The organism is Actinomadura sp. SCN-SB (assembly GCF_043906805.1).
In the GTDB taxonomy this organism is placed as follows: Bacteria; Actinomycetota; Actinomycetes; order Streptosporangiales; family Streptosporangiaceae; genus Spirillospora.
On the sequence record NZ_JBIMPP010000060.1, the window covers coordinates 1 to 48980 of the forward strand.

88 protein-coding genes (1 of these 88 running past the window's edge) are annotated in these 48980 nt (G+C 71.6%); 11 read left to right on the plus strand and 77 right to left on the minus strand.

The genetic code is table 11. From position 1 onward, the window contains the following. Positions 1–44: 44 nt before the first annotated feature. Both ACGWYJ_RS29815 and ACGWYJ_RS29820 read left to right on the plus strand, forming a co-directional pair. Complete coding sequence (locus tag ACGWYJ_RS29815; protein ID WP_395109759.1) at positions 45–908, plus strand: hypothetical protein; 864 nt, start codon at positions 45–47, stop codon at positions 906–908. Positions 909–957: 49 nt separating this feature from the next. After that, positions 958–1437 carry a DUF4352 domain-containing protein gene (locus ACGWYJ_RS29820; protein ID WP_395109760.1) on the plus strand — a complete coding sequence of 160 codons (480 nt, stop codon included), beginning with the start codon at positions 958–960 and terminating at the stop codon, positions 1435–1437. Here ACGWYJ_RS29820 and ACGWYJ_RS29825 read toward each other — a convergent pair. After that, complete coding sequence (locus ACGWYJ_RS29825; protein WP_395109761.1) at positions 1434–1745, minus strand: GntR family transcriptional regulator; 312 nt, start codon at positions 1743–1745, stop codon at positions 1434–1436. The two genes, ACGWYJ_RS29820 and ACGWYJ_RS29825, sit on opposite strands and share 4 nt — an antisense overlap. Positions 1746–1839: 94 nt before the next feature. Between ACGWYJ_RS29825 and ACGWYJ_RS29830 the strand changes: the two genes are divergently transcribed. After that, a complete protein-coding gene (locus ACGWYJ_RS29830) occupies positions 1840–2079 on the plus strand; it encodes a hypothetical protein (RefSeq protein ID WP_395109762.1) in 240 nt (79 codons plus the stop codon). Then, complete coding sequence (locus ACGWYJ_RS29835; RefSeq protein WP_395109763.1) at positions 2076–2414, plus strand: hypothetical protein; 339 nt, start codon at positions 2076–2078, stop codon at positions 2412–2414. The genes ACGWYJ_RS29830 and ACGWYJ_RS29835 overlap by 4 nt, the downstream gene beginning before the upstream one ends. 298 nt (positions 2415–2712) lie before the next feature. Here ACGWYJ_RS29835 and ACGWYJ_RS29840 read toward each other — a convergent pair whose 3' ends face one another. After that, on the minus strand, positions 2713–3693 hold the full coding sequence (locus ACGWYJ_RS29840) for a multiprotein-bridging factor 1 family protein (RefSeq protein WP_395109764.1): 981 nt from the start codon (positions 3691–3693) through the stop codon (positions 2713–2715). Between the two features lie 200 nt (positions 3694–3893). Between ACGWYJ_RS29840 and ACGWYJ_RS29845 the strand changes: the two genes are divergently transcribed. The 3 genes from ACGWYJ_RS29845 (at position 3894) to ACGWYJ_RS29855 (ending at position 5215) form a co-directional block, all read left to right on the plus strand. Beyond that, on the plus strand, positions 3894–4139 hold the full coding sequence (locus ACGWYJ_RS29845) for a hypothetical protein (RefSeq protein WP_395109765.1): 246 nt from the start codon (positions 3894–3896) through the stop codon (positions 4137–4139). 510 nt (positions 4140–4649) lie between these two features. Continuing rightward, a complete protein-coding gene (locus ACGWYJ_RS29850) occupies positions 4650–4871 on the plus strand; it encodes a hypothetical protein (RefSeq protein WP_395109766.1) in 222 nt (73 codons plus the stop codon). After that, the gene (locus ACGWYJ_RS29855) at positions 4868–5215 is read left to right on the plus strand and encodes a hypothetical protein (RefSeq protein ID WP_395109767.1); all 348 of its coding nucleotides are present in this window, start codon (positions 4868–4870) and stop codon (positions 5213–5215) included. The genes ACGWYJ_RS29850 and ACGWYJ_RS29855 overlap by 4 nt, the downstream gene beginning before the upstream one ends. A gap of 215 nt (positions 5216–5430) precedes the next feature. On the opposite strand, the gene ACGWYJ_RS29860 is transcribed toward ACGWYJ_RS29855, so the two are convergent. The 5 genes from ACGWYJ_RS29860 to ACGWYJ_RS29880 all read right to left on the minus strand — a co-directional run bounded on the left by ACGWYJ_RS29860 (position 5431) and on the right by ACGWYJ_RS29880 (position 8183). After that, complete coding sequence (locus tag ACGWYJ_RS29860) at positions 5431–5700, minus strand: hypothetical protein (RefSeq protein ID WP_395109768.1); 270 nt, start codon at positions 5698–5700, stop codon at positions 5431–5433. Positions 5701–5804: 104 nt separating this feature from the next. Next, on the minus strand, positions 5805–6584 hold the full coding sequence (locus tag ACGWYJ_RS29865; RefSeq protein ID WP_395109769.1) for a CHAP domain-containing protein: 780 nt from the start codon (positions 6582–6584) through the stop codon (positions 5805–5807). Positions 6585–6678: 94 nt separating this feature from the next. Continuing rightward, entirely contained in the window at positions 6679–6825 is a 147-nt protein-coding gene (locus ACGWYJ_RS29870) for a hypothetical protein (protein WP_395109770.1), read from the minus strand. A gap of 508 nt (positions 6826–7333) precedes the next feature. Then, positions 7334–7654: a hypothetical protein gene (locus ACGWYJ_RS29875; protein ID WP_395109771.1), complete on the minus strand. Its 321-nt coding sequence runs from the start codon at positions 7652–7654 to the stop codon at positions 7334–7336. Then, positions 7644–8183: a hypothetical protein gene (locus tag ACGWYJ_RS29880; protein ID WP_395109772.1), complete on the minus strand. Its 540-nt coding sequence runs from the start codon at positions 8181–8183 to the stop codon at positions 7644–7646. The genes ACGWYJ_RS29875 and ACGWYJ_RS29880 overlap by 11 nt, the downstream gene beginning before the upstream one ends. A 32-nt stretch (positions 8184–8215) precedes the next feature. Here ACGWYJ_RS29880 and ACGWYJ_RS29885 point away from each other — a divergent pair, with 32 nt between their 5' ends. Next, complete coding sequence (locus ACGWYJ_RS29885; protein WP_395109773.1) at positions 8216–8533, plus strand: DUF6221 family protein; 318 nt, start codon at positions 8216–8218, stop codon at positions 8531–8533. A gap of 108 nt (positions 8534–8641) precedes the next feature. Here ACGWYJ_RS29885 and ACGWYJ_RS29890 read toward each other — a convergent pair whose 3' ends face one another. From ACGWYJ_RS29890 to ACGWYJ_RS29990, 21 genes are all read right to left on the minus strand, one after another. Continuing rightward, positions 8642–10630: a hypothetical protein gene (locus ACGWYJ_RS29890; protein ID WP_395109774.1), complete on the minus strand. Its 1989-nt coding sequence runs from the start codon at positions 10628–10630 to the stop codon at positions 8642–8644. Between the two features lie 8 nt (positions 10631–10638). Then, positions 10639–11004, minus strand: coding sequence for a hypothetical protein (locus ACGWYJ_RS29895; protein WP_395109775.1), 366 nt, complete (start codon positions 11002–11004; stop codon positions 10639–10641). A gap of 10 nt (positions 11005–11014) precedes the next feature. Beyond that, positions 11015–12094, minus strand: coding sequence for a hypothetical protein (locus tag ACGWYJ_RS29900; RefSeq protein ID WP_395109776.1), 1080 nt, complete (start codon positions 12092–12094; stop codon positions 11015–11017). Between the two features lie 10 nt (positions 12095–12104). Then, complete coding sequence (locus ACGWYJ_RS29905) at positions 12105–12962, minus strand: phage distal tail protein (RefSeq protein WP_395109777.1); 858 nt, start codon at positions 12960–12962, stop codon at positions 12105–12107. A gap of 11 nt (positions 12963–12973) precedes the next feature. Beyond that, a complete protein-coding gene (locus ACGWYJ_RS29910; RefSeq protein ID WP_395109778.1) occupies positions 12974–16300 on the minus strand; it encodes a hypothetical protein in 3327 nt (1108 codons plus the stop codon). A gap of 14 nt (positions 16301–16314) precedes the next feature. Beyond that, a complete protein-coding gene (locus ACGWYJ_RS29915; protein WP_395109779.1) occupies positions 16315–16551 on the minus strand; it encodes a hypothetical protein in 237 nt (78 codons plus the stop codon). Positions 16552–16640: 89 nt separating this feature from the next. After that, positions 16641–16997, minus strand: coding sequence for a hypothetical protein (locus ACGWYJ_RS29920; RefSeq protein ID WP_395109780.1), 357 nt, complete (start codon positions 16995–16997; stop codon positions 16641–16643). Next, positions 16994–17506 carry a hypothetical protein gene (locus tag ACGWYJ_RS29925; RefSeq protein ID WP_395109781.1) on the minus strand — a complete coding sequence of 171 codons (513 nt, stop codon included), beginning with the start codon at positions 17504–17506 and terminating at the stop codon, positions 16994–16996. The genes ACGWYJ_RS29920 and ACGWYJ_RS29925 overlap by 4 nt, the downstream gene beginning before the upstream one ends. Beyond that, complete coding sequence (locus tag ACGWYJ_RS29930; RefSeq protein ID WP_395109782.1) at positions 17506–17991, minus strand: hypothetical protein; 486 nt, start codon at positions 17989–17991, stop codon at positions 17506–17508. The genes ACGWYJ_RS29925 and ACGWYJ_RS29930 overlap by 1 nt, the downstream gene beginning before the upstream one ends. Beyond that, positions 17991–18386: a hypothetical protein gene (locus ACGWYJ_RS29935; protein ID WP_395109783.1), complete on the minus strand. Its 396-nt coding sequence runs from the start codon at positions 18384–18386 to the stop codon at positions 17991–17993. The genes ACGWYJ_RS29930 and ACGWYJ_RS29935 overlap by 1 nt, the downstream gene beginning before the upstream one ends. Beyond that, entirely contained in the window at positions 18386–18895 is a 510-nt protein-coding gene (locus tag ACGWYJ_RS29940) for a hypothetical protein (RefSeq protein WP_395109784.1), read from the minus strand. The genes ACGWYJ_RS29935 and ACGWYJ_RS29940 overlap by 1 nt, the downstream gene beginning before the upstream one ends. A gap of 25 nt (positions 18896–18920) precedes the next feature. After that, entirely contained in the window at positions 18921–19367 is a 447-nt protein-coding gene (locus tag ACGWYJ_RS29945; protein ID WP_395109785.1) for a hypothetical protein, read from the minus strand. After that, complete coding sequence (locus ACGWYJ_RS29950) at positions 19364–19552, minus strand: hypothetical protein (protein ID WP_395109786.1); 189 nt, start codon at positions 19550–19552, stop codon at positions 19364–19366. The genes ACGWYJ_RS29945 and ACGWYJ_RS29950 overlap by 4 nt, the downstream gene beginning before the upstream one ends. Further along, a complete protein-coding gene (locus ACGWYJ_RS29955) occupies positions 19552–20376 on the minus strand; it encodes a hypothetical protein (RefSeq protein ID WP_395109787.1) in 825 nt (274 codons plus the stop codon). Before ACGWYJ_RS29955 ends, ACGWYJ_RS29950 begins: the two co-directional genes overlap by 1 nt. A 3-nt stretch (positions 20377–20379) precedes the next feature. After that, the gene (locus tag ACGWYJ_RS29960) at positions 20380–20649 is read right to left on the minus strand and encodes a hypothetical protein (protein WP_395109788.1); all 270 of its coding nucleotides are present in this window, start codon (positions 20647–20649) and stop codon (positions 20380–20382) included. Between the two features lie 11 nt (positions 20650–20660). Continuing rightward, the gene (locus ACGWYJ_RS29965; protein WP_395109789.1) at positions 20661–21065 is read right to left on the minus strand and encodes a hypothetical protein; all 405 of its coding nucleotides are present in this window, start codon (positions 21063–21065) and stop codon (positions 20661–20663) included. Positions 21066–21152: 87 nt separating this feature from the next. Next, positions 21153–22382: a phage major capsid protein gene (locus tag ACGWYJ_RS29970; RefSeq protein ID WP_395109790.1), complete on the minus strand. Its 1230-nt coding sequence runs from the start codon at positions 22380–22382 to the stop codon at positions 21153–21155. Between the two features lie 180 nt (positions 22383–22562). Continuing rightward, entirely contained in the window at positions 22563–23240 is a 678-nt protein-coding gene (locus ACGWYJ_RS29975; RefSeq protein WP_395109791.1) for an HK97 family phage prohead protease, read from the minus strand. Then, positions 23237–24457 (minus strand): phage portal protein, encoded by a 1221-nt coding sequence (locus ACGWYJ_RS29980; RefSeq protein WP_395109792.1) that lies wholly within the window; start codon positions 24455–24457, stop codon positions 23237–23239. The genes ACGWYJ_RS29975 and ACGWYJ_RS29980 overlap by 4 nt, the downstream gene beginning before the upstream one ends. Continuing rightward, positions 24454–25923: a hypothetical protein gene (locus ACGWYJ_RS29985; RefSeq protein ID WP_395109793.1), complete on the minus strand. Its 1470-nt coding sequence runs from the start codon at positions 25921–25923 to the stop codon at positions 24454–24456. Before ACGWYJ_RS29985 ends, ACGWYJ_RS29980 begins: the two co-directional genes overlap by 4 nt. After that, positions 25916–26332, minus strand: a complete 417-nt coding sequence (locus ACGWYJ_RS29990; protein WP_395109794.1) for a hypothetical protein — start codon at positions 26330–26332, stop codon at positions 25916–25918. The genes ACGWYJ_RS29985 and ACGWYJ_RS29990 overlap by 8 nt, the downstream gene beginning before the upstream one ends. A gap of 446 nt (positions 26333–26778) precedes the next feature. Between ACGWYJ_RS29990 and ACGWYJ_RS29995 the strand changes: the two genes are divergently transcribed. Next, the gene (locus ACGWYJ_RS29995) at positions 26779–26982 is read left to right on the plus strand and encodes a hypothetical protein (RefSeq protein ID WP_395109795.1); all 204 of its coding nucleotides are present in this window, start codon (positions 26779–26781) and stop codon (positions 26980–26982) included. 204 nt (positions 26983–27186) lie between these two features. Here ACGWYJ_RS29995 and ACGWYJ_RS30000 read toward each other — a convergent pair whose 3' ends face one another. From ACGWYJ_RS30000 to ACGWYJ_RS30235, 48 genes are all read right to left on the minus strand, one after another. Further along, positions 27187–27411, minus strand: coding sequence for a hypothetical protein (locus ACGWYJ_RS30000; RefSeq protein WP_395109796.1), 225 nt, complete (start codon positions 27409–27411; stop codon positions 27187–27189). Then, positions 27411–27542 (minus strand): hypothetical protein, encoded by a 132-nt coding sequence (locus ACGWYJ_RS30005; protein ID WP_395109797.1) that lies wholly within the window; start codon positions 27540–27542, stop codon positions 27411–27413. The genes ACGWYJ_RS30000 and ACGWYJ_RS30005 overlap by 1 nt, the downstream gene beginning before the upstream one ends. Next, a complete protein-coding gene (locus tag ACGWYJ_RS30010) occupies positions 27539–27895 on the minus strand; it encodes a hypothetical protein (RefSeq protein WP_395109798.1) in 357 nt (118 codons plus the stop codon). Before ACGWYJ_RS30010 ends, ACGWYJ_RS30005 begins: the two co-directional genes overlap by 4 nt. Then, a complete protein-coding gene (locus tag ACGWYJ_RS30015) occupies positions 27892–28122 on the minus strand; it encodes a hypothetical protein (protein WP_395109799.1) in 231 nt (76 codons plus the stop codon). Before ACGWYJ_RS30015 ends, ACGWYJ_RS30010 begins: the two co-directional genes overlap by 4 nt. A gap of 17 nt (positions 28123–28139) precedes the next feature. Continuing rightward, positions 28140–28784 (minus strand): hypothetical protein, encoded by a 645-nt coding sequence (locus ACGWYJ_RS30020; protein WP_395109800.1) that lies wholly within the window; start codon positions 28782–28784, stop codon positions 28140–28142. Continuing rightward, on the minus strand, positions 28781–29005 hold the full coding sequence (locus ACGWYJ_RS30025) for a hypothetical protein (RefSeq protein WP_395109801.1): 225 nt from the start codon (positions 29003–29005) through the stop codon (positions 28781–28783). The genes ACGWYJ_RS30020 and ACGWYJ_RS30025 overlap by 4 nt, the downstream gene beginning before the upstream one ends. Continuing rightward, a complete protein-coding gene (locus ACGWYJ_RS30030; RefSeq protein WP_395109802.1) occupies positions 29002–29166 on the minus strand; it encodes a hypothetical protein in 165 nt (54 codons plus the stop codon). Before ACGWYJ_RS30030 ends, ACGWYJ_RS30025 begins: the two co-directional genes overlap by 4 nt. Further along, on the minus strand, positions 29163–29591 hold the full coding sequence (locus tag ACGWYJ_RS30035) for a hypothetical protein (RefSeq protein WP_395109803.1): 429 nt from the start codon (positions 29589–29591) through the stop codon (positions 29163–29165). The genes ACGWYJ_RS30030 and ACGWYJ_RS30035 overlap by 4 nt, the downstream gene beginning before the upstream one ends. Then, positions 29588–29782, minus strand: a complete 195-nt coding sequence (locus ACGWYJ_RS30040; protein WP_395109804.1) for a hypothetical protein — start codon at positions 29780–29782, stop codon at positions 29588–29590. Before ACGWYJ_RS30040 ends, ACGWYJ_RS30035 begins: the two co-directional genes overlap by 4 nt. Then, positions 29779–30045, minus strand: a complete 267-nt coding sequence (locus tag ACGWYJ_RS30045) for a hypothetical protein (protein WP_395109805.1) — start codon at positions 30043–30045, stop codon at positions 29779–29781. The genes ACGWYJ_RS30040 and ACGWYJ_RS30045 overlap by 4 nt, the downstream gene beginning before the upstream one ends. Further along, positions 30042–30377, minus strand: a complete 336-nt coding sequence (locus ACGWYJ_RS30050) for a hypothetical protein (RefSeq protein ID WP_395109806.1) — start codon at positions 30375–30377, stop codon at positions 30042–30044. Before ACGWYJ_RS30050 ends, ACGWYJ_RS30045 begins: the two co-directional genes overlap by 4 nt. After that, a complete protein-coding gene (locus ACGWYJ_RS30055; protein ID WP_395109807.1) occupies positions 30370–30654 on the minus strand; it encodes a hypothetical protein in 285 nt (94 codons plus the stop codon). Before ACGWYJ_RS30055 ends, ACGWYJ_RS30050 begins: the two co-directional genes overlap by 8 nt. Beyond that, the gene (locus tag ACGWYJ_RS30060; RefSeq protein WP_395109808.1) at positions 30651–31460 is read right to left on the minus strand and encodes a DNA-methyltransferase; all 810 of its coding nucleotides are present in this window, start codon (positions 31458–31460) and stop codon (positions 30651–30653) included. The genes ACGWYJ_RS30055 and ACGWYJ_RS30060 overlap by 4 nt, the downstream gene beginning before the upstream one ends. Further along, the gene (locus tag ACGWYJ_RS30065; protein WP_395109809.1) at positions 31457–31873 is read right to left on the minus strand and encodes a hypothetical protein; all 417 of its coding nucleotides are present in this window, start codon (positions 31871–31873) and stop codon (positions 31457–31459) included. The genes ACGWYJ_RS30060 and ACGWYJ_RS30065 overlap by 4 nt, the downstream gene beginning before the upstream one ends. Continuing rightward, positions 31870–32652 (minus strand): helix-turn-helix domain-containing protein, encoded by a 783-nt coding sequence (locus ACGWYJ_RS30070; protein WP_395109810.1) that lies wholly within the window; start codon positions 32650–32652, stop codon positions 31870–31872. The genes ACGWYJ_RS30065 and ACGWYJ_RS30070 overlap by 4 nt, the downstream gene beginning before the upstream one ends. After that, complete coding sequence (locus ACGWYJ_RS30075) at positions 32642–32767, minus strand: hypothetical protein (RefSeq protein WP_395109811.1); 126 nt, start codon at positions 32765–32767, stop codon at positions 32642–32644. Before ACGWYJ_RS30075 ends, ACGWYJ_RS30070 begins: the two co-directional genes overlap by 11 nt. A 16-nt stretch (positions 32768–32783) precedes the next feature. Continuing rightward, a complete protein-coding gene (locus ACGWYJ_RS30080) occupies positions 32784–32921 on the minus strand; it encodes a hypothetical protein (protein ID WP_395109812.1) in 138 nt (45 codons plus the stop codon). Continuing rightward, entirely contained in the window at positions 32918–33262 is a 345-nt protein-coding gene (locus ACGWYJ_RS30085; protein ID WP_395109813.1) for a hypothetical protein, read from the minus strand. Before ACGWYJ_RS30085 ends, ACGWYJ_RS30080 begins: the two co-directional genes overlap by 4 nt. A 5-nt stretch (positions 33263–33267) precedes the next feature. Next, a complete protein-coding gene (locus tag ACGWYJ_RS30090; RefSeq protein WP_395109814.1) occupies positions 33268–33654 on the minus strand; it encodes a hypothetical protein in 387 nt (128 codons plus the stop codon). After that, on the minus strand, positions 33641–34171 hold the full coding sequence (locus ACGWYJ_RS30095) for a hypothetical protein (protein ID WP_395109815.1): 531 nt from the start codon (positions 34169–34171) through the stop codon (positions 33641–33643). Before ACGWYJ_RS30095 ends, ACGWYJ_RS30090 begins: the two co-directional genes overlap by 14 nt. Next, positions 34156–34410: a hypothetical protein gene (locus tag ACGWYJ_RS30100; protein ID WP_395109816.1), complete on the minus strand. Its 255-nt coding sequence runs from the start codon at positions 34408–34410 to the stop codon at positions 34156–34158. Before ACGWYJ_RS30100 ends, ACGWYJ_RS30095 begins: the two co-directional genes overlap by 16 nt. Then, positions 34407–34583: a hypothetical protein gene (locus tag ACGWYJ_RS30105; protein ID WP_395109817.1), complete on the minus strand. Its 177-nt coding sequence runs from the start codon at positions 34581–34583 to the stop codon at positions 34407–34409. The genes ACGWYJ_RS30100 and ACGWYJ_RS30105 overlap by 4 nt, the downstream gene beginning before the upstream one ends. After that, positions 34580–35698: a DNA-methyltransferase gene (locus ACGWYJ_RS30110; protein WP_395109818.1), complete on the minus strand. Its 1119-nt coding sequence runs from the start codon at positions 35696–35698 to the stop codon at positions 34580–34582. The genes ACGWYJ_RS30105 and ACGWYJ_RS30110 overlap by 4 nt, the downstream gene beginning before the upstream one ends. Positions 35699–35804: 106 nt before the next feature. Continuing rightward, complete coding sequence (locus tag ACGWYJ_RS30115; RefSeq protein WP_395109819.1) at positions 35805–36104, minus strand: hypothetical protein; 300 nt, start codon at positions 36102–36104, stop codon at positions 35805–35807. Then, positions 36101–36793 (minus strand): hypothetical protein, encoded by a 693-nt coding sequence (locus ACGWYJ_RS30120; RefSeq protein ID WP_395109820.1) that lies wholly within the window; start codon positions 36791–36793, stop codon positions 36101–36103. The genes ACGWYJ_RS30115 and ACGWYJ_RS30120 overlap by 4 nt, the downstream gene beginning before the upstream one ends. Continuing rightward, positions 36790–37116, minus strand: a complete 327-nt coding sequence (locus tag ACGWYJ_RS30125) for a hypothetical protein (RefSeq protein ID WP_395109821.1) — start codon at positions 37114–37116, stop codon at positions 36790–36792. Before ACGWYJ_RS30125 ends, ACGWYJ_RS30120 begins: the two co-directional genes overlap by 4 nt. After that, entirely contained in the window at positions 37113–37706 is a 594-nt protein-coding gene (locus ACGWYJ_RS30130; RefSeq protein WP_395109822.1) for a hypothetical protein, read from the minus strand. Before ACGWYJ_RS30130 ends, ACGWYJ_RS30125 begins: the two co-directional genes overlap by 4 nt. Next, on the minus strand, positions 37703–38248 hold the full coding sequence (locus tag ACGWYJ_RS30135; RefSeq protein ID WP_395109823.1) for a hypothetical protein: 546 nt from the start codon (positions 38246–38248) through the stop codon (positions 37703–37705). The genes ACGWYJ_RS30130 and ACGWYJ_RS30135 overlap by 4 nt, the downstream gene beginning before the upstream one ends. Next, positions 38241–38513 (minus strand): hypothetical protein, encoded by a 273-nt coding sequence (locus ACGWYJ_RS30140; RefSeq protein WP_395109824.1) that lies wholly within the window; start codon positions 38511–38513, stop codon positions 38241–38243. The genes ACGWYJ_RS30135 and ACGWYJ_RS30140 overlap by 8 nt, the downstream gene beginning before the upstream one ends. Continuing rightward, a complete protein-coding gene (locus ACGWYJ_RS30145; protein WP_395109825.1) occupies positions 38510–39079 on the minus strand; it encodes a hypothetical protein in 570 nt (189 codons plus the stop codon). Before ACGWYJ_RS30145 ends, ACGWYJ_RS30140 begins: the two co-directional genes overlap by 4 nt. Beyond that, positions 39076–40095, minus strand: coding sequence for a DNA-methyltransferase (locus ACGWYJ_RS30150; protein WP_395109826.1), 1020 nt, complete (start codon positions 40093–40095; stop codon positions 39076–39078). The genes ACGWYJ_RS30145 and ACGWYJ_RS30150 overlap by 4 nt, the downstream gene beginning before the upstream one ends. Then, positions 40092–40232 carry a hypothetical protein gene (locus tag ACGWYJ_RS30155; RefSeq protein WP_395109827.1) on the minus strand — a complete coding sequence of 47 codons (141 nt, stop codon included), beginning with the start codon at positions 40230–40232 and terminating at the stop codon, positions 40092–40094. Before ACGWYJ_RS30155 ends, ACGWYJ_RS30150 begins: the two co-directional genes overlap by 4 nt. Then, the gene (locus tag ACGWYJ_RS30160; protein WP_395109828.1) at positions 40229–40840 is read right to left on the minus strand and encodes a hypothetical protein; all 612 of its coding nucleotides are present in this window, start codon (positions 40838–40840) and stop codon (positions 40229–40231) included. The genes ACGWYJ_RS30155 and ACGWYJ_RS30160 overlap by 4 nt, the downstream gene beginning before the upstream one ends. Further along, positions 40837–41070: a hypothetical protein gene (locus ACGWYJ_RS30165; RefSeq protein WP_395109829.1), complete on the minus strand. Its 234-nt coding sequence runs from the start codon at positions 41068–41070 to the stop codon at positions 40837–40839. The genes ACGWYJ_RS30160 and ACGWYJ_RS30165 overlap by 4 nt, the downstream gene beginning before the upstream one ends. After that, complete coding sequence (locus tag ACGWYJ_RS30170) at positions 41060–41242, minus strand: hypothetical protein (RefSeq protein WP_395109830.1); 183 nt, start codon at positions 41240–41242, stop codon at positions 41060–41062. The genes ACGWYJ_RS30165 and ACGWYJ_RS30170 overlap by 11 nt, the downstream gene beginning before the upstream one ends. Further along, the gene (locus ACGWYJ_RS30175; RefSeq protein ID WP_395109831.1) at positions 41239–41649 is read right to left on the minus strand and encodes a hypothetical protein; all 411 of its coding nucleotides are present in this window, start codon (positions 41647–41649) and stop codon (positions 41239–41241) included. The genes ACGWYJ_RS30170 and ACGWYJ_RS30175 overlap by 4 nt, the downstream gene beginning before the upstream one ends. Beyond that, on the minus strand, positions 41646–41984 hold the full coding sequence (locus ACGWYJ_RS30180) for a hypothetical protein (RefSeq protein ID WP_395109832.1): 339 nt from the start codon (positions 41982–41984) through the stop codon (positions 41646–41648). The genes ACGWYJ_RS30175 and ACGWYJ_RS30180 overlap by 4 nt, the downstream gene beginning before the upstream one ends. Next, the gene (locus ACGWYJ_RS30185; protein WP_395109833.1) at positions 41981–42373 is read right to left on the minus strand and encodes a hypothetical protein; all 393 of its coding nucleotides are present in this window, start codon (positions 42371–42373) and stop codon (positions 41981–41983) included. The genes ACGWYJ_RS30180 and ACGWYJ_RS30185 overlap by 4 nt, the downstream gene beginning before the upstream one ends. Positions 42374–42686: 313 nt before the next feature. Further along, a complete protein-coding gene (locus tag ACGWYJ_RS30190; RefSeq protein WP_395109834.1) occupies positions 42687–43163 on the minus strand; it encodes a hypothetical protein in 477 nt (158 codons plus the stop codon). Continuing rightward, entirely contained in the window at positions 43160–44089 is a 930-nt protein-coding gene (locus ACGWYJ_RS30195; RefSeq protein ID WP_395109835.1) for an ATP-binding protein, read from the minus strand. The genes ACGWYJ_RS30190 and ACGWYJ_RS30195 overlap by 4 nt, the downstream gene beginning before the upstream one ends. Then, positions 44059–44298: a hypothetical protein gene (locus tag ACGWYJ_RS30200; protein ID WP_395109836.1), complete on the minus strand. Its 240-nt coding sequence runs from the start codon at positions 44296–44298 to the stop codon at positions 44059–44061. Before ACGWYJ_RS30200 ends, ACGWYJ_RS30195 begins: the two co-directional genes overlap by 31 nt. Continuing rightward, positions 44295–44696 carry a hypothetical protein gene (locus tag ACGWYJ_RS30205; protein ID WP_395109837.1) on the minus strand — a complete coding sequence of 134 codons (402 nt, stop codon included), beginning with the start codon at positions 44694–44696 and terminating at the stop codon, positions 44295–44297. Before ACGWYJ_RS30205 ends, ACGWYJ_RS30200 begins: the two co-directional genes overlap by 4 nt. Continuing rightward, positions 44693–44833 (minus strand): hypothetical protein, encoded by a 141-nt coding sequence (locus tag ACGWYJ_RS30210; protein WP_395109838.1) that lies wholly within the window; start codon positions 44831–44833, stop codon positions 44693–44695. Before ACGWYJ_RS30210 ends, ACGWYJ_RS30205 begins: the two co-directional genes overlap by 4 nt. Beyond that, positions 44830–45057, minus strand: coding sequence for a BldC family transcriptional regulator (locus ACGWYJ_RS30215; RefSeq protein ID WP_395109839.1), 228 nt, complete (start codon positions 45055–45057; stop codon positions 44830–44832). The genes ACGWYJ_RS30210 and ACGWYJ_RS30215 overlap by 4 nt, the downstream gene beginning before the upstream one ends. Before the next feature lie 85 nt (positions 45058–45142). After that, positions 45143–45325 (minus strand): hypothetical protein, encoded by a 183-nt coding sequence (locus ACGWYJ_RS30220; protein WP_395109840.1) that lies wholly within the window; start codon positions 45323–45325, stop codon positions 45143–45145. Continuing rightward, the gene (locus ACGWYJ_RS30225) at positions 45325–46128 is read right to left on the minus strand and encodes a phage antirepressor (RefSeq protein ID WP_395109841.1); all 804 of its coding nucleotides are present in this window, start codon (positions 46126–46128) and stop codon (positions 45325–45327) included. Before ACGWYJ_RS30225 ends, ACGWYJ_RS30220 begins: the two co-directional genes overlap by 1 nt. Beyond that, positions 46125–46268: a hypothetical protein gene (locus ACGWYJ_RS30230; protein ID WP_395109842.1), complete on the minus strand. Its 144-nt coding sequence runs from the start codon at positions 46266–46268 to the stop codon at positions 46125–46127. Before ACGWYJ_RS30230 ends, ACGWYJ_RS30225 begins: the two co-directional genes overlap by 4 nt. Next, positions 46268–46510, minus strand: a complete 243-nt coding sequence (locus tag ACGWYJ_RS30235; protein ID WP_395109843.1) for a helix-turn-helix domain-containing protein — start codon at positions 46508–46510, stop codon at positions 46268–46270. Before ACGWYJ_RS30235 ends, ACGWYJ_RS30230 begins: the two co-directional genes overlap by 1 nt. A gap of 148 nt (positions 46511–46658) precedes the next feature. Here ACGWYJ_RS30235 and ACGWYJ_RS30240 point away from each other — a divergent pair, with 148 nt between their 5' ends. Both ACGWYJ_RS30240 and ACGWYJ_RS30245 read left to right on the plus strand, forming a co-directional pair. Beyond that, on the plus strand, positions 46659–47120 hold the full coding sequence (locus ACGWYJ_RS30240; protein WP_395109844.1) for a helix-turn-helix domain-containing protein: 462 nt from the start codon (positions 46659–46661) through the stop codon (positions 47118–47120). A gap of 186 nt (positions 47121–47306) precedes the next feature. Then, positions 47307–48134, plus strand: coding sequence for a hypothetical protein (locus tag ACGWYJ_RS30245; protein ID WP_395109845.1), 828 nt, complete (start codon positions 47307–47309; stop codon positions 48132–48134). Here ACGWYJ_RS30245 and ACGWYJ_RS30250 read toward each other — a convergent pair. Beyond that, positions 48049–48980, minus strand: the 3' portion of a protein-coding gene (locus ACGWYJ_RS30250) for a recombinase family protein (RefSeq protein WP_395109846.1). The gene runs 517 nt beyond the window's last position; the window shows 932 of its 1449 coding nt (coding positions 518–1449); the start codon falls outside the window, past its right edge — the gene reads right to left on this strand; it ends in the stop codon at positions 48049–48051. The genes ACGWYJ_RS30245 and ACGWYJ_RS30250 overlap by 86 nt on opposite strands.

The window sequence follows — 48980 nt, forward strand, 5'->3', positions numbered from 1 at the left end:
GGGATTCATATCCACGGAGGGACGGATATGGAGGGATCCCACAAATGGCCGCCACGTTGACCGCCGCCGCCGCAGGCGCCGAGCTGGCCGGCGACCTGCGCGCCCTCCTGGACCGCCGCGAGCCCGCCACCCTGGAGGAGCTGCGCGGCCTGGCCGACGAGCTGACCACGCTGCTGCGCCGCACCCGCGGCCGCATCACCCGCCTGGCCAAGGCCACCGCGCCGAAGGCCGAGCCCGAGGTCAAGCCTGCGGTCAAGCCTGACGCCAAGCCCGCCGAGCCCGCGTCGCCGCGTCCGCATGCGGCCACCGCCGAACGAGAGAACGGGAGCACCGATGGACGACGCCTACGAGGAGTACGGCTGTCCGGACTGCATGTGCTGCATGAACTGCGTCGACGACCCCGACTGCCCGACCGACAGGCTGGGCGACTCGGCATGCCCGTGCACCTGCTACTAGACCGCCCCACCGTCAAGCCTGAGCCCACACCAGCGCCGCGACAAGCCCGAGGAGACCGCCATGGAGATCACAGTTACCCGGTGCGTCCGGATGGCTCACCGCAACCGCAGTGCCGCCCGCCCGGTCGGCTACCTGTACGAGTGCACGGGGCCGGACGGCCGGGAGTTCAGCAACCCGAGCCTCGCGACATTGCGGGACGTGCTCCGGCGCCGGTACGGGAAGATCGCGCTCGTGAAGGGCTGGAGCGCCCCATCCGCCGACCGACCCGCCGGGTCTCCACCGTCCGCTACGTCCTGACCGCGCTCGCCGTGGTGTGCTCCACCCTGTACGGCCGGACGGCCCGCACCGCGCGCCGCGCCGTGACCGCCACCGGACGCCGCGTGTCCGCACTCGGCCGCCGCGTCCACCGTCGACTCTCCGGCCGCGTCCCATCATCACGCGCGCCGGAGTAGCCCCCCGCCGTCCACCACCCATCCACAACCCGAAACGGGGGGAACCCCCATGCGTACCATCATCGTCGCCCTGCTCGCCGCCGTGGCGCTCGCCGTGGCCGGCTGCGCCGTCCCGGAGGAGCCGACGGCCGTGCAGCCCGCCGAGGCCGAGGACGCCAAGGGCGCGTCCGGCAGCTCGAAGCCGGCCAAGAAGGTCACCGTCAAGCTCGTCGCCGAGCACGCCAAGGCCAAGCGGTCGATCCTGTCGGCCGGGCAGCCGCTGTCGTGCGTGCACGTCACCGTCACCAACCGGCGCAAGAACAGCAATCTGGCGGTCAACCCGCTGTACTTCAGCCTGGTCGACAGCACCGGCGAGAAGCACGAGACGTCCGACGCGCTGGGCGAGTACGAGGGGCAGATCGACACGACCACGCTGGCGCCGGGCGAGAAGGCCAAGGGGCTGGTGTGCGCTCGCGGGCGGTTCACGCCGAAGGTCGTGGCGATGACGAACGAGGTGCTGTCGGAGCAGGCCCGCGCCGAGGTGGCCTAGCCGTCCCCGTCCTGGCCGCCCGTCTCCCCTGCCCGGGAGGCGGGCGGTGCGCTGTCCGGCCGCCGAGACACGTAGGTGCCCCTGCCGACCACGGTCACGATCAGGCCGCGCTCGCGCAGCTCCTGCATGGCGCGCCGCACGGTGAGGTAGGCGACGCCGTACTCCTCGGCCTGGTCCCGCTCTGAGGGCAGCTTGGCCCCGGGGCGCAGGTGCCCGGACGTGATGAGGGCGGCGATGTGGTCGGCGAGCTGGACGTAGACGTATTCGGGTCCCTCGTCGACGGGCTCAAACGGCGGTGGCTCGGCCATACACCGGACCGTACGGCCATGCCGACCTGCGTAAACTGATGGAAAGCCATGGATCGCTATACATGGCTATGCATGCTGTCCTACGATGCCGCGCATGACCCCCCATCAGGTGCAGGCGGCCCCGCTGATCCCCGGCTACATCACCAACTACGACCGGCACGACTCCACCTTCCGGGCCGTGCGGGTCGAGGGACTGTCCGACTACCAGCGGATCTACGGGTGCCGGGACGAGGTGACCGCCTCCACGCCCCGCGAGCTCGAATGGCTGTGCCTGGCCGAGACGGTCAAGGCGGAGATGGTCGCCCGCGCCGAGCGGGCGGTCGATGGGGCGTGAGCGCGGACGCGGCGGCACGGCCCTACCCGAGCGGTGCGATCCGCGCAGAGCTGGAGGGGTGCGCGGGACGGCACCCCGCGCCGCCCCTGGACGGCGCCTGGGGTATCGAGTGGCTGCCCGTGGCGGGCAGGCCGGACGCGGCGCGGGTGCAGGGCCACACGTGCGAGCGGTGCCGGGACCTGTCCTATGAGCTGCTGATGGTGGGCGGCGCTTTCGTGGTGCGGCGCACCCGGTGGCGTGGTGTGCGGCGCGCGGAGGTGCACGAGACGGCGCGGGTGCGCAGAGCGCTCGCGGTGGAGTGGTGGCGGGCGCTGCTGACCGGCGCCGCCCAGTAGACCCCGCGGCCGGCCGGGGGGACGGCCGCGGCGGGGGGCGGGCCCCTTCTTCTAGCCCGTGAGGGGCCCGCCCATCGGATCGCCCGCGGGGGCCGGGGCTGATGGCGTGCGCCCGCCCCCGCGGGACCAGGCGGGCCGTGGCTCCGGCCTTGCCGTCCCCCGGCCCGGGGCCACGGCCCCACGAGGAGGTGTGATGAGCGACCGGTATCCGCCGTCCACGGCGCATGAGGAGCTGGACGGCGAGGAGGACGCCCTGGACCGGCTGGACGAGGACGACGACTCCGGCGAGGATGCGGGCTCAGCCTGACGCGGCGCGGTCGCGTTCGAGGATCTCGTCGAACTCGGCCACCCACTCCGCCGACCGCTGCTCGGTGGGCAGGGCCGCCTTCCCCTCCGCCACGAGCGCCGCCGCCGACTCGTGGTCGCCCACGGACGACAGCGCGATCCCGGTGACCAGCCGGAAGAACGGCGGGCTGTACCAGTAGATCGGCGGCGGCGGGTCGGCGACCTCGTCCGCCCGGTCGGCGGCCTCGTGCAGGATCCGCCGCGCCAGCTCCACATCACCCAGGGCCGCGTGCGCGCGGGCGGACTGGAGCCGGTCGAACACGCGCTGCGCCGGGTGCGCGCCCGGCGTGGCCAGCGCCGCCGCCGACGCCCGCAGCACCGCCCGGTAACGGCCCTGCTTGCGCGCCACGTACCCGGCGAAGCTAACGGCGAGCGCGGCGACGGTGCCGTGATCGAACTCATCCGCCAGGGCCTCGCCGCGGCGGAACAGCGCCAGGGCCTGCTCGTCGCGGCGCAGCGCGGCGTTCAGCCATCCGGTGAACACCGTCCACTCGGCAGTGGTCCGGCCGAGCCGTTCCCGCAAGGGGCCGCGTGCCTCCTTCGCCAGGGCCGTGACGGCGTCCAGCTGCCCTGACACGGGGCCGAGAAGCGCGGCGGGTCCCAGTGCGTCCTCCAGGCGGCGCTGACCCGCCAGGACGGCGTCGAGCGCGTCAAGCGTGGCCTCGTCGAGGCGGGCGGGCCGTGCCAGGGCGGCGGCGATGCGTTCGCGGTCGTCCAGGCTCACCGCCCCGCCCAGGCCCACCCGCAGGCCCGCCAGGTGCCCGCCGGCGTCCAGCAGCTCGTCAAGGCGCCGGGCCATGTCGGGGGAAGGGACTTGCAGGTCACGGGCCAGCTTGGACAGGTACCCGTCGTTGCAGGGGACGAGGCGCGCCAAGCGCCGTTGGCTGATTCCCCGCTCGGCCATGAGCTGGCGGAGTCGCTCGCCGAACGTCATTCGCATCGCCCCGTTTCGCCCCGGTGCGTCCGCTGCCTGGGTGCTGCCTGACCCGGCAGGCAGCAGGCAGCACCTCCCCACGGTAGCCCTCACGGGTGTCTGGTAGAGGGGTCAACGTGCCGCACGGCACACATAGGACGGCCCCGGACGGTGGGCGAACACCGCTCCCCGGGGCCTCGGCCGGAAGCGAGGTCCGACCTATGGCAGATCCTACGGCGCCCGGCGCTGCCCCCGGCGCCACGATCGTGGACCCCGACCCGATCGTCGAGGCGAGCCGCGGCCCGATCGTCCGGATGCTCCGGCAGCAGTACAACGTCATGGCCTGGTACGGGCCGTTCACCGGCCACTGGTGGGCGATCGTCGGCCCGGTCGATCGGCTGGTCGAGGCGGAGGCGCCCGCCCAGCTGGAGCGCGCGATCCGCCGCGCGTGGGGGTGGGAGGCGTGATCGGCGCCGACGCGCGAGGAGGTTGGTGATGGCCGGTCCGTGTCCGTTCGATCCGCCGTGCGGCCCCGACTGCCCGCATGGGCGCCGCACCTCCGGTCACCCGGAGCCTCGGCCGCCGCAGCAGCCGAAGCCGCCACAGCAACCGAAGTGAGGCCCCGTGGCCGCTGGGCGTGGCAGGACGTCCCGGTCACGGCAGGGGGCGGGCCGGTGCACCTGTGGGCGGCGGCCCGGCCCGTCCCCGTCCACACCCCCCGGCGGGTCGCGGCCGGACGAGCCGCATTACTACATGGCGCCCAGCGTCACCGGGTGACCGGCCCCTGGGGATGACGATGCCGCCCCCGCTCCTCCTCTGGGAGGTGCGGGGGCGTCGCTGCGCGCGGGGGTCTTGGCAGGATGACCGCATCCCGCGTCACTATGCGGTCACGCTTTGGCGAGATAAGTCTCAAGTATCGAACCCCGCTCTAGTCCACTATGAAGGTCCGGCTTAGACTCAAATCACAGGAGGGCGAAATGCCCGACCTCGGCAAGGAGCTGAGGGCGATCCGCAAGGAGGCCGAGGAGAAGGGATGGCGGGTCTTCCGGAAGAAGAAGTACTGGAAGATGTACTGTCCGTGCCCTCGCAAGTGCAAGAAGACGGTGAGACTGACGCCATCGGACCCGAACTACGTCAAGAACCTGCTCGGCGAGCTACGCCGGGCGACGTGCTGGACTGGAAGGGGTGAGCCACGATGACCTATTACCTGAAGGCCGACCTCACCTTCGTCTGCGACGACCCAGCGCGCGACACCGACGAGGAGTTCGACGCCTTCACCGACGCCGTCACCGACGCCCTCTACGACCTCGGCGAGGTCGACGATGAGATCATCGACCCGGACATCACCGTGAGGATCGCTGACCGGTGGTCCAGCATTCTCATGGGCATCACGGCCGACACTGAGGCGGATGCGATCCGGCTGTTCCTGGCCAACGTCCGCACCGTGCTTCACGCGGCCGGGTGCGGTACGCCCGGCTGGCCGATCTACAAGCCCACTGAGGACAAGCCCGAAGTCCGGCAAGCGCATTTCGTGGACGCCTAGGCATAAGGTTCCGCGCACGACGAAACGGCCCGCCCCCGAAGGGACGGGCCGTTCGCGTGGTCGGGGATGCACGCGGGTGGGGAGTGGAACCCCTGGGATCCGGTCGGCCACGCAGCCGCTGCCCCCGGAGAGCCCCGACCTGCGCCCAGGCTACGGCACGCGGGGGTCCGGTGTCCCCGCACCGGACCGGATTCGCGCGTAGGTGAAGGACGGGCTCACCGCGGCAGCCCCCGGGACCGCTGGTAGGTCGGCGCAGAGCCCATGCCCAGCGCGAGCAGCACCCGGCCGATCCGCGGGTCGACCGCCTCCAGGGCGCGGACGGCGGCGTACCAGCCCGCCGTTACCACGGCGACGGCGACCGTGGACGCCATCGCGCCGGTGTCCTCATCCAGCACGACGCCCAGCTCACGCGCCAGCCACGTCAGCGCGAGGCCACAGCCGATCGGGACATAGGTCCGCACCAGGCTCAGGATGTAGTCGTTCATGCGACCTCCTAGGTCACAGGGCGGCCGGCGCCGCCACGTTCTCGCAGGTCGGCCAGGTTGCCGACCTGGGCAAGCCGACCAACGCGAAAGGATTCCTTTGGGGTTCAGACCTTCTTCAGGGCCTGCTTGCCCTGGTTGCGCGCCACGGCGGCGTGGAGCTGCGCGTACGCCCAGCCGTCCACCTTGTCGCCGTAGCCGGGCCCGGCGTTGGACCCGACCGATGCGCGGACCCGCCGCAGCGCCTCGGCCGTGCCGTTCCCGTAGTCGCCGTCGGTGCCGCCGTGCGCGTCCAGGTAGGCGCCCTGCCCTGCGTAGCGGATCATCTCCTGTAGGGCTTTGACGGCCTGCCCTCTGTCGCCTTTCTTGAGCCCGATCAATGGATCCTCCTTCACCACCGACCCGCCCGACGGCGAGCCCGAGTAGGCCGGGCGTCCGTACCCGGCGATGACGGACGCGGAGCGGACGCGGCGCAGGCACGCGTCCCCGGTGTTGGCCTCGATGGTCTGCACGCGCCCGCCCCCGAGCGCCTTCTCGACGATCCCGACGTGGTCGATCGCGCCGATGCCGTTCGTGCCGCCCCAGTCGAAGAACACGATGTCCCCGGGCTTGGCCCGGTTGACGTTCGCCGTCGTCCCGGGATACCAGCGTCCGATCTTCTGGAAGTCCTGGGCGTGCCACACGGTGTAGGCGCGGTCCCCGCCGGGCAGCACCGCAGCGGCATTGCCGGAGTGCCGCGCCCAGTAGGTGACCGCCATGTCACACCACGCGGCGCGCAGGAATGCCGAGCCGTGCCGCTTGGCGTAGTCCTGGGTGATGTAGTTCGGTCGGCCACGCACGCCCAGGGAGCGCCGGGCCTCGGCCAGCATGGCGGCAGCGGTGCCCATCAGCGCGTCCCTCCACAGTTGCAGGCGCGCCGCTTGCCGGACGGCGGCGGAGGTGGCGGCGGCTTTTCCTTGGGGGTGACCCTGATCGGAGCCATTACGCCTCCACCCCCCGGTACACGCCGTAGGTGTCAGGCTCGCCGTACAGCTCCTTCAGCACGGTCTCCTCGTCGAGCTCGGTGGCGCGGTGCGCGTCGGGGTGGACGTCTACGGCGTCCATGTCCTCGCGTTCGGGTTCGCTCATGGCCTCTCCGTTGTGCAGGTCCACGCCCCCGTGGGCGGGATCGGTGGCGTGCAGTACACGGTCTGCGGGGTCTCACCGGGCGGGCCCTGCTCGCCCCGGGGTCCGGTCTCACCCCGCGGCCCCTCAGGCCCGGCCGGACCGGCAGGACCCGAGCCGCCGTCCTGACCTGGCACCCCGGGCGGGCCGGGGGCGCCGCTCGAACCCGGGGCGCCAGGAGATCCGGGACTCCCCGGAGAACCACCCGGGCCGGGGCTGCCGGGAGCGCCGGGACCGCCAGGACTGCCGGCAGGTCCGGGAGAACCAGCGGGGCCCGGTGTCGGCGACACCTTCGGCACGCCGCCAAGGTCCCGCACCTGCTGGGCGAGGGCGCGGCTCTCGGCCCGCTCACGATCCAGGTCGGCGCGCAGCCCCACATATCCCAGCGCGATCCACAGCACACCCAGCACACCCAGCACGACGCCCAGCAGGATCGCCACGTCCAGCCCGCGCGCCCGCGCCTGCTTGCCCGTCACGGCTTGCCGCCCAGGACCACCGACAGCACGATCGCGATCAGGATCCCGGCGATCACCGACCCGGCCGACGCCATCAGCGCCCCCCGGATCTGCGTCTTGGCAGTCTCCGCCGACTTCTCCAGCGCCCCGATCCGCAGCAGCATCGACCCCTCCCGGGCCTCGAACACCTCACGCAGCAGGTACAGCCGGAACCGCTCGTCGTTGGCCTGAGCGGCGCTGGCCATCTGCGCCTTGAGGTCGAGAATGTCCTCGCGGGCGTCGGCGTGGTTGCGCTCGATGAGGCGCTGCAGATCCCAGAGACTGGGCTCATTTGGCACCGCGCCCCCTGTCTATTCGCACGGTCAGGAACCCCTGTGCCGCCGTCCAGCGGCGCACGATCATCTGCCCGTAGTCGTCGACCGTGAGGGTGTCCCCGGACTGCGCGGCGGTGGAGTGCCCGTCCACCATCAGGTTGATCACCATGCGGTGGCCGTCCGGCCAGGACGCGGGCACCACGTAGGCGCGGGTCAGGGTGAGCGGCATGTGGTGGCGTTGCGGGTCGACGTTGTCGCCGGTGGAGGTGCCGATCCGCGTCCACGGCTGCGCGTGCGGCCAGGCGATCCCGTCGTCCACGTCGTACCAGGCCAGGTAGGACCCGACGCCGCAGTTGTACCCGACGTCGTTGGTGACGCGGGCCTCGGCCGTGATGTCCAGGACGTCCCCGGCCTTCACCGGCACGACCACCCGCATCACGCGGACGGTGCCGGTGGAGGCGGACTTATCCACGGGGATCGTCGCCGACACGGGCGCGTCATCGGCGTACACCGCGACAAGCCGTTGGTCGGGCGTGGTGGTGACGGTCGTCATCGGCGCTCCCTGGATCGGCGACACTGGATGGCATGGACGATCTGGTGGCTTTCCTGTACGCGCGGCTGGAGGATGACCTGCAGTCCTGTGAAGGCGCGAACGAGTATCGGGACTGCGACGAGTTCAGCGAGCGCCGTAGGCTGGACGTGGAAGCCAAGCGGCGGATCATCGACGAGCACAGGCCCGTGCGCGCCTCATGGCCCATCTCGGGCTCGCCGGAATTCGGCTGCGAGACCTGCCACCACGACCGCGAAGAGGGCGTCGGCCCCTTCGGCTACTGCGACACGCTCCGCCTGCTCGCGCTGCCGTACGTCGACCACCCCGACCACGTCATGGCGTGGCGGCTCTAGCGGCTATGCCGAGGTCGCGCAGGCGATGCGCGGGGGTCCTAGGCCCGCGTCGCCCCACAGAACAGGGACGCGCCGAGATCAGGGGATCGAGAACGTCCCGGCCTGCGTTCAGCGCCTTTCAAGATTCCGGAGCCGCTTTTGCGTCTCGCTGGCCCGCTTGCGGAAGTCCGGCCGTGGCCCGCCCAGCGACAGGGTGACGGACTCGCCGCCGTCGCCGTCCAGGTCGATCGCCACCTCGTACACCCGGTACTGCTGGTCGGTGGCCAGGTCGCCGTCCCGCACGATGAGCCGTACCGTGTCGCCGAGCCAGATGTGGTCCGGGCCACGCCACCCACCGCGCTTGAGCCGCACCGTCCACTGCACCGGCACCACCATCGACTGCCCGAGCTGCCACGCCGCCCGGTCGTCCAACGCGGACTGGGTGATCAGGCCGTCGTCGCCGAACGCCTTGTCCCACCGGCCCTCGTCCCGGTCGCCGATCGCCGGGTCGACCTCTTCGACCGGCGTCGGCGGGGTCTCCCCGCCACCGGTGTAGCGGAGGGCGTTGGCGTAGTCGCCGGTGGTCACGGCGCGCTGCGCGGACGCGACCAGGCCGCCGTACTCCAGGACGACGCCCCGGTCGGTGCCGCGCTGCGGATACCACACCCGCAACGCGAGCGCGGACGCCGACGTCGGGAGCACGTCCCAGTCGAAACCGTCGATGACCTCGGACAACTCCTGGATGCGCTCGCCGATGGAGTCGCCGAGCTCGTACGTGCGGTCCCGCGTGACCCCGGTCGGTGTCGTGCCGGTCCAGCCCTTGGCGATGCCGAGCTGCCCGCCGTCCAGGCTCTGGGTGTACTCGATCAGCGACCACGCGATCTCCGCCTGGTCCTCGCTCTCGAAGGTCAGCGTGGCGCCGTCCCACAGAATGCGCCGGTTCAGGACCTCGGTGTAGTCCAGGCAGGTGACCTGCTTGGTGTGGGAGTCCTCGGTGATGTCGCGCTGGGTGTCGCCCACCCGCAGCCGGTCCAGGATCCGCGTCTGCCCCGAGCTGTCGGTCCACAGGACGTGCACGTCCGTGGTCAACTCCTGCACGAACTCCGACTCCGGATGGCGGCCGTCCTGGACGAAGCTGAGTTCGGAGGCGTCGGTGAGCTTGGCCACGTACCGGCGGTTCGTCGCCGTCGTCAGCCCCCGCGTGTGCCCACCCGACGCCGGGCCCGCCACGAGCTGCCACCGCACCCTGGGCCGCGGCGGCAGGCCGATACCCGTGTCCGCCGTCCCCGACGCCGACAGCGTCAGCAGCCCGCCCAGCGTCCCGGACCCGCCCACCGACGGGGAACCGGTGCCCGTGACCGCCAGCACCCCCGCCAGCGTCGCGGACCCGTCCACGGCGGGCGCACCCGAGGCGCCCATGCCCAGCGCCCCGGAGATCGTCGCCGACCCCGAATGCTCCTCGGTCGCAGGGCCCGGCCAGTCGCTGTCGTTGACCTCGATATTGTCGATCCACCCGGTCCAGGTGGACGGCAAGCCGTTGAGGTAGGCGCCGATCTCGACGCGGTCGCAGTTGACGCCGACACCGTTGGCCGTGGTGGTGCTGATCGTCTCCGTCGCCGTCGCCGAATCCGCGCCGTTGTACAGGCGGACCTCGATCGTCGCCGACGTCGCCACGAACACGATGTGCCACTCGATGCGGCACCACTGCCCCGTCGGCACCGTGCCCGTGGTGGCGATCTCGGGCCCGTTGCCCGCGTCGGAGACCAGGAGCGTGCCGTCGGTCTGGTAGATCAGCCGCGCCGCCTGCGACCCGCCCACCAGGAACCTGACCAGGCCGAGCCGGTTGTCGGCCGGGTGCGCGGCCGACCACAGGTACAGCCGGCCCCACATCTCCCCGACGGTGCCGACACTGGACGAGGTCCACACCACCTGGTGCGGGGTGGTGGCGGCGGCCACGGCCACCTTGTAGGCGCGCGGCCCGTAGGCGTGCTCGTCATCGAAGGTGATGTTCGGGGTGCCGACGACCGTGTCGAACGCGTCCCCGCTCGCGCCACCCGAGTTGAGCGCGGTGACGGTGGCGTCCTCGACCCCGCCGTCGGCGTTGTTGACGAGCTGCATGGCCCGCCTTAGATCGTCTGGTCGAGGTCGCCCGCGGCGATCGTGTACGTCCCGGACGTCGCGAACTGCTGCGGCGCGGACAGGGCGCCGCCGCCGCGGAACGTGCCACCGCTGGACGCCGACCAGCCGCCCACGTGCGTGACCGTCGTACCGGACGGCACCTGGAACTGAAGCTGATTCGTGTTGCTCTTGACTCCGCCGGACGCGGCGCCCCACGTGACCGCGACCCGCTCGTACGACCCGCCCGTCACCTCATCCGCACCCGTCGTGCCCGGGTCATCGGTGTGCAACGACACGTGAGTGATCGCCTGCGACCCGCCGGACTCATCCGTCAACTCCAGCATCGCGTTCTTCACCGCGTCGGTGTAACCCATCGGCCCCCCTTTACGGACGCAGCCAGCAGATTTCCATGCGCGAGCCGCCCTGGAAGCTGGCATCCAGGGCCAGCGACCCCCCGCTGGACTGCCACACCACGGCCTCCACGTACGACCCCGCGTTCAGACGCATCAGGCGAGTGACGCTCTGCACGAGCGTGACCGTCCCCGAACCCGCGAGCTGACGGTCACCCGCCAGGGAGAACGAGCCGTCAGACCGCACCGACAACTCGCGGATCCCGTTGGGGTCGCCCGTCCACACCGCCGTCGCCGACACCAGGTAGACGCCGCTGATCGGCGCGACGTACCTGCTGTTGCTGGAGGAGTTGCTGTGGCCGCCGTGGGTGTCCTCGGCCTCACTCCCGAAAGCGACCGCGGTGTGCGTGCTGTTGGGGATCGACTGGTTGGACAGCGCGTTCAGCCGCGCGGTCGGCGGGTTCTGCGTGCCCAGCGTCTGCCACGCCGACCCCGTCCAGAACTCATGCAGGTCCTGGTCCGTCCGGTGGATGATCTCCCCCGTCACCGGGTTCAGGGGACGCTCCTCATTCGACCCGACCCACCGGGGCCGGCCCATCAGCGGAGTCGCGTTCACCCTGGTGTCGGTGATGTCGGCGTCGGTGATGCTCGTGTGCGACGAGGTCACCGTCACCGTCGCCAGCGAGATCGCCGAGTCCGGCACGTCCGGCGGACCCGACCCGTCGGTGTCCTCCACCAGGACCGGCTCCCACTCGTACGTCGTCTCCGACCCGTTGTGCAGCGCGTCGCGGACCTGCGCCACCACCCGGTGCACCCGCGACCCGGACCCCGGCGCCGCCGGGATCACCAGGTTCTCCGTCGCCGTCGACTCGCACAGGTAGTAGCCCTGATCGGCGACGTCATCGCCCTCGATCACGCAGAACCCCGGCGAGACGTCCACGGAGAAGTTGGCGCCCGCCGCGCGCTGGCTGACCGTCAGGTCCCCGGACGTCGTGTTGCACACGCCCTCGTTGTGGAACAGCGCGCGAAGGAACCCACGCAGCACGATCCCCGAGTACTCGACCTCCGGGTCGCTCTCGTCGGCCTGCACCCAGATCGGTGTCCTGAGCGTCACACGCCACCCCTCACAGCCACTGCGACCTCCACTCGATGACCGCCGCCGCACCCGCCGAGGTCGCCGACGGCGCGTACCGGATCTGGTTGATCCCGGGCTCCAGCTGCCACCACGACGATGCCGCCCAGTCCAGGAACCCCAAGCGGTCCACCGCCGACGACGACCCGTTGATCGTCAGCGACGCGGTACGGTCCCTGGTGTTGACCTCCACGTAGTCGCCCTGCGCCAGCACCAGCCCGCCCGCGAACGTGATCTCCTCACCCGTGGTCTCGTTGCGCAGCGACGGGTCCGTGCACGGCCCGTACAGCCGCGCCGTGAAATGCGCCGGGACCGCGCCCACGTTGCTGACCGTGGCCGCGCCCGACGCCTGCGTCGCCGCCAGCGCCACCGGCAGAGAAAACGGCAGGCTCAGTCCGGTCGTCGCATCGACGTCGGCGTTCACCGTCGCCGACGACAGCGCGTCGGCCTCCCACACCCCGTCCGGGCACCGCCACTGCACCTGCACCCGCCGCCCGTCCCGCAGCGGCAGGTCCACGCCCAGCGGCGCCGAGAACTGGTCCGACCGCAACCCGAGCCTGCGGGCCTGCGACCAGCCGGTGTCCTCCACCACCAGGTACGGCCGCACCCGCGGGTGCAGGTAACGGGCGATGTCGTCCTCGAACGTGCGCGCCGCCTCGGTCACCAGTAGTTCGATCGAGCACGCACGCGACCCGAACAGCGCCGTGGTGTCCCGCTCCCCGTCGTCGTCGGTGCGGGCCTCGGTCACGGCGCGCACCTCCGGCATCGGCGCGTCCAAAGACTGCAGGTAGATGCCGTCGTCCTGGCGGGGCAGCAGCACCAGCTCACGCGACCCGTTGACGAGTTTCACGGAGGTGAGCATCAGGCCAGACCCGCCGCGCGCAGCCGGAACTCGATCTGCTGCATCACCATGTCCACATCAGCCCGGTCCTCGACGATCACCTTCTCGATCACCACCAGCGGCCCCGGACGCCCACCGGGCGCACCGCCGGCCAGCGCGTCGAACTGCGCCGACGTCAGCACGGGCTCGGGGCTGCCCGTGGCGTTGTAGGCCAGGCTCAGGCCCCGTGGCAGGTATCCGCCGTCGTCGAACTTCAGCCCGTAGCGAGTGCTGAAGAGGCCGTTGGAGGTGCCGCGCGCCGCCGGGCCGACCACGACACCACGACTGCCCCTCGATTCGACGTTGACCTTGCCCGCCAGCGTCCCCGCCATATGGCCCACGCCCGCATGGGTGACGCCGACCGTGAACCCCGAGCGGGCGCCGCGGACGAACCCGGCCGGTCCGCGGGGGCCGGTGAAGCCGTGCGTGGTGAACAGGCGACTGTAGGGGTTGCGGCCCTTGATGACGTTGACCAGTGCGGACATGAACCCGGAGCAGTCGTACCCTCCCGGGCCGACGCCGCCCCACACGTAGGGCTTGCCCGCCTGGGCGCGGGCGAACTGGACCGCCCTGCCGATACCGGGACCACCGAACGAGTCGATCTTGGACTTGATCCACTTAAGTACGGTGTCCTTGATCCACGCGGGGACGGCGTTGACGACGTCCCGCCAGATGCCCGACCCGGGCACCTTGGTGAGGATCTTGTCGAGCAGGCCCTTGGCGGCCTTGCCGACGTTGCCGATCGTGAAGTCCTTCACGCCCCTCACGAAGTCGCCGATGATCCCGCCGAACGCGAACCGCCCCGCGAAGCCGGGTACGATGCCGCCGCGGGCGAAAGCGAGACCTTCGCCGCCCATGGCGTCCGGGCCGGTCAGCCACCGCCGGACACCCTCCACGCCGGAGCGACGCGCGACGTCGTTGGCCTTGAGGATGAAGCCGGACCCGACCGCGCGGGTGAACTCCGGTCTCATCACCGCCTCGCCCGGCGACACGGCGGCGATGAGGGAGTCCACGCCCGGCGCGTACCCGGGCAGGATGCCGCCCTTGGCCAGCCTGGGGATCTTGCCGATGCCGCCGACCCCGGCGAACTTGGCCAGCCTGTTCACCAGGGCCGCGATGCCGTTGTTGTAGATGTCGATCACGAAGTTGACCGGCGCCTTCGCGACGTTCTTCAGCTTGTCCCACTGCGTCTTGATCGCGGAGACCGCCGACTTGAAAGCGCCGCCGAGCGTGCCGACAGCGGACTTCAGCTTGTCGAACGCGGGCTTGATGCCCCGGTTCCACACGAAGGTGATCGCGGTGCTGATCGCGCTCCACACCGGCTTGATCACGTTGTTCAGCAGCCAGCGGAACACCGGCCCGAGGACGTTCGAGACGAACGCCTTGATCAGGTTGAAGATCGGCTTGATGACGCCCCATGCGATCTTGATCTGTGTGGCGATGCCGATCCACGCGACCTGCACGATCGTCCGCAGCACGACGAACGCGACGCCCAGCACGACCTTCAGCACCGTCGCGATCACGTTGAAAATCGGCTTGATGACCGCCCACGCCCCGGAGATGACGGCCTTGATCCCGTTCCAGGCGGGCACCAGGATCGTCTGCCACAGCCACACCACCGCCGCCGCGATTCCGCGCAGCGCCGGGCCGATGGCGTTCTGCCACAACCAGGTGAACAGCGGGCCGATCGTCCGCGCCACCCACTGCACGACGCTGACCATCGTGCGGAACACGGGAATCAGCAGGCCCACGACGAACGTCCAGTACTGCACCAGGGCCTGGATCAGCACCCGCACGACCGGCACCAGGTAGCCGATCAGCACCGCCGCGAGCTGCGTCACCGCCGGGACCACCGGCAAGATCGTCAGGACGAGCTCGGAGAACAGCGGCAGCAACGGCAGCAGCTCGGGCAGCAGCGACGCCACCGCGACCACGATCTGCTGCAGGCTCGGCAGGCTCGCCGTCAGCGCCGCCACCAGCGCCCCGCCGATCTGCTGCGCCGTCGCCGCGATCGCCGCAATGATCGGCCGCAGGATCGGCATCAGCCCCGACGCCAGCGACACGATCATCGCCGACAGCGGCGCCAAGATCGGCGTCAGCGACCCGAGCACCTGCCCTAGCGCGCCGACCAGCAGCGACAGCAGCGGCGTCAGCGCGCGCACGACCGGCGCCAGCGCGGAGATCAGCGCGGCGGCCAGCGACCCCACGATCGGCACGATCGGCGCCAGCGCCGCGCCGAGCTGGTTCATCGTGGCGAAGAAGGACCGCAGCGCCGCCTGCGCCTGCGCGGTCTTCAGGAAAGCGTTGAGCTGCGCGACCGCCTGACCGAGGAACCCCAGCAGCCCGCCGCCCTGCGACGACGCCGCCTGAATGATCGAGTTCAGGATGCCGCCGATATTCAGCAGCAGCCCGCCGAGCATCTTCACCACGCCCAGCGCGCCCTCCAAGGCGCGCTGCACGCCCCCGCTGGCAGCGAACCTTTGCATCCACTCGCCGAAGCGCGCACCGACTTGGCCGGCGCCCTGCGCGAGACGCGTCAGCGTCCCCACGCCCTGCACCGCCATGTCCCGGAACCCCGCCAGAACCGGGTTCAGCGCCGGGCGCAAACCCGCGATCGCCTTGCGCGTGCCCGCGAAGACGCTCGTGAGCGCCGACGCGGTACGGCCCTCACGCGCGAACCGCAGCGCGCCCGCCGCAGCCAGCCCGTACTCCCGAGCCACCCCCCGCACGCCGTTGCGCAAAGGGCCGGCCAGCACGGCCGCGGTCGCCTTGAGCTGGCCCTGCAGCGGGGCGAAGAACGCCTGCTGGGCGGCGTTGCGGACGCCCAGCAGGGTCGGGCGCAAAGCACGCAGCTCCCGCGCGACCGTCTTGGCCGCCGGAGCGAGCCCCCTCAGCGACTCCTCGAACTTCTCGGCGTCGTCGCCCATGGCGGCCTTGAACGCGTCGCCGACACCGGACAGGGCGAGCTTGAGCACTCCGAACGCCGCGCCCGCGACCGCCACCGCCGCGGGGATCCCCGCCAGCAGCCCGGCCAGCGGCGCCAGCTCGGCCGCCAGCGCGGCGACCTGATGCAGCGCCAGACCGATGCCCGCGCCGATGGAGGCGAGCTTGGCGCCCGCCTTGAACGCAGCGCCGATCGACTTGGCGACCCGGCTGAACGCCGTGTCGGTGTCGCGGCCCATCCGGGAGGACGTCCGATTGAACCGGTCGACGCTCTCCTCGGTCTCCTCCACCTCGCGGCGCACCCGGCGCATCACGCGGGAGACACGATCCTGGCCGATCAGGTTGAGCAGGACGGAACGGGCCACGTCACCCCCCTGGCTCAGATGTCATCGGGCAGGTCAATGCGGATCCGGGCCGCGGGCGGCCTGGGCTCTTTCGGCTTGCCGCGCTTGCCCCCCGAGCGCTGCCAGTTCGCCACCGCCAGGCCGTGCAGGACGCCGTGCAACTGCGCACCCAGCGGCGTCCACGTCGCCACCCGCTCGCCGAACATCGCCTGCTTGGTGTGCGAATCCAGGGGCAGGTGCGACACCAGCACATGCAGGCGGCGCAGGCTCATCCGCCCCGCCCAGAACGCGGGGAGCTGATCACCGTCGCGCGGATAGTGCCGCGCCAGGTCGGCCTCGACGTCCTCGCTGCACGCCAGGATCAGGCGGGCGAGGAGCTGGAGTTTCCCAGATTCGTCCCGCCGAAGTGCTGGCCGATCTGCTCGAACGCGTCCAGGAACTCCTCGTGGTCCAACTCCAGGTCCTCGATCTGCGCCACCGTCGGGTGGGGCTCGTCGATGTCCTGGCCGAGCGCGTCACGGCCCTTGGACGGCGGCCAGATCGCGTCCAGGCATCCGGCGACGTCACCGCGCGCCATGGCCCGCATGAACTTGAACCGCTTGAACTTGCGCGGCAGCTCCACGGTGAGAGCGTCCTCACCGTCCCCGAAGGTGATCGTGCGGGGCTTGCTGTCGCCTTCGGCCGCTGCCGCGCGTGCGGCGGTCGCCTTGCTGCTCATCGCACCTCTATCTCTCTGGCGATCTCACGCAGGACACGATCGCCCGCCTCCACCACACCGTCCTCGTACGGCCTGATGGCCCTGTAGAAGAACGGGCGGGCCTCCTGCGTCACCCACGTGTTCTCGTCGCCGTACACCGGGTGCCGCCACCGGTCGAACGGTTTGATGCCCTCCATGTAGGCGGGCAGGTTGCGCTGCCCCTCGGGCATACGCCTGGGGTTGATCCACACGCGCACGCCCGGCCGGGACCCGGATGTCTTCACCTGGAGCTGGGTGGCGCGGGCGATGCTGCGGCGCAGCGACGCCCGGCCCCGCCGCGCGTTGTCCCCCCGCGACGGGGTGGCCAGCACCGCCGCCCGCACCGCCGGGACCATCGGGCGCGCCGCCCGCCGCAGCTCACGCCGCAGCCGCTTGGCGATCTCCTTGCCGTCCTCCATCTCCCGCAGCCGCCGTGACAGGTCCCGGAACTGCTGTCCCTGCTGGATGCGGAACTGAAGGTCGCGGGCCATCAGGACGGGATCGCGAGGTCTTCGACCGGCTCGTCGGTGATGTAGAAGGAGATCGTGATGGTGGCCGGGTCGTCGTCCACCGATCGGTTCTTGCCCAGGCTGCCGACCCGCGCCGGGAACACGTCCATCGTCCGGCCGGCGATGTCCCCGCCGTCCATGATGACCATGTACCCGTTGTCGCCGCGGGAGATGACGTCGCGCACGTCCGTGCCGCCCAGGTCGGCGTACATGGTGATCGAGGAGTCCTCGGCCGAGGTCGACCCGGGGATGCTGCCGGTGAACGTGGAGCCCAGGTCCGGGGTCTCCACGCTGGCCGACTCCACGACCCAGCCCTCGATCTCCTGGATCTCGTTGGACAGGTCCGTGCCCGCGTCCAACTCCTCGCGGGTCGGCGCGGAAAGGCTGGAGATGGACTCCACCCACAGGAACTTGGTGACGCCCTTGTTGATGTACCGCGTGGACGCGGAGATGCTGCTGGCGGCCATCAGCCGTCCTCCTGCTGCTTCTTGGTGGCCTTGCGCCGACGCGGCGCCGGAGACGACGAAGCCCCGGGCTCGGCCGGGGCCTCTTGGTTGGTGCCGCTGTGCGGCGGCGGATCGGTGGGCGGGGGTCCGGGCGGCGGGGCGACCTCCCACCCGGCCATGGCGCGCTGTCCCACACCGCGCGGGCGCACGTGGATGAGGCGGCCCGGCAGACGCGGATGCCGCATCGCCACCCGCTCGGCGCCGTCGGCACCGACCACGGGGATCACGGTGGTCCCGGACTCTGCAATGACGGTGACCGCCTGCGCGGTGACCTGGACACTGGAGACCTCGGCGAGGTCGGCGCCCAGCGAGCGGCACAGCGCCTGCACCTCGGCACGGCTGATCGTGGCGCGCATCAGCTCGTCGCCGTCGCGCCCACGACGGCGATGTCGTAGCTCACCGACGACCCCGACGAGGAGTTGGCGACCTTCAGCAGGTCCGCCGAGCTGGCCGTCACCCCCCACGGGTTCGCCGACGTCGCCGCGACCAGGAACACCGCGCCCGGCCTGAGGGTGACCGTGCCCGCGTCGCCCAGCAGCGTGTCCCACGCGTTCTCCGCCGCCGCGCCCAGCACGACATCGTTGGTGTTGGAGGCAGCCGCCTTGACGTACAAGACCTTGACGGTCGCCAGCGTGATCGTCCCGCCGAACACGTCGGTCAGCGACCCTGCAAGGTCCAGCTCCTCCGAATCCGACGCCGCGATGGTCCGCCGATCCGACCAGATCTTGTCCGCCTTACCCGCCCCCGTACCCGAGGCCAGGTCGAGCTGCTGGGAGATGTTCACCCGCGAACTCGGCGCGCCGAAATCGGCCGTGCCGGTCAGGACCGCGGCCAGCTCCACAGAGACACGGCTGGTCAAAGCCATGAGTTTCGCCCTTCGAGAGAAATGTTCAGCTAGCGAACGCGTCCACGTGGATCACGAACCGGATGTCGGCGATCGCGCCTTCGTCGGTCTGCCACGGCGTGTAGGTCTCGGCCGACAGCCGCGTTTGCATCACCACGCCGCCCAGCGTCGGATTCAGCGCCAGATAGTCCGCCACGGCCTGCAACAGCTCGTACACCCGGTCCCGGACCGCCTTGGCATCGGTGTCACCCGAGAACGTCGACGCCAGGCAGGAGATGTCGTAGGACTCCCGGTCCGGTTCCCGCGCCAACTGCTCGCGGGTGCGGGTCGACTCCACACCCGGCTCACCGGCAACGCCGCTGAACCCGATGCAGATCACATCGACCTCGGTGGTGATCGGCTGGCCGTCGGAGATCTGCACGTCCGGGACCGCCGCGGTCAGGCCCGACACCAGCGCGTCCAGCGCCGCCGGGACCGTGGAGACGGTTGTCATGCGGCACGATCCGGCTCAAGCACCGGCCACGCCTCGGTCAGCCAGCCGATCGCTTCTGTCCACGTGGCGAAGCACCGCCGCTTTCCCCAGCAGGCACCGTCCGGGCACCACTCGTAGACGCCCCATGGCCGCTCAGGGACGACCGACCACTCGGGACGGTCCTTCCTGATGCGCCAGTTCGTCATCACGCCACCCCCGGAACCGGGTCGCCCAGCAGCTCCAGCGCGCGCCGCGGCACCGAGAACGTCGACCCGCCCGCGGACGCCGTGACCAGCTCGGTCTCACCCAGTTGCGGTCGGCCGCCGCCGACGCCCCGCTGCGTCTCCCACATGTGCTTGATGATGATCAGCGCCGCGCGGGAGATGTTCGCCGCCACCGACGACCTCCCCGCCACGTACTCGACGTCGATGTTGCCGACGCCGTACCGCCAGCAGTACGGCACGCCGGACAGGACCCGGCGCAGGATCCCCGCCTCGGCGTCCAGCCAGTAGCCGCCAGCGTCCACCTCGGTGCCGGACTCGGTCACGGACGTGACCGACAGGACCGGGGCGTGTGACAACGTCAGCGACTCCCGGCCGCCGTCGAAGGTCTCGGTGTGGGTGGTGCGGACCACGGCGCCGACGTGGTTCTCGATGACCTCGGTCGCCGCCAGCACGAACCCGCGCAGCTCCTCGTCGTCGGTGGTGCGGGCCAGCGGGATGTTCAGGTGCCGTTTGGTGTCGGCCAGGCTCACCAACTGCCGCGGGTCGGCGGCCAGCACCTCGAACACGTCGCTGTAGGCGAACACCGGGTCCGTCGTGACCAGCCGCCACACGTGCCGCCCGGCCTGCGTCGTGGTGTAGTCCACGACCACCTTGCCGGTCTCGGCGGGCGGCAGACTCACCGACGGCGTTGCAGTCGTCCCGTCGGGCAGCGTGATCGTCAACGTCGCCGTGGCCGGGTCGGCCAGGGTCCCGCCGGCGTCGCGGACGTCCACCGCCACCCGGTAGACGCCCCCAAGGTCGATCACGCCTCAGCCGCTCCTGCGCGGGCTACGCGGCCTGCTCGCGGCCTTCGACCTGACGGACTTCGCCTCGGCCTCCGGCTTGGGCTCGGCACGTTCCTGCACGTCCTCGGCGGGCGGGACGGCCTTCTCGACGGGCCGCTCGGCGACCGGATCGGCCATGCCCGCCGCGCACAGGTCCGCGGCCTCGGCGTCGGGCAGGTCGACGACCTCACCGCGCGGCGGCCACGGGACCCCGTCGCGGGTACCGGACAGTTCGACCTTGAGCCTGATCTTCATCCCGTCGCCTCTCAGGAGTGGCTGACCGGCTTGAACCGGGGCGCGCCGAGGATGAACGTCGCGGAGTACACCCCGCCCGTGGACGGGGACCCCGTCACGGTGGACACCGCCCGCACGTACCGCTTGGTTGGTCGCACCTCGACCATCGTCACCGCCTCGTCGGCGTCGTCGGCCAGGGTCGGCAGCGTGCCGCGCACGTTCCCCGCGGCGACGGCGGCCCAGCCGGTGGAGCCGTCCGCCGACTCCTGCACGGTGATGGCGTGGTCCCCGTCGGTGACGGTCCCGGCGTCGACGACCAGCACCACATCCTGCATGCCGCCGTTCTGCACGGTGTCGACCGCGGACCCGTTCGCCGTAGCCGTACGCGCGGCCGGGCCGAGCGACCGCACGACGACGACGTCGTCATAGGTGGGCATCTCTTCCCCTTCTGCTGGAACGGCCGGGCGGGCCCCCTCGCGTGAAACCCGCCCGGCCGCGTTCTGGTGAGACCGAGCCGCAGGACCCTAACTGGCGTTCCCGATGAAGTACTTCACCGCGCCGGTGAGGTCGACCAGCGCCGAGTCCGCACGCATCAGGGCCCTGAAGGAGACCAGGTCGGACCCGAATGCGTAGTCGTCGCTGCGCTCGAACCTGATCCCTCCGGCGAGCCGGACGAAGTACTGCGAGAAATCCCCGAACAGCACCGACTTGGCGCTGTTGGCGACCGCCGGGACGTTCGGGTCGGTCAAGACCGGCTTGCCCAGGATGGTGTCCGGGGCGCCGGCGACGAGCGACGGCTGCCACAGGTACTGGCCGTTCTCGTCCTTGAGCTTGCGGACCTCACCCGCCGTCGCGTCCTTCATCAGCCACCGGCAGGCGGTACTCATCCGGTACGGCGCGATCACCGAGTAGAACAGGTCGATGAGATCGTCCGCGGTGAACCCACCGGCCGGTGTCGCGCTGGCCGCGCCGGTCTTGCCGAGGGTCGCGTCGGTCACCACGCCGCGCGGCTGCGAGGACCCGGTGCCGGTGACGGCGTGCGCGCCGAACGCGTTGCCCAGCGCCCGCCCGGCCTGCATGGCCAGGTAGCCCTCCAGGTCCACGCCGGTGTCGGTCAGCAGCTCCCGGGACACCTGGATCATGGTTCCGTACTTGTAGGCGCCCAGGGTGACCTGCCCGAACGCGGGGTCCGACTCGGAGATCGAGCCCGCCTCGGTGACGATCGCCGCGCTGGAATGCGACGTGGTCTTGGGAACCTGAATGGACTCGCCCGAGGCGGTGTTCAGGATCGTCGCGCCGGACTGCATGATGGCGCTGGTCTCGATCAGATGCGCGACAAGCCGGTCGTAGAAGCTGGTCGGGACCGTGTTGGCGCCCGCGCTGGCCGACAGCTTGGACAGGTCACGGAAGTTCACCGGGCCGGTCGGCTTGACCTCGTAGGCGCGCGGGCCCTCGCCGCGCAGGAACGCCCGCAGTTCCTCGTCGGTGTGCTGCCGCTGCTGCACGCCGGGCTCGGCGGGCTTACCCGCCACCCGCTCGAACGCCTCGTCGGCGGCCTTGGCGCGCTCCTCGACCTCCAACGCCGACTTGATGCGCTTGTCCAGGGCGTCCAGTTCGCCGTTCAGGCCGTCCCAGGTGCCCTGCTCCTCCGCGGTGAACGCGCGGTTCTCCTCGGCTGCGCGGTCGGCCAGCTCCTTCGCCTGCTCCCAGACGTTGGCACGCCGGTCCCGCAGCCTCTTGACGATCTCGCTCACGGCGAGACCTCCCCTCAAGGTCGTTCGCTTGCATGGCTGCGAGGTGCTGGATGGCTACCCCGACCCGCTGTCACCCGGCGGGCTCGACAAATCCGCTTGTCCCCGGGCCTGCGCTACCGCAGGGCAGGGCGACCACCGGTGGCTGATGCCTGCCAGTGGCCCCTGGAATAGACCCTGGACTTACGCCCAGGGGTCGGACCGGCGGGCCAGCAGCGCCGCCGCCGCGGCCGGCCCGAACGTGCGCTTCTCCTTCTTGACCGGCTTACCGGACCTGTCGGTGCGCACGAAGAACTTGCGCAGCTCGTCGGCCTCGGCGAGCTTGCGGACCTCTTCCACATCGGCGCCCACGTGCGCCGCCAGCGACCGCATCGACGCCGAGGTGTCGGTGTAGGCCGGGGTGTTCACCGGCGCCACGTCGATGAGCTGAACGCTGTGCAGGCGGCGCGTCGGGAACCCCTGGTCGTTTACGCCCCACTCGTCGCCCTCGGGCATCACCCGGAACGCGAACGAGCTCTTGCGGACGTCGCCGCGCGCCACCAGCTCCACGATGTCGGCTCGCGAGGACGGCGGATCCACGTCGTAGGTCAGGCCCGTGTCGTCCACCGACAGATGAAGCGTCCCGCCGCCGGTGCTGCCCAGCAGCATGTTGTCGTCGTGGTTGTACCGGGCGATCACGTCCGGCCAGCCGTCCCCGCGGCTCTTGTTGAACGCGCTGCGCTCCACGACCTCGACGAACCCGCCCAGGTTCTGCGAGTAGCGGTTGAAAATGGCGGCGTACCCGCCGATGCGGCGGCGCTCACCATCCGCCCGCACCTCCACTGGCACCGCGGTGAACCGGCGCTCCAGCTCGATCGTCACTGTCCTGTCCTTCCGGTCACACGTAGCGGCACCACGGCGCCCTCCCCATTGCCATCCCCGGCCGCCGGCGACGGCTCCGCCCCGGCCTTCAGCGGCTCGTAACCGGCGCCCTGGCCGTCGGGCAGCGGCGCCATGTCCTCCAGCGCCCGGATCTCATCGCGCGACAGCACGCCGATCTCCCGCGCCGTCTTGTAGTTCGCCCACCGCGTGCTGGAGTCCGCGCGGATCAGCGCATCGGCGTTGAACCGCACGTACTGCGAGGACGGCAGCAGCCGATTAAACGCCGACTCCAGCTTGGTCAGCCACGGCAGCAGCGTGAACTGCAAGAACTGAATCGCCTGCATCTCGGTGTTGGCGTAGGTCATGCTCGCGCCGGACTCGCCGCCGAGCATCTCCGGCGGAATGCCGTACACGTTCGCGATCTGCGTCGCCGACAGCCGCATCGTCTCCACGAACTTCGCCTCATTCGGAGACACCGAGATCGGCTCGAACTCCCAATCCCGGCCGTACACGATCGGCTGACGCGACCGGATCGCCGACGTCAGCCGCGCCTTGATGACGTTGGCGTCCTTCTGATCCACCGTCTGCTCGGTGTTGCGGAACGTGGCTGGCGGCACCCCGCCCGCGGCGAACCAGTCCTGGCTGAACTGCTGCGCCGCAAGGCCCGTCGACACCGTCGCCGCGAACGCCTGCAACGGCGACAGGCCCCACACCCGGCCCGGCAGCGTGAACCACGGGATGTGGACGATGTCCTCGGCCGGGACGACGCGGCCCTGCCAATACCAGATCGGGTCGGTGAACGACCCGGGACCGAACATCTGATCGTCCTGGACGTGCACCTCGTCCGGGTTCAGCCACTCCACCATCGTCGGGAACTCGAAGTCGTCCCGCGCCGTGACTAGCCCGACCGCGTTACCCCGGTACACCATGGACGTCACCGCGCGGAACAGCCAGTCGTACAAGGTCCCCTGCACGCTGGGATTCCAGAACAGGTCCGGGACACGCTCCAGCTTGACCCTGGCACTACCCGACCGCCGGTAGGTCTGCAACGGCAGCGACGCCACCGACGACGCCAGCAGCCGGCCCGCAGCGTACACGGGCGCAAGCTGAAGCGCCCGCTGCACGTCCACCTGCGCGGGCGCCGCCGGACCACCCTGCTCCCACGGCACCGACGTAATAGCGCGCTGCTCGACGCGGCGCCGCCACGGCCACCTCACCACACGCTCCCCAACAGGTCGTATGCCGGTTGTGTCTCCAGCAGCCACGCCGCGCCCGTCGCCGACACGATCGGGGAGATATCCGCCGACTTGCGCCGCGACCACGTCCACAGGTCGTCACCCACGAACCGCTTCACCGCGCCCGCCAGCGCCGCCTCGTACTCCGGCCGCCCGTCATGGGTGATGCCGCGCGTCGCCACCAGCTTCTCCAGGTGCCCGCACGCCCGGCCCATGTCCTGCGCGGTGAACAACTCCACCCGGATCCCCAGCTCCTCCAGGCCCGGCAGCAGCGCCGACACCGCCCCGGCCGCGAACGCCGCGAACCTCGCCCCCGGATACCGGTCCGCCAGCTCCTTCACACGCCCCCCAGGGCCCTCCAACCACGCCGCGCCGGCCCGATAGTCCGCCAGCTCCAGATGAGGACGGCCCTCACGCAACACCGCCGCGCTGATACTGGCCGACGACAGGCCCGGCGAGCAGTCGATGAAGAAGCACGGCGTCCCCTCCGGCCGCTCAGGCAAGTCCACAAAGCACGCCGCCCAGTCCGCGGGCTCGATCGGCCGCTGCTCGTCCTCCGGCAGGTCAAACCAGCCCAGCCGCTCCCGCCCGAATTCGGCCACCGGCAGCGCCCGCCGCTCCGACCGCACATACTCGTAGGTGATCCGCCGCCCCAGCGCCGGATTCGCCAGCGGCCACAGCGACTCATCGTCCAGCGCACACCCCGGCTCGGCCCCCGCCGCGTGCGTGCAGTCACGGCCACGCTCGCACGGCGGGTCATCCCACCCGCCCGGCGCGCACCACTCCACCCAGATCAGCGACGGATCCCCGCCTTTGCGGCCGCGATCCCGCAGCGACCGCAGATAATCGCTCGACCCCAGCCCCGCCGACGACCCGTACACGATCTGCGGATCCTCACGCGCCGACAACGTCGGGATCAGCGCACCCATGCTCTCCGCGGACAAGAACAGCGCCTCGTCCATCACCAGGCGCTTACCGCCCAGGCCACGCCCGCCGCCCTTCGACCGGGCCAGGAACTCCAGCCGCGCACCGCTGTGCAGCTCGACGGCCTCCTCGCCGTTGGCGTAGGTGACCTTCTTCACCCGCCGCGACAAGTCCGCGCACCCGTCGATCAGCCGCACCACGTCCGCGAACGCGTCCCGCGCCGTCCGGAACAGGTGCGCCGTCCACACGATCCGGTCCGCGTCGAACAAGAACAAGTCCGCCAGCACCACCGGCAGGATGCAGCCTGAGGTCTTGCCGTTCTGCCGGCTTTGGACGACCGCGGCCTCCAACGCCACCCACCGGCCACCCGGCCCGTAGGACAGCATCGCGTCCACCGCAAGCCGCTGCTCGGCATCCAGCGTCCGCCCAGCCATCTCCGCCAGGTCGATCGCCTCGTCCCCGTACGACCCGGCCCGCTCCGGCACCCACAAATGCGCCGGCCGGACCAGCTCAGCCTCAGCCACCCGATGCCTTCCGCCGGCGCCGCTCCGCCAGCTCATCCAAGCGATCCGCCGCCTTCGGCGCGTCAGCGAGCGCGGCATCCATCACCGCGCGCAACTCCCTCGACAGCGACGCCTTCGCCGCCCCGGTGTCGAACTGCGACCCCATCAGGCCCGCCAGCACCACCGCCTGCTGCCCCAACGCCGTTTCCAGCCGGTCAGCGGCCTCCAGCTCGGCCCGCACCGCCTGCACGAGCGGGCTCGCCGCCGCATCACCCGGCTGCGGCGCAAGCTCAACAACCTCGGCCGATCCGGCCTTGCCTGGCTTGCCCGGCTTGCGATGCGCCCGCGAGCGGCACGTGCTGCCGCAGAACCGCGCGTTGGACCGCTTCGGCGTAAACGGCCGACCGCACGACTCACACTCACGCGTCACCGCGACCTCCCTAAACGTCGCACCGCAGCACAACGGAGAGAATTTTGAGTGCGAGATGGGTCCGCGCTGCCGAACGTGAAAAAACCGGGCTATTTCACCAGCGGCTTCGGAACCGGCTCGCCGCCTGCCGGAGCCTGTTGCGTTTCTTGGCCCCGGCGGACCTGTTGCAATGGGAGTGCGAGAATCCGCGGTAGCCGGTGCGGTCGTCGGTGTGGTCGAGGTCGAGTGACTGCCCGTGCTCCATGACCTGGCCGCACCTGGTGCACGGCTGGCCGTACGCCTGCGATAGTAGCCGTCTGCGTAGGCGCTGGTGCGTGGTGCCGTAGCCGCGGACGGTGCTGCTGGCCTTGGCCATGGTCGGGTTCACCTCCGCGTGAATGGTCCGGTGTTGGCCATCCGCGGCCGATATGCCGCGATCTTGTGGGTGGTGGCGGACACTGGGGTGCATGGCGATGCCTCGTGACCCTGGTGACCCGATCCAGTACCCGTCCTACGCGGTCCCGCCGCCGATGCCGTCGCAGGCGCGTAAGCGCATCACGGGGGGCGCGCACACGGTGCACCTGGTGTTGACGGTGTGCACGTGCGGGGCGTGGGGTGTGGTGTGGTTTCTGCACTGGCTGTTCACCAGGTCGAAGACCACGTACCGGTGAGGTTGTGCCGCGTCCCGGGCGGGGCTGTGCGGCCGTGGCGTGCCGTCGTGCGCGAGGTGCGGGGGCGCATGACGGGAGGCGGCCGGTAGCGGCCCGCCCGGGGCGCGGGCCCGAGAGAGGGGGCCTGTACAGCAGTGAGCCCCGCTTTGGCGGGGCCCGGGGGCTCAGCCCCGTGCGGGGCTGAGGTGACACGTCACCTAGTTATCACGGTCGATCTTCGCCCGAGGTCGCGGGGTCTGTCAATCTGCTGCGGTCGTATGTTGCCTGTCTGCGCGCGTATGACGTGTCGGCGGCGTCCCAGGAGTAGCGGACGGGGTTGCGTCCTGTGCGCGGCCAGGTGTCCTCGGATGCCCAGCGGTAGACGGTGGCGAGTGGGATGCGGTAGAAGCGGGCGATCTCACGGGCGGTGGCGTGGGTGGGGAGCGTCATCACCAGCCCATCTCCAGGATGAGCCACAGCAGCATCGCCGCCGGGAACAGCACGACCAGCGCGAAGGTCGCCCAGTACAGGAACGCCAGCTTGCGGCGCGAGATCGGGCGGCCGTGCTCGTCCACAATCATGACGGCAGTCCGATCCCGTGATGCGCGGCGACGACTTCGACGGTGCGGCACGGCCAGTCGGGGCGCTCGGACTCGTAGCCGTCGAAGTCGTCGCCTGCGCATTCGTGCCGCTCGTCCTCGGCGTGCAGGTCGAGGATGGCGCGGGTGAGCGGGTCGCTGATCTCGGCCAGGGCACGGCGTGCGGCCTCTAGGCGCTGCTCGCGCTCGGCCTGACGCTTGCGGCTCTGGGCAGCGTCGCGTTCGGCCTGCTCGCGTTCCTCGGCGGTGGGTTCGATGGCGCCAGCGTCCAGCAGCACCTCACGCGGGACGGGCACGAACCCTGAACGCATCACGCCGAACTCGATCGGCCTCACGACGCTTCCATCAGGCTGCGGATGGCACGCGCACGCTCTTCGACGCTGTAGCCGTCGGCGAAGATCTCGATCAGGCGTGGCAGCGCGTCGTAGGGATGGACGGCGGTCTGCTCGATCTCGTAGACGACTCGCCCCGCTGCTCCGAGCGTCAGTGGAGTGCTGAGCGCCAGATCACGACTGGCGTGGAGCCAGGTGTACTCGTCCCGCCCTTTGCCATCTTCGCTCATCTGTCCGTCCTCCCTAGTCAAGAAGCCTGCGGGCGCAGGTATTCACGCCCGAACCTTCGCCACTGTGACGGCTCCATGGACAGGCCGCACGTCCCGTCGCAGTAGATCTCCGACTCGCGGGTGTCGTCCTCGGCCCGCACGGTCGCGTACAGCGTCCCGCCACACGCCTGGTCGTCCACCACGCCACGACAGGGGCCGATGGCGATCCTGCGGGCCCCTGAGGGTGCCACGAGGGCACGCGCGCGTCCCACCAGTCCCCGCATCACCGGAGGGCACTCCACGGCGGCGACGGGGTGTGCGGCGATCCAGTCGACGTGCGTGCCGAGCCACGCGGCGATCTCGCTCACCCGGTTGTCGGGCAGGCCGGCCAGTCCGCGCTCCTCGGCGACGTATCTCACCCACCATGCCAGGTCGTGGCGGATCTGGTCGCGGTGGTCGGCGACGGCGGGGTTGATCGGCAGGGGCTCGCTGCTGGATCCGGAGACGCGGTTGCCGTAGCGGGGTGAGGAGCCGTGGGCGAGGACGGTCTCAAGGTCGTTGTGGAGGTTGCCGAGGTCGTGGATGTCCTTGCGCAGCCGGGCGCGGCACCCGGCGCACAGCCTGAGGCTGGGCAGGGCGCGGGGCGCGTCGTCCTCACCGTGGTTGACGCACAGGTCGCTCAACGCCGGTTCCAGTCGCGCCGGTTCCAGTTCAGGTGGTCCCAGTTCTGCGCGGCCTGCCTGTTCGTTTCGGCGGCGCGCTCCCAGTTCTCCTTGGCGATCTTCCAATTGGCCTCGGCCCGCTTCCAGTTCTCTTCGGCGATCTTCCAGTCCTTGCGCGCCTGCCTGGCGAAGTGGATCGTGAAGCCGCTGGCGATGATGGAGATGAGCAGGATGGTGATCACCGTGCCTCCCTCGGGCAGATGTTGAAGCAGGTCCTGTTGTGCTTGGTGCACAGGCCGTCGTAGGTCAGGCCCCGGTAGCAGGGCAGGCGCAGCCGGTGCGAGCGGTGGACGCACAGCCGGTGGTAGCCGCCGTGGTAGGTGCGAAGGAGCCGGTGGATCACGGCGTCTCCTTGGCGGGCTGGTCGAGGGCGGCGAGCAGGGTCTTGGCCTGGGCGTGCGGGCATGGCGGGCTGAAGCCGTGGGCCTGGCAGAACCCGTTGTGGTCGAAGTGGCAGTCGTCGGGGTCCACCAGTTCGCGCAGCAGGTCCACGTAGGTCCGCTCGGGCATGTGCGCTCTCATCGCCGCGATCACCCGGTCGGCGGTGGCGTCGTCGACCTCGATGCAGTCCACCGGGTGCCGGCCGGGGACGGAGACGTGCAGGGTGACGTGGCGGCCGCCGTCCGGGGTGTCGGGGGCGGCCAGGACCAGCGCCAGCAGAGCGTCGGCCGCGTCCACGGGGATGTGGTGGTCCAGGGTGAGGTGCCCGTCCCCTCCGGGGTGGGTGACGCACAGGGTCACGTGACGGGTCTGGGGCGGGGTGGTCATCGGGCTTCTCCCTGCTTGCGGATCTCCTCGGTGAGTTCCTGGACGGCGCTGATCAGCGCGCCGAGCATGAACACGGTCGCGACGGCCATGCGTGCCTCGACGACCTGCGTGGGGCGCTCACCGCCGTCGATCGCGGACAGGTGGTCGTTGGCCTTGGCGACGTTGGCGTTGATGTTGTCGGCGTGCGTCATCGGGTCTCCTCGGTGTGCGGATCGCTGAGAGCGCCTGTGGGGGCCTGAGAGGCGCGGGGGGCACCTGGGACACTCTGGAGACGGCGGTCGCCCGGCAGCGGCGCGCTCGTGGCCGTCCCGGGGCTTCCGGCCCCTGAGGGCCGGGCGTAGTCGGGCCCGATCTGCTCGACGCACGCCCAGCAGCCCGGCCGGGTGCCGATCAGGCCGTGGGTGTCGTCGCGCCGGACGTGCGGGATCAGGACGCTGTGCGGACGCTCGCTCACCGGTCCTCCTTGATCGCGTCCAGCAGGGCGGCGAACTGGTCGCGGGTCGGGGGCAGCTCCGGCCTGGCCGGGTCGGCGGAGTCGGTGAGCACGACGTGCGTCGCCAGTCCGGACACATCGGCGCCCGCCTTCAGGCTCTTGTGCGCGAGTTCGGCGGCGGTGATCCACTCGGCGGGCAGGTCGTGCAGGTACACCTCGCCGTGGATCATCACGCCGGTACGGGACGCCGACAGCAGGCAGCTATTCAGCTCGGCGGCGGTCAGGTCGCGGTACCAGCGCACGACCGGGCCATCCATGATCGTGTGGGTGACGGTGACGACGGGCTCAGGCATCGGTGCTCTCTCCTCGGATCTTGGCGGCGGCTCGGCGCCACTCGGTGTTGGGCGGGGACGGCGGTCCCTTCGGCGCGATCGGCAGCGGCCGGGGGTGGGGCCACCATCCTTCGGCGTGCAGGTCCTCCACGAACCGGCGGGCGAAGGAGTCGGGGTCGGCCATGCCGGTGGCCCACGGGCGGATGCGGCGGGCGAGTTCGGCGGCGGCGCGGTCCATCTCGGCCTGCAAGGTCGGGTCACGGTCGGTCATGCCGGGGCGGGGTGCGGGGGTAGTCATGCCAACTCCAGCGAGGTCTGGTCGCCCTGCCGCTCGCCGCGGGCGAGGTGTTCGACGGCGGCGGCGCAGTAGTCCGGGCTCAGCTCGATACCGATCGCGGACCGGCCCGCGCGCCGGGCGGCCACGAGCATCCCGCCGCCGCCGACGAACGGGTCCAGGATCGTCCCGCCGGGTGGCGCGGCCTGTGCGCACAGGTCGAACACTTCGCGGGGCTTCTCGGTGATGTGCACCCGTTCCGAGCGGTGCGGCGAGGCGGCGTTGACGTGGCCGACCAAGCAGGGCGCGTAGTCGGGTTCCTTGCGGAGCGGGCCCGCTGACGCCCATACGCCGTATTCGGCCTGCTGCCAGAACCCGCCTTTGACGGGGCGGCAGCGGCCCAGGGGCTTGGTCCAGGGGATGATGCCGCGCCAGATCCAGCCGCCCGCTTGTACGGCGTCGGTGGTGGTGGGCAGTTGCCGCCAGTCGGTGAACACCACCAGCAGCGCCCCGGGCTTGGCGACGCGCAGGCACTCGGCCAGCCACAGCGAGCACCAGGCCAGGTATGAGCGCTGGTCGCGGTTGTCGCCGGTGAACGCCGGCCCGGCCAGTGCGGCGCCCGTGTGGACGTACTTGGTCGCGGTGTCCCGGGTGGTGCGGTCGCCGCGGAACAGGCCGCCGCTGCTGTAGGGCGGGTCGGCTATGACGGCGTCCGCGCAGGCGCCGGGCAGATCGCGCAGGATGGCGAGCGCGTCGCCCTGGTAGAGCGTTACGCCGTCGCGGTTGTAGTAGGGGGTCATTGGGCGGACCCCTTGACGGGTGTGGCTCATGCAGGCTCCTTACCGGGACGGCGGAACGCCCTCGCGGTGAGCTGTCGCAGCTCCTGCGAGCGGTCGGCGCCGGGCGGCAGGGCGGGGGCGGGTTCGCGGCGGCCGGACGCGACGGCTTCGCGCTGCTCGCGCAGGGCGGCCAGGTACACGGCCGTGTTCTCGTCGCCGGGCACGGGGACGTACTGGAAGTCGTACAGCCGCTCGGCCCGCACCCGCTTCACCTCGGCAGCGATCTCTGCGGGCGCCACGAACGGCTGCCGGGCGGCGATGGTGCGCACGGCCTCCCGGCAGTCGGCCAGCTCCAGGGCGCCGAGGATGTCGTGCCAGGCGTCGGGGGTGTACTCGTCGATCTGCTGCCCAGGGCAGCACGCCTTGACGTAGCGGGTGAGCAAGACGGCCTCTCGCGGCGTCACTGGGTCTCCTCGCGGGCTATGGCGCGTCGCATGGCGCGGTCGAACAATTCGTTGGTGGCCTGCTGGCGGCGGTCGATGGGGACGACGCTGGCGGCGGGCCGTATCGGTTTTTTCGCCGATTGGCGGATCCATTTCTGCCAGGCGTCGGGCCAGGATTTGCGGCGGGCGCCGGTGGATCGGAAATGGGAGATGAATTGTGCGGTCTCGTATTCGATGTCGACGGCCGTGCCGTAGGTGGCCACGGCCCAGCGGCGCATGGAATCGGTGGGCTTGAAATCGTCGGGGATCTCGGTGAGGCCGTCAGGCCGTGGGCGCGCCGCCGGGGGGTGGGTGCGCGTCTCGCGCGCGCGCGCGTTGGGGGCGGGGACGGTTCTGGACGGTTCATAGGACGGTTTGGCGGACGTGGATGACCGCCCGGGGCGGTCATCCACGTCCCCCCGCTCGGTCATGGGTGACCGGGCGGACGTGGATGACCACCCGTCAAGATCACTACGGGTGGTCATGACGAGGTCATAAACCACCGGGCGGCGGTCCGGAGGAAGGTGTTCGACAATGCGCTGGTCGCCTTTGCGGATGAGACCAAGCCGCTGCAGCTCGGCCAGGTCCCGCCGCACCTGACGCTCACTTTTCCGCGTATACCTGGCGAGCGTCGGCTGGCTCGGATAGGCATTACGCCCATCCGGCATCGCGTGATTAGCGATTCCGATAAGCGTGCTCACCATCGACGGGGGCACGTCGGGAGCCTCATTCAGCACCCAGGAGATCGCCTCAACGCTCACGCGGCACCCCCTCCCATGCCCGGCGCAGCCGCGCCCGAACGAGCAGCACCATCCGCTCGGCCATGGTGAGGCCCTCGGCCGGCGGCGTTTGCAGCCAGTCGATGACCTCACCCACCAGGCGCCCCGACAATTCACACGCCTCCGGGGTACTCGTCGGGCAGCGTCATGCCGGGGCGGCCGTTGGCCAGGTTGGTGGCGTGCATGGCGAGGATGCCGCGGAAGTCGGCTTCCTTGCCTTCGGTCTCGGCGCTGATCCAGTCGTCGGTCATGCTGCGGTGATCTCTTTCAGGTAGGGCTCGAAATGCTTGCGGGCCACGCCGGGCCTGATGCCGACGCGGATGGCGGCCTCCTCAATGGACGCGCCGGTCTGGCGGCACCACAGGTAGTCCTCCAGCCGGGCGGCGCGTCTGGTCTGCTCGCGCCGCCTGGGCTCCACCTGCGGGGACTGGGCGGCCAGGACGACGGCCAGCGCGTACAGGCGTTGCCGGTCCAGGCCCGACAGCAACTGCTCGACCATGCGGGCGTCGTCGTGGTGGACGGCGGTGACGAGGGCGGGGGCGACGGTGGCGGCCATCTGCGCGGCCAGCAGGTCGAGATCGTCGGGGCTCACCGGGGTCACCTGCGTGCCTGGCGGATCAGGATCTTCTTGCACGGTTTGCAGTAGGAGCCGTGCCCGTCGGCCCGGCGCCGGTCGGCGTAGAAGCCGGTCAAGGGCTTGACCTCGCCGCAGCGGCGGCACCGCTTGGCCGGTGTGGTCTGCGGGGGCGGCCCGGGGTCGGGCGTGGGTGGCGGGCCGGTGAGGCCGAGCGCTTGGAGGATGAGCGGCGCGTCCGGTCCGGCGAGGCGGTGCACGGCCCGTGTGGCAAGGTCGGCCTCGTCCCGCTCCACGTCCAGGTGTGCGCTGCCGAGGAGTGCTTCGGCGCGTGCTTCGGCGAGGGCGCCGATCCCGGCGGGGCGCCGGGCGTGGGTGTCGGCGGCGGCGATCTGTTCAGGCAGTGCCACGGGTCACCTCCGGCCATGCGACCTTGGCCAGGGCGTCACGGTGGGTCTTGGGCACCTCGACCAGCGGGTGGCCGAGGTGATCCAGGCCCATGAGGGCGAGCCAGCGCGCGTCGACCATGTTGTCGTCGCGGACGTCGCGGTCCTCCCGGCGGTACAGCGCCATGCGCATGTCGGCCTTGGTGGCGGTGCCCTTGCCGGTTGCGTACCGCTTGAGGGTGGTGGGTGGCACGATGGCGTGGTGCACGCCGCGGGCGGTCATCTCGTATACGACGAGCCACCACAGCCCGGCGGCCTCGTGGTGTCCGGCGCCAGCGGCGCGGGAGTAGGCGGGGCCCTCGATGACGGCGAGGTCGGTGGCGGGCGGAAGGATGCGGCGGAAGATCTCGGCGCGGATCGCTTGGAGCCGGGCGACGCCGGTCAGTCCCTTGGCCGGGACGATGACGTCCAGGGATCCGTCGGGCAGGGCCATGCCCGTCGCGGTGAGCGAGAGGTCCAGGCCGATCACTCGGGGTTGCATGCGGTCTCCAGGTCTTGGGCGAGGGCCATCAGGTCGGCTGCGCAGTCCTCCAGTTGGCGGGCGCGTCCCTGGGCGGTCAGCGCGATGTCGTGCCACAGGCCGGGGTTGTCGGTGCGGCCGGTGCCCAGGTGGTAGATGCGCTGCTGCTCTGCGGCCAGGGCGGTCCAGTGGGCGGCGGTGGCGCGTAGGAGGGCGGGCGTGATGGGCAGGGTGACCTGCTGCCGGGTGCGGGGTGTCACCGGTCCTCCTGTGCGGGGTCGGGCAGCCGGTGTGTCTGCCGGGTGAGGCGCTGGGCGAGGTCGAGCGCGGCGGCGTCGGGCCGGGTGGGTGCGGGCAGTGCGCCGGCGAGCATGTACAGGCCGGTGATGGGCCGGTCGAGGTCGGCGCGGGTGAGGCGGTCGAGGCGGATCACGGCGCCTCCAGGTCCAGGACGGGCGCGATCGGCCGGGCCAGCCGCGTCTTGGCCAGTTCGGCGGCTTGGGGGTCGGAGTCGATGAGCAGGCACCGGACCCCTTCGATCAGGGCGGCTTCGCCGGTGGCACCGGACCCGGCGAACGGGTCGATAAGCTGTCCGCCGGGTGGGGTGACGAGGCGGACGAGCCATCGCATGAGGGCGAGGGGTTTGACGGTGGGCCAGGTGGTGCCGTCCGGTAGGCGGGGGCGTTCAGCGGCTGGAGCCTTGGCCGCGTAGCGGAAGACGGGGAAGAACCGGGATGCGCCGCCGACGTCGGCGTACTCTGCCCCAGTCTTGGTCATTCCCCAGCCGTCGCCAGCGGCAGCGCCACGCGGTTTGCCGATGCGGCTCACGCTTGGGCCGCTCTGCCGATCGAGTTCGGCGACCGCGCACCCCTCCGCGCATGGCGTCCCGTCCTCGGCCCCGCATTCGGGCAGATGCGAGATGACGACGTTGGTCGGCCAGCGGCCCTGTGTGGTGTCCAGTGCCCCTGAGGGGGAACTGCGGGTGAACGTGCCGATCGGGCTGGCCCCGGCCTTCATTCGGTGGCTGCCGGGCGTGTTGGCGCGCTTCATGGCTTCGGCGTCGGCGGCGCTGGTCGGGATCCGGCAAGCGTCGATGCTGAGGGCGCCGGTGCCGTGCTCGGCCACGTTGGCGGCCACCGTCCCGCACAGCGGGCGGCGCGCCAGCCACCAATGCTCGGCGGCGGGCTTGAGCGCGCCCTTGTGTTTGGGGAAGCCCGAGCCGAACAGGTGCGTGATGCAGTCGCGGATCTCCAACCCGGCGTCGTCGATGGCCGTGGCCGTCCAGTGCGAGGTGCGGGGCAGCGCCCACACCAGCGCGTGCGCGCCCGGCCGCAGGACCCGCGCCGCCTCGGCGAGGCGCTGGGCGAGCCAGCCGGTCCACTGGCCGCGTCCGCCGCGGTCGCCGTCCCACTCACGCCCCATGAACGCGATGCCTGCGGGCGGGTCGGTGACCACGGCGTCGGCGGAGGCGTCCGGCAGGGTGCGCAGCACGTCCAGGCAGTCGCCGAGATAGAGCGCGACCGTGCCGTCGTCGTAGTAGGGGGTCATGGCAGCCACCTGCGTGCCCAATAGCGGCTCGCGCGGCGGGCCGCCTCGTTGAGGACGGCGCCGAGGACGAGCAGGGCGGTGCCGCCGAGGATGAGCAGGGCGGCGCTCACGGCGTCTCACCGCCGATCCATTCGACGTCCGAGCACCACAGGCATTGCCGGTGCGCCGGGATGCCGGCCTCGGCCTCGCGCTCGTGCCAGTGGTGGGCGCAGGTGTCGTTGAGGTACCGGCGCAGGTCGGAGGCGAGTCGGCGCAGCCTGTCGTTGGTGGCGGCGACGGCGAGTTCGCTTTCGAGGTGCCACAGCATGCGCCGGTCGGTGGGGGTCGTGACGAGGTGGTCGGACGGGCAGTACAGGTCCAGGACGCTGCGGGGCATGCGGGCCTGCCAAGGGGCGGTGTCGCTCACGGCGTCTCACCGCCGTCCATCGTGCGGATGGTGGGGCAGGGGTGCGGGACGGCCTGGCCGTCGCGGGTGACGCAGTGCGCGCACACCAGGGCGCCGTCGTCGCTGCCGGGGGTGCCGATGGGTGCGTGCAGGCCGCGGACGCGGGCCGCCCGGTCGGCGAGGCTCTGGATCGCCTCGCCGGCGGCGTCCAGGCGGTCTTCGGAGCGCTCGTAGCCGGCCTCGGCGGCTTCGGCTACGGCGTCCCGCAGCCGGATGGCGTCGTCGCGGTCCCTCAGCGCGGCGCTCAGCTTGATCGTGAGTGCCGCGCGCTGGTCGCGGAGGGCGATGACCTCCTGCTCCAGGGCGCGGTACTGCTGGGACGCAGTGAGGGCGTCGAGGGCGCGCTGGAGGTGCTTCACCTGCTCGGCGAGGCGGTCCCGCTCGGCGCGCAGCTCGTGCGCCACTTGGCTGGACGCCTCGAAGAGGTCGCGCAGCCGCTCCGCCTCGGCGCGGGCGTCGTCCCGCTCGTCCTCGGCGGTCGTGGCGCGGGCGAGGTCGAGGACCCGTGTAAGCCGGTCCACCTCGTCCTTGTGCCGCTCGGCGTACAGGGCGTCCAGCGCGGCTACTGTGGCCGCGGTCTTCCCGCCATACGCGTAGTCGTCGAGGATCTTTTCGAGGCGTTCGTAGAAGTTGTCCGGTTCGGTGCTCATGGCGTGGGCTCCGTGTCGGTCGGGGTGGGCGTGGGCGCGGTGCGGAGCCATTGGCCGACGAACCAGCGCAGCGCGTCGGCGTCGTGGCGATGGCCGTTCGCGTTCAGCCATTGGGCGGCGTTGCGTGCCTCGCCGATGACCTTCTCCCGCTCCTGCCGCTGGATCTCGGGGATCAGGTCGGCCAGCACCCAGCGGGCCAGGTCCTCGAAGTAGGGCCGGACGTTGCCGGGGCAGCCGGTCTCCTCGCAGTTCTCATGGGCGTCGTCGGTGAGCGGGTCGGCGAGCATGTCGACGAGTTCGGCGGGCACGTCTTCGGGCTTCATGGCGCGGTCTCCGTGTCGGTCGGGGCGGGTTCGGGCTCCGGCGGCGCGTCCACGGGCGGCTGGATCATCGCGTGGTACAGGCTGATCGCGGAGTCCTGTAGGTGGGTGACGGTGGGTGCGAGCTCGCCCCTGGCGGCGTCCCAGGCGGCGGCCCTGGCGGCCATGGCGGCGTACCAGGCGGCCCTGGCGTCCCAGGCGGCCCTGGCGGCGGCCCCGGCGGCCCTGGCGGCGTCCCTGGCGGCCAGGGCGGCGTCCATGGCGGCGGCCATGGCGTCCCAGGCGGCCCTGGCGGCGGCCCTGGCAGCCATGGCGGCGTCCATGGCGGCGGCGGCGCGTGACGCCGCACCCCGGGCCAGCTCACCCGCCGCCACCGCATCACCCGGCGACCGGACCGGGCCCAGCCCGGACAGGACGTCCGCGTCCCCCGCCAGGGCGGGCACCAGCCGCAGACACGCCGGCGCGTACACCCGCACCAGCCAGTCCACCGCCAGGTACACGCGGGCGGTGTCCAGCAGGCATGTCCCGTCCTCGCGCCGGTGGTGGGCGCCCTTGGTGAGGGTGATGGCGGTCAGGTCGATGTGGTGCGTCATGAGGGATCTCCTTGCCCGGGGTCGGGTGTGCAGGTGTCGGGTGGGTCGGGCTGTGCGCACGGGTCCGGTGGGGGTGGTGGCGGGCCGCCCGGCTCCTGCCCCGGGCCGGTGCCGGGGTCGGAGCCGGGCGGCGGGTGTTCGCCGGGCGGCGGGGTGGTGGGGTGGTGGGCGGCGGCGCGGGCGTGGGCGTGGGTGACGGCCGCTCCCGCTCCGGCGTCGGCTCCGGCGCGGGCCGGGGCGCGTGCCGGGGTTTGGGTGCGACGGTCACCCCGGGCTTGGGCGCCACCGTCGGCGAGGCCGCCGTCGAGGAGCTGCTCGGCGATGTCGCCGTACATCTCGTCCTCGGCCGGGTCGTCCAGGCGCCGCACGGTTTCGGGGTGGTGGGGCATGTCCGTCAGGTCCCGGATGGTCGGCGTGGTGCGGGTGGCCTCCTGGACCCGGTAGGAGATCCAGGCCGCGACGCCGAGGAAGGCGAGGACGATGACGGGCCCGGCGACCAGGAGGCCGAGGGCGGCGAGGGTGTAGAGGATGACGTCAGCCATGGCTGGTCGCCTCCTGGTGGCATTCGTGTTCGCAGGGCCCGCCGACGCACGACCCGCATTTCCCGTCCCGGCAGTCGGGGTCGATCAGCGGCTCGGTGTCCGGTGTGGGCGTGGGCGACGGCGCGGGCGGCTGGGCGATCAGCCGCTCGGCCTCGGCACGGAGGATGGCGGTCATGCCGAGGCGTGCGCCGAGGTCTGCTGTGGACATGGCCGGGTCGTCCTGTTCCTCGGCGCCCCGTGGCCGGTTGGTGGCGTGCTCAGTCACCGGTCTGGGCCTCCTCCCGAGGTGCAGCCCGGCTCGGTGTCGCAGGGATCCGGTGGGGGTCCGGGTGGCGCGCCGCTGTCGGGCGGGTCGCTGGGCCCTGTGCCGGTATTGGGCCCGTCCTGCGGCGGGTCGCTGGGCTCGGGCGTGACGGCGGGTGGTGGTGCGGGCGCCGGTGACGGACGCTCCCGCTCCGGCCGTGGCGTCGGCGTCGGCGTGGGGGTGGGTGTGGGCCGGGGTTTGGGTGCGACGGTCACCCCGGGCTTGGGCGCCACCGTCGGCGCAGGCAGTGAGGGCAGCGGCGACGACCCCTCGTCCGGCGCGCGGGTCGCGGGTGTGCGTGCCGGGGCGTGCAGGACGCGGGGGTGGGTGAGGGCGTAGGCGCCGATCGCGAGGATGACGGCGGCGCACACGCCCATGGCCAGCAGTGCCGTGCGGTTGGCGGCCAGGTCGGCGCGGATGCGCTCCCACCGGGTCATGGGCCGCGGCGTCGGCAGGGGCTGGGGTGTGGTGGTGGCGGGGTCGGTGACGTGGTGGACGCGCAGCACGGCGTCATCGATACGGGTCATGCCAGTTCCAGTTGTCCATCGGGGACCGGTGGGGGCGGTGGCGCACCGAGGGCGCGCGCCCGCTCGGCGGGGTCGGTGGTGCGCCATTGCGCGAGGCGCCCGTAGTCGTGGCTGAGGTCGAAGGAGATCGCCCGGCGGCCGTGCACTGATGCCACGAGGGCCGTGGTGCCGGTCCCGCCGAACGGGTCGACCACGAGACCTCCGGGCGGAGACCAGCCGAGGACGATGCGGCGGATCAGCGCGGGCGGGAATGCGGCGAAGTGCTGGGTGCCCAGGTGCTCGGGGGGCCTGAGCGGCTGGGTGGCGACCGTCCACACCGAGCCCGGCAGCGCGCCTAGACTGCTGGGCCCCCTGTACTCGCCCGTGCTCGTCCGCCGATGGTTGGCGTTGCGGGCGTTGAATGCGCTCCGCCCTGCAACGCGGTTCGGCGCGGCCAGCGGCTCACGGATCTCATCGACGGCGGCGTAGTACCTGGGACGCCTGGTGAAGTGGAAGAACTGCTCGTGCGACCTGCGCGCCCGGTCCTGGACGCTCTCCGGCATCCCGGACGGCTTGCTCCAAATGATCTCCGCGCGCAGGGTCAGCCCGAGGTCATCGATGCAGCGCAGCGCGTACCGCCACGGAAGACCGATCAGCGACTTGTCCGGCACCGATGTGCGACGCTTCCGGCGCTCGGTGAACGACTCGATGTTGCCCTTGCCCATATGCGGCATGGGCGTTGACCGCGGACCGGACGGCGCTCCGGCGTACTTGTCGCCGAGGTTGACCCACAGGCTTCCGCTCGGTTTGAGCACGCGCATCCATTCCCGGGTGCAGCCGATCAGCGCGTCCACGTACTCGCCCGGGGTGAGCTCGGCACCGATCTGCCCGGCCAGCGAGCCGTCACCGTCGCGGTAGTCGCGGAGCGCGAAGTACGGCGGCGAGGTCACGACCAGGTCCACCGACTCGTCCGGCAGCGGGAGACGCCGCGCGTCGGCGCGGATGACACCCGGGGTGGCGTCATCGATGCGGGTCACGTCGGCTCACCCTCGTCCCGGTCGTCGCGGTCCGGCGCGGGGGCGGCCTCGCCGTCCAGGTAGGCCACGTACTCCTCGTGGCACTCGGGATGCACGTAGTCGCTGGACGGCTCGCCGCAGTTCGGGCAGGGGCTCACTGGTCGTCTCCGTCCCGGTCGTCGCCGTCCTCGCGGTGGACGAGGCCGACCTTCTCCAGGCCCCCGGTGATCAGGGCGCGGAACCGGCCGGTGTCGGTGGAGGTGCGGGGCGCGGCGTGGCTGGTGGGGATGGGCGGCGGGTCCTGCAAGGTGGTGAGCGGCGCGCCGGACTCCAGCGCCTCCACCTCGGGGGTGGGGGCGCCGATGTGCTGCCATGCGGGGTGCCCGTCGGGGTCGGGCACGACGGACCGAGGGCCGGTGTGCGGGCCGGCCGCGGCGTCGGGGCCGGCCGGGCCGCCCAGGTCGTCGCTGGGCGCGGACAGGGCGTCCGCGAGCGCCTGCTCGGCGGCCACGGGCCGGGCGGCGGCGTCCTGCTCGTCGGCGAGCCGCTCCAGCTCGTCGGCGACCTCGCAGTGGTACTCGCGGCGGGCGTCCAGGTCGCGCCGCTCGTCCTCCAGCTCGCACAGCTTGGCGCGGGCCTCGGCGATCTCCAGGTCCTTCTCGGCGAGCGGGTGGTCGTAGGACTCGGCGCGCTGCCGTTCGGCGGCGGCCAGGTCCCGCAGCATCCGGGCGGTGCGCTCTGCGGTGGTGGTGGCGGTGGTGCTCACAGCCCCTCCTTGCGCTTCTCTTCGTCGAACAGGGCGTTGTAGACGTCGGGGTAGATCTCCGACAGGGCGACCAGCGCGCGCATCCGGGCGCGCCCCCACTGCTTGTGCCGCTCGCTGCCGCGGTTCTCGGCGTTGCTGGCCTCGCGGCAGGCGTCGCACGGCGTCTCCCCGCGCCGCAGGTGCCGCTGGTAGGCGGCGGTTGTGCCGCACGGCTTGAGGTCACGAGCCATGGCGGGCCTCCACGCGGATCCGGCCCGCGTCCAGGCCGCGGATCTTCTCGACGACGGCGGCGGCGCGGTCGAACACCTCGGGTTCGTGGTCGGCGAGCCACCGCGTGATGATGTGCTCCTCGGCGCTGGTGAGCGCGTGCAGGCGCTGCTCGCGGTCCCGGTCGGCGGTCACGGCGTCACCGCCTCGGTGACCGGCCGCACGTCCTGCGCGGTCGGGGCGAACATCCTCGCCGGGCGCTCCAGCGGCTCGCGCGGTGCGAGGGCGAGCTGGCCGGGCGGGTCCGGGATGGGCTCGGGCTCGGAGCCGCCGCCGCCGTCGTCCTCGTCGCGGAAGTACAGGCAGCGGTACCGGTGGTACAGCGAGAACGGCTGGTCCTCGATCCACTCGGCGGGCGTCCGCTGGTCGAGCGCGACCAGGATCAGCACGCACCCGTCCTGCTCGCGCCCTTCGCGGGCGGGCTTGTCGTTGACGCAGCGGTAGCAGTGCTGGCCCATCCAGCACTCGCCCTCGGTGCCGTTGGAGAACGGCGCGCCCTCGCGCGAGGTACCCATGGCCTGCTCGTAGGTCGGGAGGGTCATGACCGCACCTCCGCGACCGGCCGCACGTCTACGTGCGTCCACACCGTCACCGGCACACCCCGGTAGGTCGCGTCCACGGACAGGTGCACCCACTCGGTGTGGGAGTTGCGGCCCTGCGACGCGCGCAGCCGACCGCCCAGGAAAGTCGCGTACTGCCGCATCGCGATGCGGGCGTCCAGGTCCACGACGCGCTTGAGGTGGCCGCACAGCCGCCCGGACTCGGGGATCATCCACTCGGCGGCGGGCAGCTTGATCTCCACGATGTGCGCCAGGGCTAGGGCCGCGGCGAACTGCCCGCCGGCCTGCGTGCGCTCGAACGACGCGTCGTGGCTCATGACTCGCTCCCGTTGATCGAGCGGGCGACGATGAGCGCCTTGTGGAGGCTGTCGGACACGGTGCACTCGCACCCGTCGTCGGGGTCGTGCGTGGCCACGTCCTTGGCGACGCCGTCCAGCCACGCGGCGAGCGACTCCGCCAGCACCGGGGACATCAGCGCGATCCAGTCCGCGTCGGCCTCGCCGAGGAAGTCGTCGCCGCAGTCGTCCTCGCACCCGTCGGGGGTGCCCTCGCAGTAGGGGCGGCAGATCGTCCACGCGGAGTCGTTGCCGTCTTCGCGGGTGATCGTGGGATGGGAGACCCACGGTCCGCGTGTCGCGTCCGCGGCGGTGTCGCGCAACCGCTGGGCGGCGGCGCGCAGCTCCTCGATCGGCGTACGATCACTCATTGGGCCGGTGTCCTTCCTTGACGTTGGTGTCGGCCTGTCGCGGCGCCCCGGGCTGCACCCCGCGGGCGCCGTCGTTCGTCTCGGTGGTGGCCGCGCCACGCGGCGGCCAGGGCTTGGCGCACGGTGAGCCACGGCGCCCCGCCGGGCGCGGGCCACAGCACGCCGGGGCAGTGCCGGGCGCGGCACGGCGGGGACACGCGGGCCAGGGCCGAGCGCCGCTCCCGGGACCGCATGCGCCGCACCACCCGCCCGCACGCGTTGCAGGCGTGCGGCTCGCACGCGACGCCGGGCAGCAGCAGCGACAACGCGAACCTCACGACGAGTCACCGCCCGCGGGAAGCTCAAGAATCCGCGGCAGATCCAGCGCCCCGGCCGCCCACGCCCTGGCAATCGCGTCCTTGCCCCCGGCGATGAACCGGTTCGACAGGTACGCCGTGCTCAAGGTCAGCTCGACGCCCGGCACCTCTTCGCCGTTGCGCCCCAGCTCCTCCAGCAGCGCTTTGCGGTAGGCGGGGCGTATCCGCTCCTCAAGGTGCTCGGGGTGGTGCTCCCTCACCCACGCGGTCAGCTCGGCCTCGTCCACGACCACGGCGGTCACCTTGTGGCCGCCCGCGATGGACACCGACGCGACCTTCGTACCGTCCGGCAGTTCGGCCGTGACCCTCTCGGCGCCGGTCTCGACCATCCGCCGCTGGAGGTCGTTTCGCTGCTCGGCCGCCGCGGCGGCAACCTGGTCGGCCAGGGCCTTGAGCACGGCGACCCTGAGCGCCTGCGCCTTCATGCCGGTCATGCGGATGCTCCATCCGTTTCGTCGGGTGCTTCGTGACCGCGGCGGACGATGAGCTCGCCGAGCGTGGTGGTCTCGCCGGTCTCGTCCTGCACGGCGGCGTTCAGCAGGCCACGACCCTTCACCTCGGCGTGCAGGGCGCGCAGGTCCGAACGGGAGGCGTTCTTGTCCAGCGCCCGGTCCCGGTAGGCCAGCGCGTCGGCGGCCGGCTTCCCGTCGCCCAGCCACGCGGCGATCTCCTCGGCGAACCCGGGGCCGGGCCGCTGCACGACCCGGCCCGCGATGGCCTTGGCGCGCGACTTGGTGACGACGAGGGTGTTCTCCAGGTCGAGGTCGCCGACGATGTCGAACTCGTACTCGATGCCCTCGCGCTGCTCCGGCTTGAGCCCGACCTTGCGGGGCACCTTGCGGCCCCGCTCGTTCTCCTCTATGACGTAGTCGGTCTTGGACCGCATCGTCACGATGACGTGTCCCGGGTAGGACACCAGCGCGTCGATCATGCGGCGCTCCAGCGGTCGGGCCTCTTTCCACCCGCCGAAGGAGTTGCCGCCGTAGCCGCGCTTGGCCGCGGCGTCGACCTGCTCCAGCATCCCGCCCGTGCCGGACCAGAAGTGCGTCAGCGAGTCCACGATGACCACGTCGAACCCTGCGGCCGCCGCGGCAGCGAGCGCTTCGATCAGCGCGGCGGGCTCGAACGTCTGCATGTTCAGCTTGGAGAAGGTGAACTCGTCGGCGTACTTGCTGGCGCTGCCACGCTCGGTGTCGATGACGGCCACGTTCGAGCCGAGCGCCGTGCCGAGCGTCAGGGATGTGTAGGTCTTCCCGGACCCGGATGGGCCGGTCAGGGCGATGCGGGCCTTGGCTTCTTCCTTGGTGGCCGGAGTAAAGGTGAAGCTCATCAGGCCCACCCGCCCCAGTCGTCGGACCATGACCCGTCGTTGCGCCGGTCGGCCTCACGGTCACGGCGGGCGGTCTCGTCCAGGCGGCGCTTGTACTCGCGGGCCAGCAGCAACGCGCACCGCGCCGACGACAGGCCGCACGCCTCCCGCAGGATCGCCACGGCGTCGGCGGCGTCGATCGCCCGCACCTGGAACACGTCGGTGACCATCGCGACCTGGTCGCCGAGCCGCGCGGTCATGACGCGCCCCCGTCCGTGGCCGCCGCCGGGTGCGCTTCCCCTCGCACCACGGCGGCGGCCTCATCACCCGCCGGACCCCCCAGCACGGCGGGTGGCTCAACCGGTTCGGCCAGCGCGGCGGCGGCCTCCAGCAACGCCGCGGCCTGACGCGCGCCGAACTCCTCCAGCAGCGCGACCACGCCCGGCACCTCGCGCAGCGACACGCACAGGGCGCCGTCGCCCGCGGACAGGTACACCCGCACGCCCCCGTCGCCGACCTGCATCTCCATCCACGTCAGCGACGCGTACGCGCCCCAGCCCGGGGAGAGCATGTCCGAGTGGTGGTAGCGGGTGAGCGGGGTGTCGGACTCGTGCCCGGCGGTGCACCACGCCGGGCACGTCGACGTCGTGCGGGTCATCGCGCACCCCCGGCCGGGGTGGTGGGCGTGCCGTGCGTCGAGGACGTGCACGCCGCGCGGGCGACGACATCGGCGGGCAGCGGACGCCGGTGGTCGGCGGGCGCGGTCGCCTGCACCTTGCGGACCGTGGCGCTCACTGGTCATCACCCGCCCCGGCGGCCTCGCTCCAGTTGCTCTCGCCGTTCAGCAGCGCCCGCACCTCGGCCTCCCTGTAGCGGCGGTGGCCGCCCAGAGTGCGAATGCAGGTCAGCTTCCCGGCCTGCGCCCAGCGCCTGACCGTTTTCGGGTCGACCCGGAAGATGTTCGCGACCTCGGCCGGGGTCAGCAGGCCACTGTCACGCGACGGGACGATCTTCTTCATGCGGTGCTCCTCTGTAGATTGGTGTTCGCGGAGTGCTCCTCCGCTGACGGCCCCCGGTGGCAGGCGGGGGCCGTCTTCGTTTGGGTCAGGCGGTGTGCTGCCGCTCGGCGGCGGCTCGGATGGCGGGCCAGTGCGGTCGCAGCAGCGCCGCCACGCGGGCCGCCTGGACCGGGCCGAGCCGGTCGCCGCGCTCACGGGCGTGCCGACGGCCGGCCTCGATGCACTCGGCGCGGGTACGGGGACGGCGCTGGGGCTTGTCGGCGGCCATCACGTCTCCCCGATCGAGTGCTGGATTGCCGCGCGCTGCCGCTCAATGCGGCGTTGAATCAGATCGACCCCGGACGGGCGGACGTAGAGCGTGTAGTGAGAGCACGGCCCCCAGGTGTGCTCGACGACCTTCTCGACCGGCCTGAAGTGGCGGGCGTGCGCGGCGTACACGTCGTACTGGTGGGTGCCGCACAGTGCCTGCTTGCGGAAGATCAGTCCCTCGTCCAGCAGGAACGCGCGCAGGTCGCGCTCCTTCCAGCCGAGGAGCTTGGCGACCTCGCGGACGAGCCGGTCACCCTTGTCGGCGGTCAGGTACCGGTCGTGCGCGAGCGCCTTGGGCTCCAGTTCCTTGATTTTCTGGTCGGCGGCAACGAGGGCACGCGCGGTGTCGGCGAACTGCTCGGCCATCGCGAGCACGCCCTCGGGCGTGGTGATGTCCGGCAGGCGGGGCGCCGGAGCCACCGAGTACGAGCCGGTGCGGCGGATCGCGGGCAGAACGTCGTCGGTGACCCAGTCCTGGAAGGGCTCGGCCAGCGCGACGTTGCTGCGCATCACCAGCCGGTAAAGGCCACCCTCGGTGACGATCTTCGGAAGCCTGCCGCCGCGTTGCCCCAGTTCAGCGGCAATACCCTGCGGGAGGGTATTGAGCTGAGCGTCGCGGCAGAGACGCCCAGCGTGCTCGGCGTCCCGGTATCCGAGGATCTTGGCGACGTCGGCCAGCACAAACCACGGTTCGCCGTCGATCATGACGGTCCGGACGCGCTGGCCGGTCTCTGGGAAGGTGAAGGGCTGAACCTCGCTCACTTCTCGTCGTCCTCCTCTTCCTTCTTGCGCTTGGCCTCCTCGGCGCGGCGCTTGGCCTTTTCGAGGAGACGGGCCTGCTCGGCGCGGTCCTGGCGGCGGATGTCGGCGGCGTCCTCGCGACGCTTCTTCGAGGGCCCCATCAGGCGGTTTTCGCGTCGTCGGCGATCAGGGTCAGCCGGTCGACGCCGACAGCCCTGGCGTAGGCGTTGAACAGCTCAAGGCCGGGCTGCTGGTAGCCGAGTTCGCAGTTGCGGATGTGGTCGGGGTGCCGGTCGACGCCCTCCTTGCGGAGGCGCTCGACGAGCTGGTCGACGGTGAGGTCGGCCGCCTCGCGGGCGAGCCGCATCTTGCGGCCGTCGGCGGTAAGGGACAGCTTTGCCATGCCCAGACCGTAACCCAGATTTGCGCAGAATCTCAAGAGATGTTCCCCCTGTATCTGCGCAGATCTGACACAGACTAGCTCTGACCTGCGATGACCGAATCTAATCCCATGTGGACCTGTGCAAGTCTGTGCGCCATGATGTGGAGATGTGACTCCCAAGCCCCATGAACGACTCGCCGCCGCGATCGAGGACCGGCGCGGCGAACTCGGCCTGTCACTACGCGAGGTCGCCGAGCTGGCAGGCATCACCGGCGAGACTCTGAGGGCTGTGCGCAAGGGCTCCAACGACCCCAGTCCATTGACCAAGCGCGGCATCGAGCGCGCACTCCGCTGGAAGGCTGGCAGCGTCGAGGCGATCCTCGAAGGCGGCGAGCCTCGTGTCGCCACGTCCGGTGACGCTCGGCCCGGCGACCTCGCGCGTCTGAGCGCCAGGGGCACGGCGCGTTTCGATTCGCCGTCCGAAGTGCTGGCCAACCTGCCCGAGGACCGCGAGGCCCGCCTGCGGATGCTGAGCGCGCTACTCGACCAGATGGCCGAGGAAAGTGAGCGGCTCGGCCGCGAGCAACGACAGGTCATGTCCGAGATCGCCCGGCTACTTGAGGCGGGCTGAAACATACCCACGTCGGCGACGCTGCGGCGTGCACTTAATCACGGTGCGTATAAGAATCGTACGCCGGAGTGACCGGTTTCGGTCATATATGGTCCGTCTTGCAACTCCTTGACCGTCGCGTGATGTATGCGAGAAGTGTCCCTTCCTCCGCACCAGCGCCGCCGCGAAAGGAATACCGACCCACCGATGACCGAATCCGACGGTCCCCGGCCGGACCTCCTGGAGCACTTACGGGAACGTGCCAGGCAGCTCGTCGCCGAGCGGGAGCGGCAGGCCGCCGACGCCCGCGCCACTCTCGCCGTACTGGACCAGATGGCCGCCGGGCCCGAGGAGGAGCGCCGCCGCCGCATCGCCGCCGCCCGCGCCCGCATGCGCCGCCTCGGCTGGCGCGGCATTGTCGGCGCCGTCATCACCGGCACAGGACTGGGCGCGGCATGGCGCCTGGCCGCGGGACACTCGGCCACCGCCGCCACCGCTCTGGGCGGCGCGGCCGTGCTCGGTGTGACCGGAGCCGCGATATGGCTGCCGCCCCCGATCATCGACGGCCCCGGCCGCGGTGACTCCGGCGTCCGGCGCCCGGCGGTCCCCGCCCCGTCCGCGACGCCCACCGTGGGGGAGACCGCGACGCCCAAGCCGTCCTTACCGTCCCCGTCGCCGTCCGAGCCGCCCACGGCCGAGCCGTCGCCCACACCCAGCCCCGGCGAGACCAGCCCCGAACCCGAACCCGGCACGCCCGGCATCGACCCCGAGCCCGACCCTCCCGAGACGCCACCCGAGACACCGGACCCGCCCGGCACCCCCAACCCGCCCGCGCAGGACCCGCCCCCCTCACGCGGCGAGTGCACGATCAGGCTCGACGTCCCCCCGATCCTCGACGTGTGCGCGTCCTATAAGCCGCGCCCGCCCCGCCCCCGCTCCGGGGCGGGCGCTACTCCTCATCCTCACCCACCGGGTCCAGGTCGACCGTCTCCGCCTCGAACCCCGGCCCCCGCTTACGCGCCGGCCACACCGTGATCCGGTAGGTCGCGGTCACCAGCGCGCGGCGCGTGGCCAGCGGCAGGCCGCCCCACTGGTCCTCGGTGAGCCCGGCGTGCTCGATCAGCAGCCGCCGCCGCGACGACAGCGCGATCCGGGCACGGACCGCGGCGATCTGCTCGGCGAATCTCGTGATCGACGCGACCAGCAGGTCCGGTTTGACGTGCGGGTTGTCGACGAGGTTGCGCAGCGTGTTCTCGGTCTCTGCCTTGCGCGCCTCCAGCCCGGCCAGCTCTGCGGCCAGGCCGTCGTCGGCGGGCGCCTCCAGCCGGGCAATGAACCCCGGGTCACCCAGCAGCTCCAGCACGTGCCCGATGACGTACCCCTCCAGGTGATCCTTGCTGCGATGGGTGCGGCGGCAGCCGGGGGTGTTGCACCCGTACCCGATCAGGTTCCGCCGCCGGGAGTTGTGCCGGATCACCTGCGGGTTCCCGCACGGCCCGCAGATCGGGATGCCCGACAGCAGGTGCGCGCGGGCGTTGGTGGTGTAGGTGTAGGCGGCGGCCCGGCCCTCCAGGACGGCTTTCACCGCCTCCCACATCTCCCGTGCCTTGGCCGGGTCGTCGTCGAGCACCGGCGCCCACGCGGCCTTGGACTCCCCGTCGGGCATGAGCCCGGCCAGCCGGGGCCGCAGCATCATCTTCTTGATCGTGCCGTGGCCCCACTGCGCTCCGGTGACCGAGGGGATGCCGCGGGCCGTCCAGTCCCGGGCGATGGCGCCCGCGCCCTCACCGGCCAGGAGCCGGGCCGCGCACTCGCGGATCAGCTCCACCTCCGCCTCGCGGTGGGTGAGGCCGTCGGTCTCGAACCCGAACGCCCTCCCGC

Excerpts from the sequence above, each read along its gene's own strand:
- ACGWYJ_RS29815 (WP_395109759.1), top strand. The coding sequence starts at position 45 with ATGGCCGCCACGTTGACCGCCGCCGCCGCAGGCGCCGAGCTGGCCGGC.
- ACGWYJ_RS29820 (WP_395109760.1), top strand. The coding sequence starts at position 958 with ATGCGTACCATCATCGTCGCCCTGCTCGCCGCCGTGGCGCTCGCCGTG.
- ACGWYJ_RS29825 (WP_395109761.1), bottom strand. The coding sequence starts at position 1,745 with ATGGCCGAGCCACCGCCGTTTGAGCCCGTCGACGAGGGACCCGAATAC.
- ACGWYJ_RS29830 (WP_395109762.1), top strand. The coding sequence starts at position 1,840 with ATGACCCCCCATCAGGTGCAGGCGGCCCCGCTGATCCCCGGCTACATC.
- ACGWYJ_RS29840 (WP_395109764.1), bottom strand. The coding sequence starts at position 3,693 with ATGACGTTCGGCGAGCGACTCCGCCAGCTCATGGCCGAGCGGGGAATC.
- ACGWYJ_RS29845 (WP_395109765.1), top strand. The coding sequence starts at position 3,894 with ATGGCAGATCCTACGGCGCCCGGCGCTGCCCCCGGCGCCACGATCGTG.
- ACGWYJ_RS29850 (WP_395109766.1), top strand. The coding sequence starts at position 4,650 with ATGCCCGACCTCGGCAAGGAGCTGAGGGCGATCCGCAAGGAGGCCGAG.
- ACGWYJ_RS29855 (WP_395109767.1), top strand. The coding sequence starts at position 4,868 with ATGACCTATTACCTGAAGGCCGACCTCACCTTCGTCTGCGACGACCCA.
- ACGWYJ_RS29860 (WP_395109768.1), bottom strand. The coding sequence starts at position 5,700 with ATGAACGACTACATCCTGAGCCTGGTGCGGACCTATGTCCCGATCGGC.
- ACGWYJ_RS29865 (WP_395109769.1), bottom strand. The coding sequence starts at position 6,584 with ATGGGCACCGCTGCCGCCATGCTGGCCGAGGCCCGGCGCTCCCTGGGC.
- ACGWYJ_RS29870 (WP_395109770.1), bottom strand. The coding sequence starts at position 6,825 with ATGAGCGAACCCGAACGCGAGGACATGGACGCCGTAGACGTCCACCCC.
- ACGWYJ_RS29880 (WP_395109772.1), bottom strand. The coding sequence starts at position 8,183 with ATGACGACCGTCACCACCACGCCCGACCAACGGCTTGTCGCGGTGTAC.
- ACGWYJ_RS29885 (WP_395109773.1), top strand. The coding sequence starts at position 8,216 with ATGGACGATCTGGTGGCTTTCCTGTACGCGCGGCTGGAGGATGACCTG.
- ACGWYJ_RS29890 (WP_395109774.1), bottom strand. The coding sequence starts at position 10,630 with ATGCAGCTCGTCAACAACGCCGACGGCGGGGTCGAGGACGCCACCGTC.
- ACGWYJ_RS29895 (WP_395109775.1), bottom strand. The coding sequence starts at position 11,004 with ATGGGTTACACCGACGCGGTGAAGAACGCGATGCTGGAGTTGACGGAT.
- ACGWYJ_RS29915 (WP_395109779.1), bottom strand. The coding sequence starts at position 16,551 with ATGAGCCTGCGCCGCCTGCATGTGCTGGTGTCGCACCTGCCCCTGGAT.
- ACGWYJ_RS29920 (WP_395109780.1), bottom strand. The coding sequence starts at position 16,997 with ATGAGCAGCAAGGCGACCGCCGCACGCGCGGCAGCGGCCGAAGGCGAC.
- ACGWYJ_RS29925 (WP_395109781.1), bottom strand. The coding sequence starts at position 17,506 with ATGGCCCGCGACCTTCAGTTCCGCATCCAGCAGGGACAGCAGTTCCGG.
- ACGWYJ_RS29930 (WP_395109782.1), bottom strand. The coding sequence starts at position 17,991 with ATGGCCGCCAGCAGCATCTCCGCGTCCACGCGGTACATCAACAAGGGC.
- ACGWYJ_RS29935 (WP_395109783.1), bottom strand. The coding sequence starts at position 18,386 with ATGCGCGCCACGATCAGCCGTGCCGAGGTGCAGGCGCTGTGCCGCTCG.
- ACGWYJ_RS29940 (WP_395109784.1), bottom strand. The coding sequence starts at position 18,895 with ATGGCTTTGACCAGCCGTGTCTCTGTGGAGCTGGCCGCGGTCCTGACC.
- ACGWYJ_RS29945 (WP_395109785.1), bottom strand. The coding sequence starts at position 19,367 with ATGACAACCGTCTCCACGGTCCCGGCGGCGCTGGACGCGCTGGTGTCG.
- ACGWYJ_RS29950 (WP_395109786.1), bottom strand. The coding sequence starts at position 19,552 with ATGACGAACTGGCGCATCAGGAAGGACCGTCCCGAGTGGTCGGTCGTC.
- ACGWYJ_RS29960 (WP_395109788.1), bottom strand. The coding sequence starts at position 20,649 with ATGAAGATCAGGCTCAAGGTCGAACTGTCCGGTACCCGCGACGGGGTC.
- ACGWYJ_RS29965 (WP_395109789.1), bottom strand. The coding sequence starts at position 21,065 with ATGCCCACCTATGACGACGTCGTCGTCGTGCGGTCGCTCGGCCCGGCC.
- ACGWYJ_RS29995 (WP_395109795.1), top strand. The coding sequence starts at position 26,779 with ATGGCGATGCCTCGTGACCCTGGTGACCCGATCCAGTACCCGTCCTAC.
- ACGWYJ_RS30000 (WP_395109796.1), bottom strand. The coding sequence starts at position 27,411 with ATGACGCTCCCCACCCACGCCACCGCCCGTGAGATCGCCCGCTTCTAC.
- ACGWYJ_RS30005 (WP_395109797.1), bottom strand. The coding sequence starts at position 27,542 with ATGATTGTGGACGAGCACGGCCGCCCGATCTCGCGCCGCAAGCTGGCG.
- ACGWYJ_RS30015 (WP_395109799.1), bottom strand. The coding sequence starts at position 28,122 with ATGAGCGAAGATGGCAAAGGGCGGGACGAGTACACCTGGCTCCACGCC.
- ACGWYJ_RS30035 (WP_395109803.1), bottom strand. The coding sequence starts at position 29,591 with ATGACCACCCCGCCCCAGACCCGTCACGTGACCCTGTGCGTCACCCAC.
- ACGWYJ_RS30040 (WP_395109804.1), bottom strand. The coding sequence starts at position 29,782 with ATGACGCACGCCGACAACATCAACGCCAACGTCGCCAAGGCCAACGAC.
- ACGWYJ_RS30050 (WP_395109806.1), bottom strand. The coding sequence starts at position 30,377 with ATGCCTGAGCCCGTCGTCACCGTCACCCACACGATCATGGATGGCCCG.
- ACGWYJ_RS30055 (WP_395109807.1), bottom strand. The coding sequence starts at position 30,654 with ATGACTACCCCCGCACCCCGCCCCGGCATGACCGACCGTGACCCGACC.
- ACGWYJ_RS30060 (WP_395109808.1), bottom strand. The coding sequence starts at position 31,460 with ATGAGCCACACCCGTCAAGGGGTCCGCCCAATGACCCCCTACTACAAC.
- ACGWYJ_RS30080 (WP_395109812.1), bottom strand. The coding sequence starts at position 32,921 with ATGACCGACGACTGGATCAGCGCCGAGACCGAAGGCAAGGAAGCCGAC.
- ACGWYJ_RS30095 (WP_395109815.1), bottom strand. The coding sequence starts at position 34,171 with ATGCAACCCCGAGTGATCGGCCTGGACCTCTCGCTCACCGCGACGGGC.
- ACGWYJ_RS30110 (WP_395109818.1), bottom strand. The coding sequence starts at position 35,698 with ATGACCCCCTACTACGACGACGGCACGGTCGCGCTCTATCTCGGCGAC.
- ACGWYJ_RS30120 (WP_395109820.1), bottom strand. The coding sequence starts at position 36,793 with ATGAGCACCGAACCGGACAACTTCTACGAACGCCTCGAAAAGATCCTC.
- ACGWYJ_RS30125 (WP_395109821.1), bottom strand. The coding sequence starts at position 37,116 with ATGAAGCCCGAAGACGTGCCCGCCGAACTCGTCGACATGCTCGCCGAC.
- ACGWYJ_RS30130 (WP_395109822.1), bottom strand. The coding sequence starts at position 37,706 with ATGACGCACCACATCGACCTGACCGCCATCACCCTCACCAAGGGCGCC.
- ACGWYJ_RS30135 (WP_395109823.1), bottom strand. The coding sequence starts at position 38,248 with ATGGCTGACGTCATCCTCTACACCCTCGCCGCCCTCGGCCTCCTGGTC.
- ACGWYJ_RS30145 (WP_395109825.1), bottom strand. The coding sequence starts at position 39,079 with ATGACCCGTATCGATGACGCCGTGCTGCGCGTCCACCACGTCACCGAC.
- ACGWYJ_RS30165 (WP_395109829.1), bottom strand. The coding sequence starts at position 41,070 with ATGGCTCGTGACCTCAAGCCGTGCGGCACAACCGCCGCCTACCAGCGG.
- ACGWYJ_RS30175 (WP_395109831.1), bottom strand. The coding sequence starts at position 41,649 with ATGACCCTCCCGACCTACGAGCAGGCCATGGGTACCTCGCGCGAGGGC.
- ACGWYJ_RS30180 (WP_395109832.1), bottom strand. The coding sequence starts at position 41,984 with ATGAGCCACGACGCGTCGTTCGAGCGCACGCAGGCCGGCGGGCAGTTC.
- ACGWYJ_RS30185 (WP_395109833.1), bottom strand. The coding sequence starts at position 42,373 with ATGAGTGATCGTACGCCGATCGAGGAGCTGCGCGCCGCCGCCCAGCGG.
- ACGWYJ_RS30190 (WP_395109834.1), bottom strand. The coding sequence starts at position 43,163 with ATGACCGGCATGAAGGCGCAGGCGCTCAGGGTCGCCGTGCTCAAGGCC.
- ACGWYJ_RS30195 (WP_395109835.1), bottom strand. The coding sequence starts at position 44,089 with ATGGTCCGACGACTGGGGCGGGTGGGCCTGATGAGCTTCACCTTTACT.
- ACGWYJ_RS30200 (WP_395109836.1), bottom strand. The coding sequence starts at position 44,298 with ATGACCGCGCGGCTCGGCGACCAGGTCGCGATGGTCACCGACGTGTTC.
- ACGWYJ_RS30205 (WP_395109837.1), bottom strand. The coding sequence starts at position 44,696 with ATGACCCGCACGACGTCGACGTGCCCGGCGTGGTGCACCGCCGGGCAC.
- ACGWYJ_RS30215 (WP_395109839.1), bottom strand. The coding sequence starts at position 45,057 with ATGAAGAAGATCGTCCCGTCGCGTGACAGTGGCCTGCTGACCCCGGCC.
- ACGWYJ_RS30220 (WP_395109840.1), bottom strand. The coding sequence starts at position 45,325 with ATGGCCGCCGACAAGCCCCAGCGCCGTCCCCGTACCCGCGCCGAGTGC.
- ACGWYJ_RS30230 (WP_395109842.1), bottom strand. The coding sequence starts at position 46,268 with ATGGGGCCCTCGAAGAAGCGTCGCGAGGACGCCGCCGACATCCGCCGC.
- ACGWYJ_RS30235 (WP_395109843.1), bottom strand. The coding sequence starts at position 46,510 with ATGGCAAAGCTGTCCCTTACCGCCGACGGCCGCAAGATGCGGCTCGCC.
- ACGWYJ_RS30245 (WP_395109845.1), top strand. The coding sequence starts at position 47,307 with ATGACCGAATCCGACGGTCCCCGGCCGGACCTCCTGGAGCACTTACGG.